48 protein-coding genes (1 of these 48 only partly in view) are annotated in these 57,671 nt (G+C 33.8%); 29 read left to right on the forward strand and 19 right to left on the reverse strand.

The genetic code is table 11. From position 1 onward, the window contains the following. Positions 1–927 carry the 5' portion of a DNA polymerase III subunit delta gene (gene holA / locus LV89_RS09375; RefSeq protein WP_109742630.1) on the reverse strand. 93 nt of this gene lie to the left of the window's left edge, so only the first 927 of its 1,020 coding nucleotides appear in the window; it begins with the start codon at positions 925–927; its stop codon lies off the left edge, out of view. A 42-nt stretch (positions 928–969) separates the two neighbouring features. Beyond that, a complete protein-coding gene (locus tag LV89_RS09380; RefSeq protein WP_109742631.1) occupies positions 970–1,569 on the reverse strand; it encodes an acyl carrier protein phosphodiesterase in 600 nt (199 codons plus the stop codon). Positions 1,570–1,671: 102 nt separating this feature from the next. On the opposite strand from LV89_RS09380, the gene LV89_RS09385 reads away from it, so the two are divergent. Then, complete coding sequence (locus LV89_RS09385) at positions 1,672–2,184, forward strand: FKBP-type peptidyl-prolyl cis-trans isomerase (protein WP_109742632.1); 513 nt, start codon at positions 1,672–1,674, stop codon at positions 2,182–2,184. Between the two features lie 61 nt (positions 2,185–2,245). Next, the gene (locus LV89_RS09390) at positions 2,246–2,713 is read left to right on the forward strand and encodes a deoxycytidylate deaminase (protein WP_109742781.1); all 468 of its coding nucleotides are present in this window, start codon (positions 2,246–2,248) and stop codon (positions 2,711–2,713) included. A 68-nt stretch (positions 2,714–2,781) separates the two neighbouring features. On the opposite strand, the gene folE is transcribed toward LV89_RS09390, so the two are convergent. Then, positions 2,782–3,483, reverse strand: a complete 702-nt coding sequence (gene folE / locus LV89_RS09395; RefSeq protein ID WP_109742633.1) for a GTP cyclohydrolase I FolE — start codon at positions 3,481–3,483, stop codon at positions 2,782–2,784. Next, the gene (locus tag LV89_RS09400; RefSeq protein ID WP_109742634.1) at positions 3,443–3,862 is read right to left on the reverse strand and encodes a 6-pyruvoyl trahydropterin synthase family protein; all 420 of its coding nucleotides are present in this window, start codon (positions 3,860–3,862) and stop codon (positions 3,443–3,445) included. The genes folE and LV89_RS09400 overlap by 41 nt, the downstream gene beginning before the upstream one ends. A gap of 332 nt (positions 3,863–4,194) precedes the next feature. On the opposite strand from LV89_RS09400, the gene LV89_RS09405 reads away from it, so the two are divergent. From LV89_RS09405 to LV89_RS09445, 9 genes are all read left to right on the forward strand, one after another. Beyond that, positions 4,195–5,547, forward strand: coding sequence for a Gfo/Idh/MocA family protein (locus tag LV89_RS09405; protein ID WP_109742635.1), 1,353 nt, complete (start codon positions 4,195–4,197; stop codon positions 5,545–5,547). Between the two features lie 240 nt (positions 5,548–5,787). After that, entirely contained in the window at positions 5,788–6,861 is a 1,074-nt protein-coding gene (locus tag LV89_RS09410) for a mevalonate kinase family protein (protein WP_109742636.1), read from the forward strand. Between the two features lie 27 nt (positions 6,862–6,888). Next, complete coding sequence (locus LV89_RS09415; protein ID WP_109742637.1) at positions 6,889–7,749, forward strand: sugar phosphate nucleotidyltransferase; 861 nt, start codon at positions 6,889–6,891, stop codon at positions 7,747–7,749. A gap of 6 nt (positions 7,750–7,755) precedes the next feature. After that, on the forward strand, positions 7,756–8,256 hold the full coding sequence (locus LV89_RS09420) for a hypothetical protein (protein ID WP_109742638.1): 501 nt from the start codon (positions 7,756–7,758) through the stop codon (positions 8,254–8,256). An 83-nt stretch (positions 8,257–8,339) separates the two neighbouring features. After that, the gene (locus tag LV89_RS09425) at positions 8,340–9,134 is read left to right on the forward strand and encodes a PD-(D/E)XK nuclease family transposase (protein ID WP_109742639.1); all 795 of its coding nucleotides are present in this window, start codon (positions 8,340–8,342) and stop codon (positions 9,132–9,134) included. 46 nt (positions 9,135–9,180) lie between these two features. After that, positions 9,181–11,220: a (E)-4-hydroxy-3-methylbut-2-enyl-diphosphate synthase gene (ispG, locus tag LV89_RS09430; protein WP_109742640.1), complete on the forward strand. Its 2,040-nt coding sequence runs from the start codon at positions 9,181–9,183 to the stop codon at positions 11,218–11,220. A 61-nt stretch (positions 11,221–11,281) separates the two neighbouring features. After that, positions 11,282–11,470, forward strand: a complete 189-nt coding sequence (locus tag LV89_RS09435; protein WP_211321183.1) for a DUF6728 family protein — start codon at positions 11,282–11,284, stop codon at positions 11,468–11,470. A gap of 112 nt (positions 11,471–11,582) precedes the next feature. Beyond that, the gene (locus LV89_RS09440) at positions 11,583–11,933 is read left to right on the forward strand and encodes an MmcQ/YjbR family DNA-binding protein (protein WP_109742642.1); all 351 of its coding nucleotides are present in this window, start codon (positions 11,583–11,585) and stop codon (positions 11,931–11,933) included. Positions 11,934–11,976: 43 nt separating this feature from the next. Then, positions 11,977–12,525 carry a tetratricopeptide repeat protein gene (locus tag LV89_RS09445; RefSeq protein WP_109742643.1) on the forward strand — a complete coding sequence of 183 codons (549 nt, stop codon included), beginning with the start codon at positions 11,977–11,979 and terminating at the stop codon, positions 12,523–12,525. 37 nt (positions 12,526–12,562) lie between these two features. On the opposite strand, the gene LV89_RS09450 is transcribed toward LV89_RS09445, so the two are convergent. Further along, on the reverse strand, positions 12,563–15,418 hold the full coding sequence (locus LV89_RS09450) for a two-component regulator propeller domain-containing protein (RefSeq protein ID WP_109742644.1): 2,856 nt from the start codon (positions 15,416–15,418) through the stop codon (positions 12,563–12,565). 235 nt (positions 15,419–15,653) lie between these two features. On the opposite strand from LV89_RS09450, the gene LV89_RS09455 reads away from it, so the two are divergent. The 5 genes from LV89_RS09455 (at position 15,654) to LV89_RS09475 (ending at position 24,574) form a co-directional block, all read left to right on the forward strand. Next, positions 15,654–17,237 carry a glucoamylase family protein gene (locus LV89_RS09455; RefSeq protein ID WP_109742645.1) on the forward strand — a complete coding sequence of 528 codons (1,584 nt, stop codon included), beginning with the start codon at positions 15,654–15,656 and terminating at the stop codon, positions 17,235–17,237. Between the two features lie 39 nt (positions 17,238–17,276). Further along, positions 17,277–20,336 (forward strand): SusC/RagA family TonB-linked outer membrane protein, encoded by a 3,060-nt coding sequence (locus tag LV89_RS09460; protein WP_109742646.1) that lies wholly within the window; start codon positions 17,277–17,279, stop codon positions 20,334–20,336. A gap of 40 nt (positions 20,337–20,376) precedes the next feature. Then, positions 20,377–21,906: a RagB/SusD family nutrient uptake outer membrane protein gene (locus LV89_RS09465; RefSeq protein WP_109742782.1), complete on the forward strand. Its 1,530-nt coding sequence runs from the start codon at positions 20,377–20,379 to the stop codon at positions 21,904–21,906. Positions 21,907–21,991: 85 nt separating this feature from the next. Further along, complete coding sequence (locus LV89_RS09470; protein ID WP_109742647.1) at positions 21,992–22,852, forward strand: LamG domain-containing protein; 861 nt, start codon at positions 21,992–21,994, stop codon at positions 22,850–22,852. Positions 22,853–22,924: 72 nt separating this feature from the next. Next, the gene (locus LV89_RS09475; protein ID WP_109742648.1) at positions 22,925–24,574 is read left to right on the forward strand and encodes a glucoamylase family protein; all 1,650 of its coding nucleotides are present in this window, start codon (positions 22,925–22,927) and stop codon (positions 24,572–24,574) included. A gap of 35 nt (positions 24,575–24,609) precedes the next feature. Here the strand turns inward: LV89_RS09475 and LV89_RS09480 are convergent, their stop codons facing one another. Further along, entirely contained in the window at positions 24,610–25,638 is a 1,029-nt protein-coding gene (locus LV89_RS09480) for a thioredoxin fold domain-containing protein (protein ID WP_109742649.1), read from the reverse strand. A gap of 76 nt (positions 25,639–25,714) precedes the next feature. Then, positions 25,715–26,062 carry a gliding motility protein GldC gene (gldC, locus tag LV89_RS09485; protein WP_109742650.1) on the reverse strand — a complete coding sequence of 116 codons (348 nt, stop codon included), beginning with the start codon at positions 26,060–26,062 and terminating at the stop codon, positions 25,715–25,717. Positions 26,063–26,231: 169 nt separating this feature from the next. Here gldC and LV89_RS09490 point away from each other — a divergent pair, with 169 nt between their 5' ends. Then, the gene (locus LV89_RS09490; protein WP_109742651.1) at positions 26,232–27,524 is read left to right on the forward strand and encodes a bifunctional folylpolyglutamate synthase/dihydrofolate synthase; all 1,293 of its coding nucleotides are present in this window, start codon (positions 26,232–26,234) and stop codon (positions 27,522–27,524) included. Positions 27,525–27,970: 446 nt separating this feature from the next. Continuing rightward, positions 27,971–28,648, forward strand: a complete 678-nt coding sequence (gene trmB / locus LV89_RS09495; RefSeq protein WP_109742652.1) for a tRNA (guanosine(46)-N7)-methyltransferase TrmB — start codon at positions 27,971–27,973, stop codon at positions 28,646–28,648. A gap of 124 nt (positions 28,649–28,772) precedes the next feature. Here trmB and gap read toward each other — a convergent pair whose 3' ends face one another. After that, positions 28,773–29,786: a type I glyceraldehyde-3-phosphate dehydrogenase gene (gene gap / locus LV89_RS09500; RefSeq protein WP_109742653.1), complete on the reverse strand. Its 1,014-nt coding sequence runs from the start codon at positions 29,784–29,786 to the stop codon at positions 28,773–28,775. Positions 29,787–30,987: 1,201 nt separating this feature from the next. Here gap and LV89_RS09505 point away from each other — a divergent pair. From LV89_RS09505 to LV89_RS09530, 6 genes are all read left to right on the forward strand, one after another. Then, entirely contained in the window at positions 30,988–31,806 is an 819-nt protein-coding gene (locus LV89_RS09505) for a 2,3,4,5-tetrahydropyridine-2,6-dicarboxylate N-succinyltransferase (protein ID WP_109742654.1), read from the forward strand. 790 nt (positions 31,807–32,596) lie between these two features. Further along, positions 32,597–33,448: a CvfB family protein gene (locus tag LV89_RS09510; protein WP_109742655.1), complete on the forward strand. Its 852-nt coding sequence runs from the start codon at positions 32,597–32,599 to the stop codon at positions 33,446–33,448. 174 nt (positions 33,449–33,622) lie between these two features. Continuing rightward, complete coding sequence (locus tag LV89_RS09515; RefSeq protein WP_109742656.1) at positions 33,623–34,096, forward strand: helix-turn-helix domain-containing protein; 474 nt, start codon at positions 33,623–33,625, stop codon at positions 34,094–34,096. A gap of 45 nt (positions 34,097–34,141) precedes the next feature. Next, positions 34,142–34,993 carry a formate dehydrogenase accessory sulfurtransferase FdhD gene (gene fdhD, locus LV89_RS09520; RefSeq protein WP_109742657.1) on the forward strand — a complete coding sequence of 284 codons (852 nt, stop codon included), beginning with the start codon at positions 34,142–34,144 and terminating at the stop codon, positions 34,991–34,993. A gap of 2 nt (positions 34,994–34,995) precedes the next feature. After that, positions 34,996–37,347 (forward strand): FdhF/YdeP family oxidoreductase, encoded by a 2,352-nt coding sequence (locus LV89_RS09525; RefSeq protein ID WP_109742658.1) that lies wholly within the window; start codon positions 34,996–34,998, stop codon positions 37,345–37,347. Positions 37,348–37,930: 583 nt separating this feature from the next. Further along, positions 37,931–38,401 (forward strand): pyrophosphohydrolase domain-containing protein, encoded by a 471-nt coding sequence (locus LV89_RS09530; RefSeq protein ID WP_109742659.1) that lies wholly within the window; start codon positions 37,931–37,933, stop codon positions 38,399–38,401. Positions 38,402–39,080: 679 nt separating this feature from the next. Here LV89_RS09530 and LV89_RS09535 read toward each other — a convergent pair. Together LV89_RS09535 and gyrA are read right to left on the reverse strand one after the other, a co-directional pair. Beyond that, the gene (locus tag LV89_RS09535) at positions 39,081–40,541 is read right to left on the reverse strand and encodes a tetratricopeptide repeat protein (protein ID WP_109742660.1); all 1,461 of its coding nucleotides are present in this window, start codon (positions 40,539–40,541) and stop codon (positions 39,081–39,083) included. A gap of 141 nt (positions 40,542–40,682) precedes the next feature. Continuing rightward, positions 40,683–43,268, reverse strand: coding sequence for a DNA gyrase subunit A (gene gyrA / locus LV89_RS09540; protein ID WP_109742661.1), 2,586 nt, complete (start codon positions 43,266–43,268; stop codon positions 40,683–40,685). Positions 43,269–43,502: 234 nt separating this feature from the next. Here gyrA and LV89_RS09545 point away from each other — a divergent pair, with 234 nt between their 5' ends. From LV89_RS09545 to LV89_RS09565, 5 genes are all read left to right on the forward strand, one after another. Next, on the forward strand, positions 43,503–44,036 hold the full coding sequence (locus tag LV89_RS09545) for a guanyl-specific ribonuclease (RefSeq protein ID WP_109742662.1): 534 nt from the start codon (positions 43,503–43,505) through the stop codon (positions 44,034–44,036). A 62-nt stretch (positions 44,037–44,098) separates the two neighbouring features. Continuing rightward, complete coding sequence (locus LV89_RS09550) at positions 44,099–44,698, forward strand: hypothetical protein (protein WP_109742663.1); 600 nt, start codon at positions 44,099–44,101, stop codon at positions 44,696–44,698. Between the two features lie 175 nt (positions 44,699–44,873). Next, positions 44,874–45,530 (forward strand): M949_RS01915 family surface polysaccharide biosynthesis protein, encoded by a 657-nt coding sequence (locus tag LV89_RS09555; protein ID WP_211321184.1) that lies wholly within the window; start codon positions 44,874–44,876, stop codon positions 45,528–45,530. A 17-nt stretch (positions 45,531–45,547) separates the two neighbouring features. Then, the gene (locus LV89_RS09560) at positions 45,548–45,961 is read left to right on the forward strand and encodes a barstar family protein (protein ID WP_109742664.1); all 414 of its coding nucleotides are present in this window, start codon (positions 45,548–45,550) and stop codon (positions 45,959–45,961) included. A gap of 120 nt (positions 45,962–46,081) precedes the next feature. After that, positions 46,082–47,872, forward strand: coding sequence for a purple acid phosphatase family protein (locus LV89_RS09565; protein ID WP_158279555.1), 1,791 nt, complete (start codon positions 46,082–46,084; stop codon positions 47,870–47,872). A gap of 49 nt (positions 47,873–47,921) precedes the next feature. Here the strand turns inward: LV89_RS09565 and LV89_RS09570 are convergent, their stop codons facing one another. From LV89_RS09570 to folB, 9 genes are all read right to left on the reverse strand, one after another. Continuing rightward, positions 47,922–48,446 (reverse strand): hypothetical protein, encoded by a 525-nt coding sequence (locus LV89_RS09570; RefSeq protein ID WP_109742666.1) that lies wholly within the window; start codon positions 48,444–48,446, stop codon positions 47,922–47,924. Positions 48,447–48,465: 19 nt separating this feature from the next. After that, a complete protein-coding gene (locus LV89_RS09575; protein ID WP_146199120.1) occupies positions 48,466–48,864 on the reverse strand; it encodes a lipocalin family protein in 399 nt (132 codons plus the stop codon). Between the two features lie 75 nt (positions 48,865–48,939). Next, positions 48,940–49,788, reverse strand: coding sequence for a hypothetical protein (locus LV89_RS09580; RefSeq protein ID WP_109742668.1), 849 nt, complete (start codon positions 49,786–49,788; stop codon positions 48,940–48,942). Next, positions 49,775–51,313 carry a tail fiber domain-containing protein gene (locus tag LV89_RS09585; protein WP_109742669.1) on the reverse strand — a complete coding sequence of 513 codons (1,539 nt, stop codon included), beginning with the start codon at positions 51,311–51,313 and terminating at the stop codon, positions 49,775–49,777. Before LV89_RS09585 ends, LV89_RS09580 begins: the two co-directional genes overlap by 14 nt. A gap of 96 nt (positions 51,314–51,409) precedes the next feature. Further along, a complete protein-coding gene (locus LV89_RS09590) occupies positions 51,410–51,949 on the reverse strand; it encodes an SgcJ/EcaC family oxidoreductase (protein WP_109742670.1) in 540 nt (179 codons plus the stop codon). A 73-nt stretch (positions 51,950–52,022) separates the two neighbouring features. Further along, on the reverse strand, positions 52,023–52,850 hold the full coding sequence (locus LV89_RS09595) for a helix-turn-helix domain-containing protein (RefSeq protein WP_229201496.1): 828 nt from the start codon (positions 52,848–52,850) through the stop codon (positions 52,023–52,025). Positions 52,851–53,233: 383 nt separating this feature from the next. Next, positions 53,234–56,083, reverse strand: coding sequence for a S9 family peptidase (locus LV89_RS09600; RefSeq protein WP_109742672.1), 2,850 nt, complete (start codon positions 56,081–56,083; stop codon positions 53,234–53,236). A gap of 103 nt (positions 56,084–56,186) precedes the next feature. Then, positions 56,187–57,209 (reverse strand): LacI family DNA-binding transcriptional regulator, encoded by a 1,023-nt coding sequence (locus LV89_RS09605; protein WP_109742673.1) that lies wholly within the window; start codon positions 57,207–57,209, stop codon positions 56,187–56,189. Between the two features lie 3 nt (positions 57,210–57,212). Beyond that, entirely contained in the window at positions 57,213–57,563 is a 351-nt protein-coding gene (folB, locus tag LV89_RS09610) for a dihydroneopterin aldolase (protein ID WP_109742674.1), read from the reverse strand. Positions 57,564–57,671 lie beyond the last annotated feature (108 nt).

Here is a 57,671-nt window from a genome sequence, read left to right on the forward strand (position 1 = left end):
AATTTCACCAATAATCTGTACAACTTTTGCCAAATTATAATTACGAATGGCAGAAATATAATCTTTAGTAAAAAAAGGATTTACCCCTAAAACCACCGCTAAATTTCTCTCCGATTTATCTTGTGTTGCATGAGTGAGAAGCACTTTTGAAAAGAAATTATAAAGCAATAATACGATTGGGGCAAGCGGATTATCTTTGGGATTGGCAGCAAAGAAATTAACAATTTGATTTGCTCGCAAAACATCTCTGTTTATTAACGCTTTCTGAAATTCAAAATAATTATATTCTTTACTAATACCCACATATTTTTCTACAACTTGAGCGTTGATTTCTTCGTCAATTCGCAAATTGAGCATGATTTTGTCAATTTCTGATGCCAAACGTTTTAAATCATTCCCAACGTTTTCTACCAACATTTCAATGGCTTTTCGACTGATTTTTAAACCATGTTCATGGCAATATTCAAGTATCCAATCCGGGATTTTGTTGTCGTAAAACTTCTTAGAAGTCATTAAAATCCCTGCTTTGTCAAATGTTTTTACCCAAGTTTTTCGTTCATCGGCAGAAGCCTTAAAAACCAAAACTAAAATGGTGGACGATAACGGATTTTTTGCATAATTTTCTAAAGCCACCTGCATTTCTTTCTGCTCAATTCCTTGTAAACCTTGGGCTTCTTTCACCAAAATCAACTGGCGTTCTGCCATCATCGGAAAGCGTTTTGCGTGTGAAATTAAGGCAGGAACAGTTAAATCTTTCCCAAAAAACACAAATTGATTAAAGCTTCTGTCGGAAGGGGAAAGGGCATTTTCTTCAATAAAATCCGACACTTTGTCGATATAATACGGTTCATCACCGTGTAATAAATACAGTGGAGCGTAAACTTTTTTCTTTAAATCTTTTAAAACGTCAGCAGCAGATTTAGGCATTTTTGTAATAGAGATTAGGTTTTGGCTTGTAAAATTAACAATCTAAGCATTAGCATTGATAAACTTTTGGCAATGTTCAATTAACTCAGGGAAAAACTCTTTAAATTCAATTTCATACAGTTCATAATCATTCTTCAAATCCTCAGTGGCATTCTCAATGCCTGATTTAAAGCTCAAACGTTGAGAAATTCCTTTCAAAGACCATTCAATCCCTTCGTAAGTCGCATAACTTGTAAACCAATTTCTTTTAATCATTGAATTTACCATTCTGTCCATTGGTTCTGGAATTTCGTCTTTTCTGAGTATCAATAAATCATAAAATTGTTGGCTAAATTCAGAGAGATTTACTTCCGAATAATCTGTAAAATTTTTAGCAAAAACATTGTCATAAAACATATCAACAACGATTCCCGAAAATTTACGGTATTTGGGTTGTAGGCGGTCTATACTTTGCCTAACAATGGGATGTGAATCTGTAAAAAAGTCAATTTCTCGATGCAGAGCCATTCCCTTAATTATGCCTTGTGAGTACGGTGAGTTGTGTAATTTATTTAAACGACCTTTTACAAAATCGCCTAAAAAATTGCCAATTTTAAGGTCGTCATCGTTCCCAGAGAGATAAGTATGTGCTAAAAAATTCAAATGGATAGTTTTTTTAATTTCTTAATCATAAAGTTAAGCAAAAACTGTTACCTTTTTATGGGATATGATTAACTTCGTGAATCATTTTAAAAACTTAGCATAATGCAAATTACGAATGAAAAAGTTGTTACGTTAATGTATGAATTGACAGTAACCGATGCCGATGGAGAAAAAGAACTAATCGAAACCGTTGAGCAAGAAGACCCTATGGCATTCATTCAGGGAATGAGTGGCTTACCTGAAGCCTTTGAAGAAAATATTGAAGGTCTTTCTGTGGGTGACACCTTTGAATTTTCTATTCCAGCAGAAGATGGATACGGAGAATATGACCCAACTGCGGTTGTTGAATTACCTAAAGATATTTTTAAAGTTGACGGTGAATACGTTGAAGAAATGTTGGAAGTTGGGAACTATTTACCAATGACTGATGATAGAGGTAATCAATTGAACGGTAGAGTTTTAGCCGTAGAAGCTGACTTTGTAAGAATGGATTTTAATCATCCTTTAGCCGACAAAGAAATGTTCTTTAAAGGTACTATTTTAGGTGTTAGAGATGCTACTCAGTCTGAAATTGAACACGGACACGTTCATGGTGAAGGAGGAGTTCATCATTAATATTAGTGAGTTTAAAGTTTATGAAAGTGAACTTTAAACTACTATGCTAAAAACACCAAATATGCAAAAACCAGATTTTGACGATATATTTATGGACTTGGCGATAAATCTTGCCAAACGTTCACATTGTATCAAAGCACAAGTTGGGGCAGTTTTGACTAAAGATACCCGCATTATTTCAATTGGCTATAATGGTCCACCCGCAGGTACACACAATTGCGATATTGAATTTCCAATTGATGGTTGCGAAAGAGACTCAAAAGGAAGTTGCTCTTTGGCACTTCATGCAGAACAAAATGCGATTTTATATGCTGCCAAAAATGGAGCATTCATTGAAGGTTCAACGATTTATGTAACTTTATCGCCTTGTATTGCCTGTGCCAGAATTATTTATAGCATGAAAATTTCTAAGGTAATTTTCCTTAATTCTTATGCAGAATATAAAGGAATTGGTAAAGACGAAGGAGTTGAGTTTTTGAGGAAATTTGGCGTTGAAGTTGTCCGCTATATTCCAAAAGAAGATAATTAAGTTTATCCTGTGGCTGAGAAACTCAGCCACAGGATATTATAAAGAAATATTGTTCAGAAAATTCTGAATTACGAAATATATTTCAAAAACTCCGCCTTAGTTGCATCGTCCTGAAATTTACCGCCATAATAACTTGTAATTGTTGAGGAGGTATCATCTTTCACCCCACGTGAAGCCACACAAAGGTGTTTGGCATCAATCATAATTGCCACGTCCTCTGTACCTAAAATCTTCTGTAATTCTTTGGCAATTTGCATGGTCAAACGTTCTTGTACTTGTGGACGTTTGGCAAAGTGTTGCACAATTCTATTTAATTTAGAAAGTCCGATGACTTGTCCGTTGGCAATATAAGCTACATGAGCCTTTCCAAAAATGGGTACAAAATGATGTTCGCAGTTTGAATAGAAAGAAATATTTTTTTCTACTAACATTTCATTGTACTGATATTTATTGTCAAAAAGTGCTACCGATGGCATATTTTTAGGGTCAAGACCGCTAAAAATCTCTTTTACGTACATTTTAGCCACTCTTTTGGGCGTTCCTTTCAAAGAATCATCCTTCAAGTCTAAGCCTAATGTTTCCATAATTTGACGAAAATGATATTCAATTTGAGCCATTTTTTCTTCATCGCTCATTTCAAAAGCATCGTCACGCATGGGAGTATCCACCGAAGTCATAATATGCTCATCGCCAATTTCTTCGTCAGTAAACATAATTTTTTTGTTGTTATCAACCAATAGGGTATTCAACAAAGTTTCGTTCGGTTTCATACAATCTAATTTTAAGGTCAAAGTTTTTGTTGATTTTGTCTCTAAGTTTATCGTAAATGACGATGGCAATATTTTCAGCGGACGGATTCAAATCTTTAAATTCTTCGGTATCAAGGTTTAGATTTTTATGGTCAAAGTTATCTAAAACTTCACACTTTATCAATTCACTCAAAATTTTCATATCCATTACATACCCTGTTTCTGGGTCTATTTCCCCTGTTACTTGTACTATTAGGTCGTAATTATGCCCATGAAAGTTATAGTTATTACATTTTCCATAGACACGTTCATTTTTCTCATCCGACCAATTCGGATTATTCAGACGGTGAGCGGCATTAAAATGCTCTTTTCTAAACACCGCCACTTTTTTTTGCGTCATGCTTTTTATGTTTTTATGAAATTGGTTATCCTTCAAGGGTCAGCTAATTCATTAAAGGATTGAGACAATTTTCGGGGATTTAGTCTCCAAGTTTAAAAGTCGTCTGAAAGGTTGTCAGCAACACTATTAAACTAAATCTGCGTTTGTTCTTTATTATTACAACTGTATGTTTTCAAAATTGTTTGGTTTTGTTTAATAAGTTTTTAAAATAATTAAACAAAATTCTGAAAAATGAACATACATTGAAAAAACACCTTTGAAACGGGAGTAGTTCAAAAAAGTCTTGTAACTTAACGAAAAAATAAAATAACTTCATTAATATCTCAAAAACTATGAAACGTAGAGCATTTCTGCAACATACTGCTTTGGCGGGTTCTTCCGCAATTGTATTACCCAACGTCATTTTTGGAAAGGAAAAAGAAGAGAAAAAAGTACGACTTGGCTTTATTGGTGTCGGTCTGAGAGGGCGTAACCACGTAGAACAAGCACTTTTTAGACCTGATGTAGAAATTAATGCGATTTGCGACATCAACCAGACTGAAATTGATAAGACTTTAGCCCTCATTAAATCAAAAAATCGGAAAGAGCCTGTTGTTTATAAGAATGGAGAACACGATTTTGAGAATATGGTTAAACGTGATGATTTAGATGGAATCGTCATTGCAACGCCTTGGGAATGGCACGTTCCAATGGCAGTTGTTGCCATGAAAGCAGGGAAATATACCGCAGTGGAGGTTTCGGCAACGGTAACTTTGCAAGAATCTTGGGATTTGGTAAATACTTACGAAAAGACAGGCTCACATTGTATGATTCTCGAAAATGTCTGTTATCGTCGTGATGTAATGGCGGTATTGAATATGGTGCGTCAGAATATGTTTGGAGATTTATTACACACACAATGCGGTTATCAGCATGATTTACGTGAAGTAAAATTTAACGACGGTAAACAATATTATGGCGGAGGTGTAGAATTTGGAGAAAAAGCCATTTCAGAAGCTCGTTGGAGAACTCAACATTCCGTAGATAGAAACGGAGATTTATATCCAACGCATGGTTTAGGCCCAGTAGCAGAAATGTTAAATATAAATCGTGGAAATCAGTTTTTGTATTTGACCTCAATGGCAACTAAATCAATGGGTTTGCATGAATATATTGTAAAAAAAGGAGGAGAGAATCACCCAAATGCCAAAGTGAAGTTTAAGTTAGGAGATATTGTAACAACCAATATAAAATGTGCTAATGGTGAAACCATAACGATTACGCATGATACCAACTTGCCACGTCCATATTCTTTAGGTTTTAGAGTACAAGGAACAAATGGTCTTTGGATGAATGACGGCAATCATATTTACTTGGAAGGAATTAGTAAAAAGCCACACACTTGGGACGATTTTAAAGAATATCAAGAAAAATACGACCATCCACTTTGGAAAACACACGCACAAAGTGCCGAAAATGCGGGTCATGGCGGAATCGACTTTTTTGTGATTAGAGCTTTTATCGAATCTATTAAAAGAAATGTTGCTCCACCAATTGACGTATATGATGCAGCCGCATGGTCGGCGATTAGTCCTCTGTCAGAAGAATCAATTGCGAAAGGTTCAGCACCAATCAAAATTCCAGATTTTACTCGTGGAAAATGGAAAACTAACAAACCCATTTTTGCTTTAAATGATGAGTATTAACGTAACACAGACTTTAGTCTGTAAGTTTTGTAATTTTACATACAGACTAAAGTCTGTGTTACTTTTACTTAATTTTACTCGTGGAAAATGGAAAACTAACAAACCCATTTTTGCTTTGACTGATGAGTATTAGTGTAACACAGACTTTAGTCTGTAAGTTGTTTACAGACTAAAGTCTGTGTTACTTTTACTTATAAATTGTTTTTACTAATTTCACAGTAATTTATTGCCGAAATTTGAATGAAAAATACGATTAGTGTATCAACTCCTGGTAGAATTTGCCTTTTTGGAGAGCATCAAGATTATTTAGGTTTACCTGTTATTGCGGCGGCTATTTCACGAAGAGTTAATATTAAAGGTCATTCTTCCCATGAGTCAAAAGCCATTATTCATTTACCAGATATTAGAAGAAATGTAAGTTTTGATATTTTTCCAGAAATGCCCTATACTTCAAAAAGGGACTATTTTAAATCAGCTTTAAATATCTTGCAAAGAAATGGTTATACCTTTCAGAATGGTGTAGAATGTACTGTTAGAGGAAATATTCCTATCAATTCTGGAACTTCAAGTTCTTCGGCATTATTAGTTAATTGGATTCACTTCTTAACAAAAGTTGCTGATAACCCCAAAGTTCTTTCTGAAGAAAACATTGCTGAAATTGCCTATCAGGCAGAGGTGGCAGAATTTAAAGAAGCAGGTGGGATGATGGACCATTATTCAACTGCGGTTGGAAATGTTATTTATTTAGAATCTACCCCAAAAATTAAGGTAGAGACTTTAAAACCCCAATTAGGTACATTTGTTTTAGGTGATTCGCAAGAACCGAAAGACACCGTTGGCATATTGAAAAGAGTAAAATATGGAGTAATTGAAGCAATTGATAAAATAAAGAAAGTCAATCCAGAATATTCATTATTTACTACAAATCCAGAAGAATTAGCCGATTATGAAAAACTTCTCACCACAGAAGAATTTGCTTTAATTCAGGCAAATATTGCTAATCGTGATATTTTGGTAAAAGCTTTAGATTTATTGAAATCTCCGTCATTTAATGATAAAGATTTAGGTGAATTACTGAATATTCATCAAGATAATTTGAGAGATAAATTGAAAATTTCAACCCCTAAAATTGATAGAATGATTCAAGCGGGTTTAGACGCAGGAGCTTTAGGAGGAAAAATAAATGGTTCTGGCGGAGGTGGTTGTATGTTTGTTTATGCTCCTCAAAATGCTCTTGAAGTAGCGAAAGCCATTGAAAATCAAGGTGGGAGGGCTTACATCATTCGAGTTGATGAAGGAACAAAGGAAGATTAAAAAAGTAAAAAATAGAACGAAAAATAAATGGCAAAATTATTAATCATGGCGGGCGGAATGTCGTCACGAATGAAAAAAGTTGAAGGTTCAGAAGCACTTGATTCAGCTTTGGTACAACAAGCTAATACACTTCCAAAAGGAATGATTGGCGTTGGGAAAGACGGAAGACCTTTTATGGATTACCTTATTTATAATGCTCATTTAGCAGGATACGATGAGGTTTTAATCTTGAAAAATCCGAAAGATACCGTTACAAAGCCTTATTATGATAAATTAGTGGAGGATGGAAAAGCATGGGGAATGAAGTTTAGATATGCTACACAACAAATCGCAGCAGACCGTGAAAAACCCGCAGGAACTGCCGATGCTATTCAACAAGCTTTAGAACAAACGCCTGATTGGAAAGGTGGAAGATTTACTGTTTGTAATTCTGATAATTTGTATTCAGTACAAGTTTTGACACTTTTAAAAGAAAACCCAATTCAAAATGCCGTAGTTTCTTATGAAAGTATTGCGTTGGGTGTTGAACCTGAACGTGTAAAAGCCTTTGCGGTTATTAAAGCCGATGAAGAAGGTTATTTGGTAGAAATTATTGAAAAGCCAAACGACGAACAAATTGATTCTGCCAAAGATGCAAATGGTAAAATTGGTGTAAACATGAATGTATTTCATTTCAATTATGATGACATTTTGGAATATGTAACCAAAGAACCATTTAATCCTGTGCGTAATGAGCGTGAGTTGCCAAGTGCGGTAATGAAAATGGCTCGTGAAAATCAGAAAAAGGTAATTACAGTTTCTGTGGAGGAAAACGTACCAGATTTGACATCTAAAGGAGATATTTCAATTGTTCAAAAATACTTAGTGGATACTTTTGGCGATTTTTAATAAAGCATGAAGAAAATTGTAGTCCTCCTAATAATTTCAATTTATAGTTTGAAATTATATTCACAGAACAATGCTCAGAATCGAGAACCAACCTATTATTTAGATTCGGTTGAATGTGTAGGCATTCCCCAATTTGACCCTTTATTTATTGATAATCTACGAATTGGAAATAAAGCTGGAACAAATGGACAGGTTTTTATTAACACGAAAAAAAGCCATAAGTTTAATTGGATATATTTTAGTACAATTGCTGCAAATTATTCCAAGTACAAAACTGCCTTATTCATGGTCAATAATGAGTTAGTGAAAAACCAAAAATATAATAAAATTGATTCTTCATATATTTTGAAAATTGAACAATTTGATAGCAAAGATTTATTGGTAGTTGGAAAGAAAATAAAAAAAACGGTGATTCTCAATATTATAACTAAAACAAAGGAGAATATTGAAAAATCAAAGATAATTCATATTCGAGGTTCTAATGAACTAACTAAAAATACCAATTAATCATAACTATCATGCCTCGATAAACGTTATAAGTTTGTCGAGGTATTTTTTTACCTTTGTAAAGAAATCAAAATACGATAATCATGCTCGGAAATTTAGATAACGAAGTTATTTTCAAAAAAGCCTTTACTGATAAAATTGTTTTTAAACAGTTTGTTAAAGATATTTTAGAAATTGATGTTGAAATTGATACTATTGAAACTGAAAAAAAGTTTAATCCTAAAATTGGTCATATAGATTTTGAGCTTGATATTTTTGCAGAAACAATTGATAAACGAGTAGTGATTGAAATTCAAAAAGTAGAGTACGACCATAATTTCGATAGATTTTTACATTACTTTTTTATGGTCATTGCCGAACAACAAAGACGTAGTGCAGAATATGGAATTGAACAGATAGTGTATATGATAGTAGTTTTGACTGCACCATATTCAATTAATCAGAAAAACGGCAAACCAGTAAAAGATGAATTTTTAATGGTGAATATCAATCCAAAAACATTTAAGGGAGAGGAAAGAGATATTTATGGTCATCAATTCGTATGTCTAAATCCAAACCATCCTGATAAAGAAACTCCTAAAAGAATTCGAGATTGGTTAGATTTAATTTATCAATCAATTCACAGTCCAGAACGACCGAATGTAAATGAATCAAATGAAGGAATAAAGCGAGTAGTTGACTTAATTAGCTTTGAAGATTTATCGCCTGTAGAATTGGCGGAAGCAAAGAAAAAAGAATCAACGAAGGTAGCATCTTTGAAAATGAAGCGTTCAGTTGCCTTAGAAATTGCTCAGAATTTGAAAAATATTGGAATGTCAGATGATGATATTTTGAAAGTTACAGGTCTAACTGAAATTGAAATCAAATATCTGGAGTAAATAATTATCCCTAAATCATTGAAAATAATCCGATTAAAGCAAAAAAATGTCAAGCAATAACTCACAAGTAGTAAACCTTATTGAAAACGGAAACCGTTATGCCAACTCATTAACGGAGTATTCTCGCCGTAAAACCATTACTGTCAATATTGGCGATGTACCGATGGGTTCAGATTTTCCGATAAGAGTGCAGTCAATGACTACCATTGACACGATGGATACCATTGGGTCGGTAGAACAAACCATTAGAATGGTTGAGTCTGGTTGCGAATATGTACGTATTACTGCACCATCGGTAAAAGAAGCTCAAAATTTAGATAATATTCGTAAAGAGTTAAGAGTAAGAGGATATAACGTTCCATTAGTTGCCGATATTCACTTTACGCCAAATGCAGCAGAATTAGCAGCTCGCTTGGTTGAAAAAGTTAGAATAAACCCCGGTAATTATGCTGACAAAAAGCGTTTTGAAACCATAGATTATACCGAATCTTCGTATCAGGCTGAATTAGATAGAATCAGGGATAAATTTTTGCCTTTAGTAAATATCTGTAAAGAATATGGTACTGCCATGCGTATTGGTACAAATCATGGTTCGTTAAGTGATAGAATTTTAAGTCGGTACGGAGATACGCCACTCGGAATGGTTGAATCTGCTTTGGAGTTTTTGAGAATTTGCGAAGACGAAAATTATGATAATATCGTTCTTTCAATGAAGGCTTCTAACACACAAGTGATGGTGGAGGCGTATCGTTTATTATGCAAAAAACTGAACGAAGAAGGTTTAAAACCTTATCCCTTGCATTTAGGTGTTACAGAAGCTGGAGAAGGCGAAGATGGAAGAATTAAATCTGCCGTTGGAATTGGTACATTATTGGAAGACGGTTTAGGAGATACTGTAAGAGTTAGCTTAACAGAAGACCCAGAACTGGAAGCTCCTGTGGCAAAAGCTTTAATTGATAGATATTCAAATAGAAAAGAAAATTCAAAATTGATTGCGAATTTTAACTCACAACTCACAACTATCAATTCACAACTGAAATTCGATTCACCAATAAATCCCTTTCAATATCACAGAAGAACAACGCATGAAGTAGCAAACTTTGGTGGTCATAATGTACCAAGGGTTATTGCTGATTATTCGCAAATTGAAGTTTCGGAACATGATGATTTAAAAACGATTGGACATTTTTATTTGCCTTTGCCTGATAAATGGACAATGAATGATTTAGGAGCTGACTACATTTACACCGCTCAAAATCCTGCGAAATTCATGTTGCCAATGGGATTAAAAGAAATTTTGGATTATAGTATTTGGAAAGAACAAGCCGATAAAATCAACAAAATTCCATTATTTTCTTTAAATGAATTTGTAGAATCGACGGCTCTGAAACATGAAAGTCTTAATTTTTTAAAGCTTTCTCTTGCTGAATTAGATGAGAAAACAATTTCATTATTAAAAGTTGAAACTAAAACGGTTTTGTGTGTACAAACAGATAATGCACACGCAATGCCAGAATTGAGGAGATTTTTCTTTGAATTGATTGAAAATAAGATTACGCTTCCTGTTGTAATTTTAAGAGAATATGAAAATTTACCAGAAAGTGATTTTCAGTTATTTTCTGCCACCGATTGCGGAGGTTTGTTAATTGATGGTTTGGGTGACGGTATTTTATTGAAAATGCCAGAATTATCTTCAAAATCAGAACTTTTAGCCTTGTCAAAAAGTTACAATTCAACAGCTTTTGGTATTTTGCAAGCTGCTCGTACCCGTATGAGCAAGACAGAATATATTTCGTGTCCATCTTGTGGTAGAACGTTATTTGACTTGCAGGAAACCACTGCTATGATTCGTAAAAGAACGGAACATTTGAAAGGCGTAAAAATTGGTATTATGGGTTGTATCGTGAATGGTCCGGGTGAAATGGCTGATGCCGATTATGGTTATGTGGGTGTTGGAAAGGACAAGATTTCATTGTATCGAGGTCAAGAAGTAGTGAAAAAATCAGTTCATTCTGATAATGCAGTTAATGAATTGATTGAAATTATGAAAGAAGATGGTATTTGGTTTGAACCAAATAATGTATAACGATTCTCCAGAATCGTAAAAACGTAAAACACTCGAATCTGGAGTTTCGAGTTCCATATATATGTCTAAATTAAAAGAACAATTCAAATTAGGAGAAGCTTTTAGCTATTTCTTTAGAATTTTTGGGAAACAAGACCCATCAAAGCCAACAAATTTTAACATCAAAACTATGCACACCATTAATAAAATATCAATTTTGATGTTTTTAATGTGTTTGTGCGTCATGATTTATAGAGCAATTTTTAGATAATACATGTAGTTCGGACAGCCTTGTCCGTATTTTAAAAAATTAACTTCGGACAAGGCTGTCCGTATTTTTAAAATTTAACTTCGGAACTTCGGACAAGGCTGTCCGTTTTACAGTGAATATAGAAGAATTCAGAGAGTTTTGTTTAGCTAAAAAAGGAGTTACTGAAGAACTACCTTTTGGTCCAGATACTTTAGTTTATAAAGTGGCTGGGAAAATATTTGCCTTAACCAGCCTCGATACTGAAGTTTTTAGCGTTAGTTTAAAATGTGAACCCAATTTTGCTCTTGAACTCAGAGAAAAGTTTGATTATATTGGTGGAGGTTATCATTTGAATAAAAAACATTGGAATACTGTTAATGGAGACATTGCACCAACCAAACAATTGAGCGAACTAACAAATCATTCATACCAAATTGTTGTGGAGGGTTTAACGAAAAAAGTTAAAGCCGAATTTGGTTTTTAATTTCCAGAGTTTCTTGATTTCTTAATCTATAATTTTTAAAATCATGGAATGGTTACTGTTACTTTTTTTCATGCCTTTTGTGCTAACCATGATGTTTTTTAATTGGTTAGAGAAAAAGTTTTTTTCTTTTCGTGACCGTGAAAAATTGGGAGAAGGGGAAATTTTATTAGAAGGAAAGAAATATTTTGAAGCTCAATTATTCTTTTCCGAGAAATTGAAATATTTTCCTAAATCTTCAAAAGCGTATTTTTTAAGAGGCAAATGTCAATTTCATCTTGAAAATTATTACTCTGCCTTGTTTGATTTTGAACAGTCAATTTCTTTCGATAATACGATTGGAGAGTTGTACGTCTGGAAGGGAAAAACTTTATATAAATTAGAAGAGTTTGATAAGGCATTTTTAGAATTTGATAAAGCTGATTGGTATTATCGTTCCGAAAATGCAGTTGCTTTACGTTGGCGGGGAATGGCTCGATATTGTGTAGGACAAGTTGAAAATGCCATTTATGATTTTACAAGAGCCGTAGAATTGGGAGATGAAGATGCCGCCCATATTTTGAGAACAAAATTTGAATATATCAAAAAGAAATAAAAGCCTATCAGATTTGACAGGCTTTTATTTTGAAGTTCTAAGTCATAATTCTAAATTTCATCATAAATTCTCCGAGGTTTACTTCTGTATCTAAATTTAATTTTTTCCGTAAACGATACCTTTTCAATTCAACACTTCGATTGGTGATGTTGAAAAGTTGAGCAATTTCTTTAGTTGACAAATTCATGCGTAAATAAGCAGCTAATTTTAAATCACTTGGCGTTAAGTTTGGAAATTTTTCCAATAATTTTTCTAAAAATTCTTGATGAACTTCGTTGAAATTTGCCTCAAAAATTTGCCAATCTTGTTCTGTGGAAATATTACTTTCTACCAAATGTAGAATTTTCTTGTAGATACGATGTTCCCGTAAAGAACGATTCCCAATTTCGTGGGGTAAACTATCGGTTTCCTTCTTTATTTCGACTAAAAGTTCATTTTTCTTAATTAATGACATAGTTGAATTGGCTAATTCTTCCGATTTTCTAATAATATCTTTTTCAAGTTGCTCATTTCTTATTTGAATAATCGTTTTTTCGCTTTGTTCAATTTGTCGCTTCAATTTCTTTTCGTGTCTTCTTTTTAGGTTTTCTTGCTCTATAAGTATTTTACGATTGTGCATCCATAAAGAAAAACTTGCGATACCAACTAACAGAAAAAAGTAGAACAATTTACTCCACCAATTCCAATACCATGGTTGTTTGATTTCAAATGAAAAGGTAGTTTCAGAATCATTCAGAGATGATTTTAAATGAAATATATATTTGCCAGCAGATAAATTATTGAACTCCTTTTGAGAAATATTTTGCCAAGGCGACCAACCCTTTGTTGAGTTTTCTAACCAATAACTATATTGAATTTGCCGAGAATATTGAGGTGTAGCGAAACTCAAGATTATACTATTTTGATAAGATTCAAGTTTAAAATCTTCCTTAAACTCGTTGGTATTAATAATTTTACTTTTTTCGGGGTAATCTAATACTGAAATACCCCGAATAATCGTCTTTATAGGAATTTGTTTTCCAAGTATTGAATGATGATTTTGTGGCAATATAGCGAATCCATTTTCGGTACAGAGCAAAATATTTTGTGGGTCAATCGCTCTCATGTTTTCATAATCATCTACCCATAAATCTCGCTTAAATGAAATATTATTCACCTCATTTTTTTCATTGATGAAATGCAATGTTCCATTTTTTTCTATTGAAAATATAAGATTCTGGTTAATTGGAAATATTTTATTAATATTTTGATTTTGAATAGCTTGTAAAATATTAGAGGTTTTAAATTGTCCGCTTTTTGAATCATATTCTAATAAATTAGTTTCGCCTGTCAAGATGATTTTATCCTTAATTTTGATGAGGTTTTTATAATTCTCTATGATTGAAGTTTGATTAAATTCCACAAGTTTACTGACACGTTTGGAATCAGGTGATAGCGTCAATTTTGATACAGAATTTGACGTTTTATTTACCCAAATATTACCTTCTGAATCTTCTTCTAACTGCCTAATTGGGGCTGAGAAACCATTTACAATATGGTCAAATTGCCATTTACCGAGTTTGTTCTTTTTATAAATACACAAATGCGTATATGTTCCTTCAATCAATAAATCAGGGTGTTTTATTAGTTTTTTTATAACCCAGCCGCCTGTAACTGTTGAAATTAAGGTGGCTGAATGATTTTCTATGCTAAAAGTTCCGCTATTATGCCCGCATAAAAGTTGATTATCAATCACTTCTAAAGTCCAGACCTGCCCTTGCGTTTTTGGAATAATTTGAAATTTTGAATTCGGTTTTAAATCATTCACAAATACCCCATGATTTGTACCGACGTACAATCGTTTCTGAAAAAGAGCAATGTCATAAACCGTTCCTAATTTGCCATCGTAATCGGTGAAGTACTTTAAATTTGAGTTTAGTAGAATCAAGTCAATCCCTTTGTCCATCCCTACCCAAAGATTCCCTTCCACATCTTTCGCTAATGATAAAACCGTATTGTTTTGCAGTCCGTTTTTTTGATTAAAATGTTGTAAAATTTCCCCTTCTGCATTTGTGATAATGATGCCATTTAATATTGTTCCAAACACATAGGTATCTTCTGTGAGTTGTAATCCATTATTAAGTTGTTCTTGCAAGAATATTTGGTTTGTCGTTCTATTAAATTCCTTAAATTGATTGTTTTCAAAAATAAATAATCCCTTACTCGTGCCAATTAAAAGTCCATTTTGATGAATTGGCAGTATAGTATGTATAGACTCTTTTCCTAAAAAATCACTTCCTTCAATTTTTTCAAAATTTTCTCCTTTTATCTCATAAAGCCCTTTTTCTAATACTTCAATAAATAGCCGATTTCTTACTTCATAAACAAATAAGATATTTCCGGGGGCTTTCAGTTTTTTGATTTTGTCATTTTGATAAAGAAAAATATAAGCAAAAGATTGAAATATGATTCCCTTCGAGGTTGGTACAATATTCCATATTTCTTCATTCACAAAATAAGGGTCATTAATTTTTTGCTTTAAAGATTGATAAGTAAGTTCTCCTAAATGATTCTTTTTCCAAACGCCAAACTCTCCCAACGAGCCTGTATAAATATCTCCAGATTTATCAACCGCCACAGAACGTATTTTTTGATTTTGAGCATACTGATACAGTTTCCAAGAGCTACCATCATATTCTAATAGTCCTTTTGAATTTGCGGCATATATAAATTTTGAAGATGGACTTTGTACCAAATCCCAATTTTGATAATAACCATTATAATCTTGTTTGGTATAATGGACAATATCAGAATTACACAAATCTTGAATGTTTTGCCCAAATGATTTGACATAAATTATAGCGTATATATTACACAAAAGTATTGTTAAGGAGATTCGTACTTTTCTTTTCATAAAAAACCATTTTTTATTAAAAATTATGGGTGACGTAGGTAAAATCTTTGATTTTAGCGTAAAAACGTAGGTTTGATGTAGTATTGATGTAGTCAAAAATTAGGATTGCCTTTTCAAATTACGCTAAATTTGTCCTATAAATTGTAATTTTTAATTAAAAAATATAATTCATAACTGAAGATGAATTTGTTTTTTGATTCATTTCAATACTAATCTGTTTATCCATAAACTTATCATGAAAAAAATAATTGCATCAATGATGCTATGTGTAGTAAGTTCTTCAACCAGAATTCAAGCACAAAATGAACGCCAAGTCCAGACGACTAACGAACCGAGAGAATATATTGAGACTGTGCAAAAAGCAACTTTTGGTTATTTCTGGGATTTTGCCCATCCAATTTCAGGAATGGCGGCTGAAAGAACTGCCACGCCAAATATTGTTACTACGGGCGGAACAGGCTTTGGCGTAATGAGTATTGTGGTGGCATCAAATAGACAATGGATTAAAAGAGAAGAAGCTGTAAATCATTTAATTAAAATTGCTTCTTTTTTAAAAAAAGCAGACCGTTTTCATGGAGCTTGGTCGCATTGGTTAGATGGTAGAACAGGAAAAGTAGTTCCTTTTGGTATGTATGATAACGGTGGTGATTTAGTAGAAACCGCTTATTTAATGAATGGCTTGTTGGTTGCCAGAAAATATTTTGATAAAGAAAATCAGCAAGAGAAATTACTAAGAAAGCAAATAACCGAATTGTGGGAAACCGTTGAGTGGGATTGGTATGCTTCTCGTGGGGATAATTATTTGTATTGGCATTGGTCGCCCAATTATGATTGGAAAATGAATATGCCAATTAGAGGTTATAATGAATGTTTGATAACCTATGTTTTAGCATTGTCGTCTCCAACGCATTCAATAAAACCAAATGTGTATCAAAACACTTGGAAGAAAAGTGATTTTTATAAAAATGGCAACGACTATCTCGGCTATAACCTTCCATTAGGATTTGCTAAAGGAGGTCCTCTGTTTTTTGCCCATTATTCATATTTGAGTCTTGACTCACGATTAATGGAAGATGAAGATGCTAATTATTGGAAACAGAATTTGGCTCATACTTTAATTAACTATGAACATTGCGTAAAGGACGGTAAAAAGGAGTTTGATTATTCTGCGGAAAACTGGGGACTTACCGCAAGTGACGATTATAACTTTTACGATGCCCATTCGCCAACGAATGATAATGGGACAATAAGCCCGACGGCAGCATTATCGTCATTTCCATACACACCTTTTGCAGCCTTTCAAGCAATGCGATATTTATATCTAAAGAAAGGTAATCAATTATTTAATAAATATGGGTTTTATGATGCTTACAATAATCAGAAGAATTGGTATTCAAATCAATATTTAGCCATTGACCAAGGACCTATTGTAGTGATGATGGAAAATTATCGTTCTGGCTTACTTTGGAAATTGGGTGAGTCAATGGAAGAATTACAGAAAGGACTTTCATTAATGGGCATCAAAAAACCGAATTACCCAACAGGTTTTTATATGTATTTACCCAAGCAAATTTATCAAGGAGTAGAATTAATGGTGCATCCAGATAAATCAACTTATATTCTTGACTTTGCAGTAAAGGGAAATGAACCTATTGAAATTTCAATTTTAAATGAATTATCAGAAAAAAATATAATTGTCGCTTCAAAATCCTTTTCAAACGGAATTCACCAAGTTGGATTTAAGGCAAAAAACGGTATTTATAAAGCTCTCATTAAACAAGGAAACTCCACTGTGGAGGCTAAACTGATTCTAAAATAATTGCCTTTTGCTATTTTTTAAACAAAAACTAAATTGAATATGAAAAAACATTATAAATACCATTTACGACATCAAACCTCTAAACCTTTCCTAATTACCTCTTTTCTTATTTTATTTTCGATGCCATTTTCTGAGATTATGGCATCGAAAAACTATTTCACTTTTCAGCAAAAGCAAGCTGAGGTTTCGGGTGTAGTAACAAATCTTAAAGGTGAACCACTTCCAAGTGTTTCTGTTCGGATAAAAGGGTCGTCTTCTGGAATTGCTACTGATGCGAATGGAAAATTCTCAATACACGCTTCGCAAAACGCTACTTTGATATTTTCATTTATAGGATACGAAAATACCGAAATTGTACTCAATGGAAGAAGTAATATTAATGTTACGCTCATTGAGAAAATCCAAGAGCTTGACCAAGTAGTGGTTGTGGGTTATGGAACACAGCGTAAGGTTGATGTAACAGGAGCAACGGCAAGTGTTAAAGGAGAAGAACTAACTAAACAATCAGTATTAACTGCTACTCAGGCAATTCAAGGAAAAGTGGCGGGTGTTCAAATCATTAGTAGTGGAAAACCGGGTTCATCACCTGTGGTAAAAATTAGGGGAACTGGTACTGCCTTAGCGGGAACATCAGCATTATTTGTGGTTGATGGAGTTTTGACGGATGATATTTCAAATATTAATACTGCCGATATTGTAAGTATGGATATTTTGAAAGATGCTTCAGCTACGGCTATTTATGGGGCAAGAGGAGCAAATGGCGTTATTATCCTAACGACCAAACGTGGAGAAAATGGGAAAATGAAAATTTCTTATAATGCCAATGTGGGTTTTAGAGAAGCGTCTAATTTAGTTAAAATGGCAAATGCCGCTGAATATGCCAACTATGCAAGTACAGCAAGTGGAGGTAGTATTCCTGCGGGGGCGGTTTCTACTGATTGGTACGGACAAATATTGAGAACGGCTTGGATGCAAAACCATAATTTATCCTTATCGGGCGGAACTGATAAGTCTATTTATTTTTTAAGTGTTGGTTATTTAACCGATGAAGGAATTGTCATTAATAGTAAATATGACCGTATTACGGTAAGGTCAAATAATGAATTTAATCTTTCAGAAAAATTTAAAGTTGGCACCAATGTTTCGTTTTCTAACGGTTATAATCAAGATGTAAATTTGGGTACTGCTTATAATAATGCTTATCGGGCTGCTCCAATTATACCTTCTAAAATTGACGGTAAATATGGAAATACTTCCGTTTATCAAAATGTTGGAAACCCTGTTTTAGATATTGAAAATAATGATAATCTATTGAAAGATAATCGCTTACAAGGAAATTTTTATGCTGAATATCAGCCGATTAAGTCCTTGAAGTTTCGTTCGAGTTTAGGCGGTGATTGGCTGAATGCTAATAACAGAGTTTATAATCAGCAATTCAATAATGATTTAACAACTTTTATTACTTCAGGAGGAAATCAACGTAATCCGAATAGTAATCTAACGATGAGAAATACAGAAACTTTTCGTTGGGTTTGGGATAATACCATTACGTTTAATCACCAAATTGATAAGCATACTTTTACGGCTTTAATTGGTACAACGGCAGAAAAATATAGCCAAACTTGGTTTTCAGCTTTCAGAAAAGATGTTCCTGCCAATCAAGATTTATGGTATATAAGTACAGGTAATGCCAATACCTCTACCAATGATGGAAGTGGAGATAAATGGACTCGTAATTCTTATATCGGAAGAGTGAATTATAATTATGACGATAAGTATTTATTCACTGCAACGGTAAGAAGAGATGGTAGTTCAAGATTTCCAATTCAAAATCGTTGGGGATATTTCCCTTCACTCGGAGCAGGTTGGGTAGTGAGTAATGAGAACTTTATGCAAGAACAAAGTGTCTTCAAAAATTTGAAATTGCGTGCCAGTTGGGGAATTGTTGGAAATGATAGAATTCCTTCTGATGCTTTTACGGTGACTATTACTCCAAACTTAGCATACCCGTATGGCGGAGGTATTGCTACGCCTGGTAGTGCTATTACTCAGATAAAAGACCCGAATCTAAAATGGGAAACTACTTCTGAGTTAGATTTTGGTTTAGAATTTGGTATGGTAGGCGGTCGTTTGCAAGGAGAAATTAATTATTATAATAAGAAAGCAAATGATTTACTCATTAATGTAAAAGTTCCTTCTGTGGCAGGTGATGCCGACGGTGTGGTCTTAACCAATGCAGCATCAATCAGTAATATTGGTTGGGAGTTTAGTCTGAATTGGAGAGGCAACATTACATCTGACCTTACGTATAAAGTAGGAGGTAACGTAACTTTTAATAAAAATTCAGTGATTGGTTTAAATGGCGGTCAACCAATTTTAGATGGTGGAATTGGTGCAAATCAGACTTACACAACAAAAACGGATAACGGTCAGCCAGTCGGTAGTTTTTATGTTTTGAAAGTTTTAGGGGTTTTCCAAAATGATTCTGAAGTAGAAAATTATAAAAATACTCAAGGCTCAACCATTCAACCTAATGCTGCCCCGGGAGATTTTAAATATCAAGACACCAATAATGATGGCAAAATTGATGACCAAGACCGTGTTTTTGCAGGTTCATATCAGCCTGTTGCCTATTTTGGTCTAAATGCTTCTCTGTCATTTAAGGGTTTCGACTTAAATCTCGATGCTTTCGGAAATGCGGGTAACCAAGTTTATAATGGTAAAAAGGCTTTTCGTCAGGGAGTTTTAGATAATGTTGAATCTCAAATGGCTTATACTCGCTGGACATCGGCAAATAAATCTCAAACTGAGCCAGCCGCTAATGGAGGAAACTTACCTGCTTCTACTTACTTTATTGAGTCGGGGAATTTCATCCGACTCAATAATGTGACTTTAGGTTACAATTTGCCATCAAGTTTGGTTAAAAAAGCCAAGTTGAGCAATGTTAGAGTTTTTGTAACGGCTCAAAATATTTTTACCTATAAAGATTTTAGCGGATTTACACCTGAATTAGCGGGCGACCCAACTAAATCAGGGATAGAATTAAATGCGTATCCAACTAATAAAACAATTGCTGCTGGTCTGAGTGTTGGTTTTTAATTTGTCAGAAATGTCAAATTCAGTTTTAAATTTTCGAACAATGAATAGAAAAATATTAATTATAGGTTTTTCGGTACTCACTTTTTTAGGAAATATTTCTTGTAAAGAGAGTTTTCTTGATGTACCCGTACAAGGTCAAGGTACTACGGCTACCGACCCCAATGTTTCGCAAAACTTGGTGAATGGAGTTTACAATAGTCTTTTGGCAGGAGAAGCTTTTGGCAGTGAAGGAGATATTCACGGAATAAGTTTTATTTCAGCTACCAACATTATTTCAGATGATGCCGAAAAAGGTAGCACCGCAAGCGACCAACCTGGAATTGGAGATATTGATAATTTTAACGTAACTCCAACAAACGGTTTTGTCGCTGCACTTTGGAATGGATATTATAATGGAATCTCACGTTCAAATCAAGCCATTGCCGCTCTTGAATCTGCATCAATTACGCAAGACGTGAAAAAGCAATTAATCGGAGAAGTTAAATTTATCAGAGGATATTACTATTTCAATTTGGTAAGAATCTTTGGGAAAGTACCAAAAGTATTGCGTGTGCCAAAAGATTCAAAAGATGCCAATACCGACCCTGCTTTTCAAACACGTGCTTCTGTTGATACTATCTACAAAGTAATTACTGACGATTTGCAATATGCGGTTGACAATTTACCGATTCGCACAAAATCACTTGTCGGACACGTTTCAAAAGGTTCTGCTCAAACCTTATTGGCTAAGGTTTATTTATATCAAAAAAACTGGCAGAAAGTTTTGAGTTTGACTCAAGAGGTTATCAATTCTGGGCAATACAATTTAGCCACAGATTATACAACACTTTGGCGACAAGTTGGCGATAATAATATCGAATCAATTTTTGAAGTACAAACTGGTCAATTCAATAATTCAGATTTGGGCATTCAAAACTATTGTACATGGCAAGGACCACGAGTAGGAGGGAAAGGTGGATGGACAGACTTAGGATTTGGTTTTTGTACGCCTACCCAAAATTTGGTTGATGCTTATGAGAAAGGAGATATTAGAAAATCTTCAACAATTATCTCAATCGACAATAGTGGAAAATATCGTGGCACAACCCTTTTTGATGGTTTCAGAATTCCAAGTTCAGATTCTGTACAAAATTTATATTACAACTATAAAGCCTACCATAGTGAAAACAAAACGATTGAAACTTTTTTGGGCAACCGTGACCAAAAACAGAAAAACCTTCATTTGTTAAGATATGCGGAGGTGTTACTCATGAATGCAGAAGCCGCCAATGAACTCGGACAAACGGGCGTTGCTCAAACTCAATTAAATAAAATTCGTACTCGGGCAGGACTAACCAATACAACCGCAAGTTCCATGACTGATTTAAGAAATGCTATCTGGAAAGAAAGAAGAGTTGAGTTAGCATTGGAACATGACCGTTTTTGGGATTTAGTTCGTACAGGTAGAGCTGCCCAAGTTTTACAAGCAACAGGGAAAAAGTTCATCGCTGGCAAACACGAATTACTTCCTGTACCAAGTTTACAAATTGCATTAAGTGGCGGTTCGCTCGACCAAAACTCTGGTTATTAATTATCTTTTTTGAATTCATTTTTCAACAAATTAAACTATCCAAATTTTTATTAAAACATTTTAAACTATTAAAAATTACTAAAACATGAAAATCCAAAAAATTAAAATCTATTTTGTTGCAACAGTTTTATTAGGTGCTACCGTGTTCACTTCTTGTAAAAAAGATGAAGTAGTTTCTCTTCCTCCAATTGGAGGTTATAATAGTGCTGAGGAAGTTGGAGCGTCTAACTTATTAGCTCACTGGGGTTTTGAAGGAACTGATAAGGAAACTAAAACAGGAGCAGCGGCTGCAACTTCGAAAAATGCAACTTTCACTTCTGGTAAAAAAGGTCAAGCTGTGAGTTTCGCTGCTGGTTTTTTACAGTATAATGAAATTGCTGCATTGAATACTTTAAAGAGCTTTACGGTGTCTGCTTGGGTGAATGTAAAAAATAATGGCTCTAATCCATCTTCATTTTTTACCTTAACAAGACCTAATGAATGGGCGGGGAGTATTAACTTAATGGCAGAGACTGGTTGGTTCAAAGCTGATAAAGATACCATGTTGGTAAAAGGACTTTTTGTTTCTAAATTACCAACTGGTGACTCTTGGCAAGATTCTCGTAACGAACCATCGAAAGGTGGCGACTTAGCATTTAAAGGTGCAGGCAAATGGTCGCACGTTGTAATTACTTATGATGGAGCAAGTTCAATTTTTCAAGTTTATGCTAATGGAAAGAAAATCAGTAATCCAGAATGGGAACAACGTGGAACAACTGGAAACTTAATTGCAGCTACTCCTTCTAAAGTTGTACTTGGAGCATGGGGAACAAATTTACCAGGTGCAACTGCTGATTCATGGCAAGTTCCAATGACTGGTTTGATGGATGAAGTACGTGTTTATAGCAAGGCTCTCTCTGCGGGAGATATAAATTCATTGTATCAGCTTGAAGATGCTGGTAGATAGATTTGTTTTTTAATATTTTTAAGCTAAAAGGTTGTTAATTTTGATTGACAACCTTTTTTAATTGTTTTTAATATGAAATTTTTCAAATATTTTGCTTTCTGTTTTATCGTAATGTCTTGCAAATCAGGAGATAATAAGCAGGTTGTTCCGCCAAGTTTAGAGTTGATAAATAGTGCTGTGGATAACCATTCTTTGCAGCCATTTTATGAAATTAATTATCGACCGAATATTCAATTAATATTTAATAGCAAATTAAATAGAGATTTTGTACCTAAAAATATCATTTTAGCCGATAGTCAAACCTCTGATATTATTTCTGTTGATGTTGAATATGCTCAGAATGATAGTGCCGTAATTCTCAAACCTAAAACACCACTTAAAAGTCTTTCAAAATATACAGTTGAAATTTATAAGGAATTGAAATCTCAAAATGGTAGTTTTTTGAGTAAAGATGAACGAGTAACTTTTATTACAGCGATGGATTCAACTGATAAATTTGTAAAGATTTCAGATGAGCAATTATTAGATTTAGTGCAGAAACAGACCTTTAAATATTTTTGGGATTTTGGGCATCCTGTTTCTGGATTGTCAAGAGAAAGGAATTCTTCGGGAGAAACAGTCACTTCTGGGGGTAGTGGTTTTGGCGTTATGGCAATATTGGTAGGGATAGAAAGAAAATTTATTTCGAGAGAAGAAGGGCTTGCACGAATTGATAAAATAGTAGATTTTCTAAAAGATAAAACGCAAAAATATCATGGTGCTTTTCCACATTGGTTGAATGGAAGTACAGGAGCCACCATTGCATTTAGTCAAAAAGATAATGGTGCAGACCTTGTTGAAACGTCTTATTTATTGCAAGGATTACTGACCGCAAGACAATATTTTTCAAATAATACTCCAAAAGAGTTAGAACTGAAATCTAAGATAAATACAATTTGGAATAATGTAGAATGGTCGTGGTTTAGAAAAAATAATGAGAAAACTTTGTATTGGCATTGGTCTCCTAATTTTAATTGGGATATGAATATGCCAATTTCTGGGTACAATGAAGCACTAATTACTTACATTTTAGCGGCATCTTCACCCACTTTCGCAATCCCAAAAGAGGTGTACGAAAATGGTTGGGCAAAGAATGGAGCGATTAAAAATGGAAATACTTATTTTGGTGTAAAGTTGCCTGTTGGATTTGCTTATGGAGGACCTCTATTTTTTGCTCATTATTCTTTCTTGGGTTTAGACCCCAATGGACTTCAAGATAGTTACGCCAATTATCTTGAACAAAATATTGCACATAGTAAAATCAATTTTCTTTATTGTAAAAATAATTCCAAAAGGCATAATGGATATTCTGAAAATTGTTGGGGTTTAACCGCCAGCGACGAATACAATGGTTATTCGGCTCATGAACCAAATAACGATAATGGGACAATCTCTCCAACTGCTGCACTTTCATCTTTGCCTTTTACACCCATTGAATCTATGCAAGCATTAAGGTTTTTCTATTTTAAACTCGGAGATAAACTTTGGAAAAATTATGGTTTTGTAGATGCGTTTAATTTGAATCGTCCTTGGTTTGCGGATTCATTTTTAGCAATTGACCAAGGGCCTGAAATAATTATGATTGAAAATTATCGCTCTCAAATGTTATGGAAATTATTTATGAGTTGTCCAGAAGTAAAAAATGGTTTAAAACAATTAGAATTTTCAAGTCCATATTTATAAAAAAATGCTCAATGAAAATTCATTGAGCATTTTTTTTATTTGCTTTTAGCTAACCATAAATTCGCTTTTGCTATGGCTGCTTTATCTGAAGTTCTCGTTCTGACCCAATCGCTCAAAAACTTATAAGAAGCTTTTTCTGTTTTTGCATCTATTAAAGTACTTAAAATAGCGATTGCTTTTTCTGGTTTATTTTCTCTGAAATAAGCAGATGATTCTTCTCTCCAAACTCTGCCATCAATAGATTTAGTATTAACTCCAAGTTTGGCTAAATTTTCTCTAACTTTAAGAACTTTATTACTCGAATATTTCATACCTCTTGCACTGTACAACGAGTACATAATAATATTTTCTGCGGTCTGCTTAACCAATGTCTTATCATACTTACTATTAAACTCCTTTAAATTTGCCATCATGTTTTTGAAAATGTCATTTTCATCATCCATAATAATTTTTTGAAGAACTAAAAAACTGGTATTATTTGTATATTGGCTTTTCGGAATTTTCTTTGCATAAGCATTCATTGCCGCAATATTATTAACCGTGTCTTTCAACAATCTCGATATCATGGCAAAATCAATTAGAAAATTATTTTCTCTATTACCTGCTAAAAAACTTGCTTTGTAGGCACTTGTTCTCTGTTTTGGATTTAGTGCTTTTGTCCCTGCATCAATTAATGCTTGTGGAGTGTTATTATTCTCACCAAGTATTGAAATGTGCATCAACTTAACATCCTTGTCAAAAAAAAGCAAAGTTGGAGTTGATTGTATCCAAATACCTTGTTTATTCAAAAATGCCTGACCTTCTGGTGTCATAATATCTAATTTGTAGGAGATAAAATTTTGGTTATAAAAATTTCCTACCTGTGGTAAATCAAAAGTCGGTTTAAAAGCATTACAAACATGGCATGTCTGAGCATAAACTTCTAAAAAGACTGGCTTGTTTTGGACTTTCGCAACATCAAAAACAGTTCTAAGATTACCTCCCTGTAAAAAAGAAGTTCCTTTTTGTGCAAAGCTTGTGATGAATGTAAGAAAGAGTAGTGGCGTTAATATGATTTTTTTCATGAGTTTTCTTTAATTAAAGACCAAAAATATGCCAATTCCTTGATAAGAAATTGGCATTAACAATCATTAACACAAATTACTGCTTTTCAGCAGCTTTCATTTCATCTTGTAAATCTTTTGTCAAGACACGGCAAAGTCCTTCAATATTCTTGGCCATTTTTTCATCTCCCGTAGCTTCGATTAAAGTATTGCCAACACTACCAATAATTTCAATATAAAATCGTTTCATTTCAAAAACATCCATATCTTTTGTCCAAAGTGGTAATGCTAAAAGTCCTTTGTGGTAATGGTCCCAAACGCCGATGAATATCGACTTCGTTTCTTCTATACCTTCATTTGGGTTTTCGGTAGCAGACCAAGAAATTTGTTCTGGAATACTTTGGTCATCTAATTGAATTCTAAAATTGATTTCTGATTCTTTCATTTTATGCTTTTATCTCAAAGATTATTTCTTTGAAAAATCGTGATTTAATTTGTTTTTCAAATACAAAATTAAAGGATTATTTTTCAAAAGACGGCTATCCATTAATAAAAGATAAGCACTATCTTTGCACCCCGATTTATTACGAGTATTTAAGGAATAAATTTAAAACATGACTTATCCAGAGACTATTGATTATTTATATCAATTATTACCCGTATTTCATAGAATCGGGAAAAAGGCTTTCAAAGCTAATTTAGACAATACCCATGCACTTTGTGAACATCTTGACAATCCACAAAAAAAGTTCAAGTCGATTCATATCGCAGGAACGAATGGGAAGGGGAGTTCATCACATTTTCTTGCTTCTATTTTACAATCAGCAGGTTATAAAACAGGTTTGTACACCTCTCCACACCTAAAATCTTTTACAGAACGTATCAGAATTAATGGAGAACCTATTGCAGAAGAATCTGTAATTCAATTTGTTAAAGATAATAAATCTTTTATTGAAGAAGTTAAACCTTCTTTTTTTGAATTAACCGTTGGAATGGCATTTGAATATTTTGCGGCGGAACAAGTTGATATTGCAATTATTGAGGTTGGGTTAGGAGGTAGGCTCGATTCGACAAATGTCATTACTCCCGAATTATCGCTTATTACAAATATAAGTTTTGACCATACAGATATTTTAGGAGATGCTTTATCTAAAATAGCTGCCGAAAAAGCAGGAATAATTAAGCCAAATATTCCTGTGGTTATCAGCGAAAAACATACTGAAACAGAATTAGTTTTTAGAAATAAGGCTTTAGAGGTTAATTCACCTATTTTTTTTGCAGAAGATTACTTCATGGTCAACGAAAGCAAAATCATAAAGGGGCTTTTAGAATTGAATATTCTTAATAAGGCATCTAACACCAATGATATACTTCAATCTCAACTCATTGGAAATTATCAACGAAAAAATATTTTGGGTGTGCTATCTGCTGTTCAGATTCTTAATAAGAATGGATATAATATTTCAGATGAAGATATTAAGAACGGAATTTCTAAAGTTATCATCCAAACAGGATTGAAGGGCAGATGGCAACAATTGTCTAATCAGCCAACAGTTATTTGTGATACTGCACACAATGTTAGCGGGATTACTGAGGTTTTGGAAAACATAGCAACTATTAGTTTCGGAACGTTATGGTTTGTATTAGGATTTGTTTCAGATAAAGACATTGACGGCATTCTAAAACTGTTTCCTAAAAATGCCAATTATATTTTTTGCCAATCCAATACCCCACGTGCATTAGATGCAGAGGTCTTGAAAATGAGAGCTAATAATTTTTCATTATTAGGTACTGTTATCAAAGATGTAAATGAGGCGATAAATTTTGTTAAGCAAAATGCAAAAATAAATGATTTTGTGTATGTTGGAGGAAGCACTTTTGTAGTGGCTGAAATAAAAAATCTTTAACTTTGAGACTCAGCTTTTTAAAGTAAATTATCCTTTGTTAATTCTGAATATGCAGGACAACATTTTATAGTTATAACTACCAAATTTTATATTGTCGTTATCGTATGATAATTTTCATTAAAATTGTACAATTATGAAAGGGCTGAGAATTGAGTATTTGAATTTTAATTGAATCATTGTCTTGTTTGTTCGATTCTCATAGAATGTAATTCGCTTTATAACTTGCTGTAAATCAGATAGTTATGGTTTTTTGTGTAAGGATGTTGAATGTAGTTTTACTCGGGGTAAGCTATGTTTTTGTAAGTGCCTGATTTTCAGCTAATTACAAGTTGTACTAATGAAGACTAAAATAATTAAGAAATTTAAGAAAAGACTTTAGTGAAAGTATAATTCATTATAGGAAAAGTAATGGCTAAAATAATTAGTATAAATATAATCTAAGATATATGAGTCGTAAAAAGGAAATAAGATTTAAACAAATACAAGATAACGATAATGTTCTTCAAGAAGGAAAACCTTTATTTAGTTCCATAAAAGGAAATTGGAATGAACATTTTTTCAAAAACTCAAATCCTATTGTTTTAGAGTTAGGTTGTGGAAAAGGAGAATATACTGTAGGCTTAGCAAGGCTTTTTCCTGAGAAAAACTTTATTGGTATTGATATCAAAGGAGATAGAATAGCTGTGGGTAGTAATAAAGCACTTCAGGAAGGTTTGAGTAATGTGGGCTTTTTACGTGCAAAAGCTCATGATTTAGAAATTTTTTTTTTGGAGAATGAAGTCTCCGAAATATGGATAACCTTTCCTGACCCTCATCATTTGCAAAGTGGAGTTAAGCGTAGAATGACGAATGAACGTTTTTTAGAAATCTATAATAAGATTATAAAAGAAGAGGGGACTTTACATTTAAAAACTGATAATAGACCATTTTTTGATTATTCTCTGGATACTTTGACTGATTTTGGTGTTAAACACCTTACTCATACTTTTGATTTGTATCAGTCAGATTTAAACGTAAGGCATTACGGCATCAAAACAAGATTTGAAGAGATATTTACAGACAAAGGATTTTCGATAAATTATTTATCTTGTATTTTCAACAATAAAAAAGGGATTTCAAATTAATGGAATCCCTTTTTTATTGTTGAAGCTGTTTAAACTTTCGGTATCTTTTTAAAAAGACATCTTTAAATAATATACAATTTACATTGGTAGCGAAAGTGAAAACAACTTCAATATTCCTTATTAACTATTTGTTAATCAATTGAGCGAAATAGTTAACAGTACGTACTAATTGAGAAACGTAAGACATTTCATTGTCATACCAAGCCACAGTACGAACCAATTGTGTATCACCTACATTTTGTACTTTAGTTTGAGTTGCATCAAACAATGAACCAAATGAAGTTCCGATAATATCACTACTTACGATTTCATCTTCAGTGTAACCAAAGCTTTCGTTAGAAGCAGCTTTCATTGCTGTATTGATTTCTTCTGCTGTTACTTTTTTACCTAAGATTACAGTAAGTTCAGTTAATGAACCTGTAATTGTTGGAACTCTCTGTGCTGACCCGTCCAATTTACCTTTCAATGATGGTAATACTAAGCCAATAGCTTTTGCAGCACCAGTTGAGTTTGGAACAATGTTTTCAGCAGCAGCTCTTGCTCTACGTAAATCTCCTTTAGCGTGTGGAGCATCTAACGTATTTTGGTCATTTGTATAGGCGTGAACAGTTGTCATTAAACCATTAACGATTCCGAATTGTTCTTCTAAAACCTTAGCCATTGGAGCCAAACAGTTAGTTGTACAAGAAGCACCACTAATTACTGTTTCACTACCATCTAAAATATTATGGTTAACATTAAATACAACTGTTTTTGCATCACCAGTAGCAGGAGCAGAGATAACAACTTTTTTCGCCCCAGCAGTAATGTGAGCAGAAGCTTTGTCTTTATCAGCAAAGAATCCTGTACATTCTAATACTACATCTACGTCATGATTTCCCCAAGGAATTAATGCTGGGTCTCTTTGAGCATAAATTGTAACTTCTTCTCCATTTACAGAGATTGTACTATCAGTTGAGCTTACTTCAGCATTGAAACGTCCTTGTGCTGAATCGTATTTCAACAAATGTGCTAACACTTTTGGACTTGTTAAATCATTGATTGCTACAACATCAATGCCTTCCATGTTATAGATTTGGCGATAGACTAAACGTCCTATTCTTCCAAAACCATTAATTGCAACTTTTACCTTTGCCATCTTCTAAATAATATGAAAAATAAAAATACTTGATTTAATTACTTTACAAAAGTAGGAGATTTTACGCTATTATACAAACATGAATAATAAGAAACAGATAATTATGAGTACATAGATTGACTATAATTAGTAGCATTATTAACCAATTAAATTAGTATTATACCAATTTAATAGCGAAAATTACTAAAAATAATAGTATTCTGGCGTCTGTTAAATTTACCCTATACTCTAAATTAGTGTATAGGTTCATATACAAAATGTTTCAAGCAAATAGTTTTTACCTTCCTTAATGAAAGAGTGGGGCAAATGAAAGAAAAAGCAAGTGAGAAGACTTTGAATTTGCTTCTGCGTCAGTATAGGAGAGGAGCTTTCTTTTGATTTCATAAAAAAGTGTTTGCAGAATTCATGAGAATGGAATAAAGCATAACAAAAAATAACTGTTCTCTTAAACCCCATTCTAAAGAACTAAACTTATAAACTTAGTTCCACCGTCTTCACTCTGTAAATATTTAATCACGTTAGTCTTTAATCATTCATATTAAATTTAAGGGGTAAAACTTTAAGGATGATACTATTATATTTTTCATTACAGAAAACTTGATTGATTTAGGTCATAAATCAATTATTATTCAATATCTTTAAAAAATACTGGCATAGTTTTAGTATCTCCAAATAAAGAGTTTAATGATTAAACTGATGAAGATTAAAAGTAAAATCAGCATAAAGAACTTATCATCAACAAAGGGAGAGTCTCCTTTGTTAAAGGAATGGATAACAGTGTTAGTTCTGAAATCTATTTTCAATGTTTATTATTAAAATAGCTTAAAAGCATATATGACATTCTGTCATGCAAACATTGATAACATCTAAAAAAATAGTTAAAATTAGACACCAAATTTTCTTTGGCAATGAGCATATTAAGACAAAACAAATAATATAAATCACTGAAAATCAACAGTTTAATATATTTAAAGTAAAGTATAGGTATATCATCATTGTAAATAGTTATATTTAATCTTCTTAATTTCCTCCTCCACGTTAATATTATTTTTGCTCTTATAATCTGTATAGATAGTATAGATTAAAACACTTTGCACCTCCTCTTTGTTGGTTGTCTTATTCATTAAAAAATATAAAAGTCTCACGTAAATGGTTTTACTTTGTAACTCAATTTATAATGAACAAATAGATAAATATTTTAATGGAGCAATTAAAAGCAATTATTGAACAAGCGTGGGAAGACACAAGCCTCCGCTCGAAACCCGAAACAATCACTGCAATAGAAACAATTGTAGAAAAAGTAGATAAAGGTGAACTTCGTACTGCCCAACCAAATGAAGACGGAACTTGGACTGTAAACGACTGGGTGAAGAAGGCAATTGTCATGTATTTCCCTATTCGTCAAATGCAAGTACAAGAAGTAGGTATTTTTGAGTATCATGATAAAATGAAACTTAAAACCAATTATGCTTCTTTGGGAGTTCGAGTAGTTCCACCAGCTGTTGCTCGTTATGGTGCGTTTTTAGCGAAAGGAGTAATCATGATGCCCTCTTATGTAAATATTGGTGCTTATGTTGATTCTGGAACAATGGTTGACACTTGGGCAACAGTTGGAAGTTGTGCTCAAATCGGAAAAGATGTACACTTGAGTGGTGGTGTTGGTATTGGTGGAGTTCTTGAGCCACCACAGGCTGCTCCAGTAATCATTGAAGATGGTGCTTTCATTGGTTCTCGTTGTATCGTGGTAGAGGGAGCAAGAATTGGTAAACGTGCTGTATTAGGTGCAGGCGTAACAATTACTGGTAGTTCTAAGATTATTGATGTTACTGGTGAAACTCCAGTCGAATACATTGGTTTTGTTCCTGAGAATAGCGTTGTTATTCCTGGTAGCTTAACGAAAAAGTTTCCTGCGGGAGAATATAATGTACCTTGTGCATTAATCATCGGAAAACGCAAAGAAAGCACTGATTTAAAGACGTCTTTAAATGCAGCACTAAGAGAAAATAATGTAGTAGTTTAAAACTATTTTCTTAGTTATATCTAAACAAAAAAACCGTCGTGAAAGGAGATGCTCCACGACGGTTTTTTTGTTTGCCAGATTATGTAACAAAGAGAATCAAAACAAATAACAAATTGTGCATTAAATAATACCTAAGCATTCTTTAAACCCTCACACACGTATTACATTATTATCAGCTTCATTAATGAATAACATTTATTAAGCCCTAAGCTATAATTAAGAAGTGTTCATCAATCTATTTAGAAGTTCTTATCCCTTATAGTCGCTTTTACAATTGTTATATTCCACCTTTCACTTATTATTGACAAGATGTTTGACATAAAACTTATCTATGGCTTCAGAGCATAAGAGTTCATTAAATAGATATTCTGAAATATGAGGCTTCAGGGCATAAGAGTTCATATAAGTAGATATGCTGAAATAGGCATAAGAGTTCATAGTAAGTAGATATGCTGAAATATGTGGCTTCAGGGCATAAGAGTTCATAGTAAGTAGATATGCTGAAATATGTGGCTTCAGGGCATAAGAGTTCATAGTAAGTAGATATGCTGAAATATGTGGCTTCAGGGCATTGTAATTCATATAGCTTTCTGTCAAGACGACCTAAAACACTTTCACAAGAAGTCTAATAACAAAAGTGGCGTTAGTGCGTCTTTCTATATGGGTATGAAAGACTTTGATTTCAGATAAATGATAAAAATAAGTGTAATTTATTCCACCTCTACAACTCAAAGACTTAACAAGTCATTATTTTTATTGCAATTTTACATAAAATTAAAATCTTACAAATATGGTATATGATGATGCTCCTTTACGATTGGGGCAATTTAACAAACTTGAAGTAATTAAAGAATTAGATTTTGGACTTTACTTAGATGGCTACGATGGAGAAGAAATCCTTATTCCGAGAGTATATGTTCCAGAAGGTACACAGATTGGGCAATTTTTAGACGTATTCGTTTACAGGGATTCTGAAGACCGTCTTATTGCGACTACCCTTAAACCTTATGCAGTTGTTGGAGAGTTTGCTTATCTAAAAGTAAAAGACGTCAGCAAATTAGGCGTATTCCTCGACTGGGGCTTAATGAAAGACTTATTTGTTCCTTTTGGAGAACAACATTCTAAAATGGCTTCAGGGCGTTCATACTTAGTTTACATTTATATTGATGAACAAACTGAACGAATAGTTGCTTCAGCCAAGTTAGATAAATTCTTAGAAACTGATGTTACAAACTTAAACGAAGGACAAGAAGTAGATTTACTTCCTTATGAATATACCGATTTAGGTATCAAAGCATTAATTGACAAACGTTACATGGGCATTATTTACAAAAGTGAAGTATTTAAAAGCGTCCCATTAGGTGAATTTACAAAAGGATTTATTAAGAAAATCCGAACAGATGGTAAAATAGATTTAAGTGTTGTTAAGCAGGGTTTTGATAGAATTGACAATCTTAAATCTCAGATTTATTCACTCCTAATTGCCTCAAATGGCTTTTTGCCATACACTGACAAGACGGATGCTGAAGTAATTTACAAAGATTTACAAATGTCAAAAAAGGATTTCAAAAAAGCAATTGGTGGATTATATCGAGATGGGAAGGTTAATTTACAAATGGATGGAATTTACAAATCTAAATAATCGCATACGCTTATACTTACTACACATTTGTAAATAACCACCTATTTTACAAAAGTAAATCATCCTTGTTCAATAAAATACATTTGTACATAAACTCTGCTATTGTTTTTTGTAAATTAATATCCTATATTCGCAATTGTAATCAACGTACACTTTACAATAAACAATTGTAACATGGATTTAAATAAGAAAATAGAGCAAATCATAATTGACAAAGGTATATCGCCAAGTTATTTTGCAGACACTGTCGGAATACAAAGAAGTAGCATTTCTCATATACTTTCGGGTAGAAATAAGCCCAGTTTGGACATTATTCAACGAATTTTAAAAGTTTTCCCTGATATTGACCGAGATTGGCTACTTTTTGATTCTGATGTGCCACAACAAAATGCACCACAAATCAACAGGCAAAACACTGCAAATCAACGAGTTATTAGTCAAAATTCTTTTGAGCAAACGTCACGAGAATCGAACAGAAATTATCAGCCTGAGCCAAATGTTGTACAAACGCCTGTTAATGTTACCCCAAGACGTAAAATTGAGCGTCCTGTTGTACCAACTCAGCAACCATTGCCATCGGGAAAACAAATAGAACGTATTGTAATTTTTTATACCGATGGCACATTCATGGAGAGTAAGCCCAATTAAGTTTTAGGATTTTTCTAATATTACTCAATCATCTAAGTTTAGATTTTGTTTAGCATTTTCCCCATACAAATTCATCAAGTTTCTGGAAATACCGTTTCCAGAAAAGATGATTTATTGGCAGTTGAAGCTCCTTTAGAAATTAGATTGGGCTTCGGAAAAATTACAAATCGACAACAAAAAAGTATTGCCGTTACTATGCGAACACCTGGACATGATTTTGAATTAGCTCTGGGTTTTCTTTATTCGGAAGGTATTATTCAAGAAGCATCTCAGGTTCATTCTATTAAATATTGTACGGATTTAGGGCGACAAGAATCAAGCGAAAACATTGTTCGAGTTGAATTAAAATCTGAAATTGAGGTCAATCTTTCAGGACTGGAACGAAATTTTTATGCTACATCAAGTTGTGGAATTTGTGGAAAAGCCTCTATTGAATCCATTGAAAAATTAGGTTGCCCGAATATTCCTATTCAAAATAACCTGATAAATCATGCAGTTATTTTTAGATTATCGAAGGTTTTACAAGAACAACAACGAGTTTTTCAATACACAGGCGGACTTCATGCAGCAGGATTATTCGATAAAAATGGAGATATTTTATTGCTTCGTGAAGATGTTGGCAGACATAATGCCTTAGATAAATTGATTGGTGCATCTCGAAATTCTCATAATTTAGCCTTATCTGATAAAATTATTTTAGTCAGTGGTCGGCTAAGTTTTGAGTTAGTCCAAAAGACAATTATGGCAGGCGTTCCTGTATTAGTTGCTATTGGAGCTCCTTCAAGTTTAGCAGTAGAATTGGCTCAACAATTTGGATTAACACTCATTGGTTTTCTCAAAAATGAGTATTTTAATGTATATAGTGGTATAGAAAGAATACAAGTTTCACCCCTTTAACGATGAAAAAGCAAGAAGTAATTAACGCACAAACACCCATTGATTTCACTGGAATGACTATTGCTACTCCCGCCAAAACTGCGGCAGGAGTAAAAGCCGTTACCAATTCTTTCAAACACGTGTTTGGAGCAATGAATGTGTTTAGAGGAGTGAAAACTCTCTTAGCTTTGAACCAAAAAGGTGGGATTGATTGTCCTTCTTGTGCATGGCCAGACCCTGATGGAGAACGTTCTTCCATCGCAGAATACTGTGAAAACGGAGCAAAATCTATCGCCGAAGAAGCTACAACATTAAAATTAGGTCCTGTTTTTTTTCAGCGATATTCTGTTGCAGAATTGTCTCAAAAGTCTGATTATTGGCTCGGTCAGCAAGGAAGATTAACGCATCCAATGGTGATAAAAGAAGGTAAAACGCACTATGAGAAAATCAGTTGGGAAGAAGCAACCACACTAATTGCAGACGAATTGAATGCTTTACCATCGCCAAATGATGGTATTTTCTATACTTCTGGACGAGCTTCAAACGAAGCAGCTTTCTTATATCAGTTATTTGTACGTCAGTTTGGTACTAATAATTTACCCGATTGTTCCAATATGTGCCACGAATCAAGCGGGTCAGCATTGAGTCAAACGTTGGGGTTAGGCAAAGGTTCTGTAACGCTTGATGACTTTAATAAAGCAGAAGTTATCATGATTTTAGGGCAAAATCCCGGAACAAATCATCCACGAATGTTAACTGCTTTAGAAGAAGCAAAGAAAGCTGGAGCAAAAATAATCTCTGTAAATCCATTGATTGAAACGGGGTTATTGGCATTTCAGCATCCCCAAAATGTATCAGATATGATTTCTGGGGGGACTTCTTTAACGGATATTTACCTCCAAATTAAGATAAATTCGGACCTTGCTTTACTAAAAGCGATGGCAATTTTACTGTATGAGGCTGAAAAAAACAATCCTAATACGGTTTTCGACCACCAATTTATTCAAGAAAATACTGCCAATTACGAGCTTTTTATCGGCGATTTAAAGAATTATCAACTTGATGATTTAGTGGCAGAATGTGGCATTTCTTTAACACAAATTAAGGAGGCGACCAATTTATTAATCCAACATAATCGAATTATTGTTTGTTGGGCAATGGGGCTAACGCAGCACAAAAACTCAGTTATTACCATTCAAGAAGTAGTAAATATTCTCCTTTTGAAAGGAAGTATCGGAAAAGAAGGAGCAGGCACTTGTCCTGTGAGAGGTCATTCAAACGTTCAAGGCGACCGTACAATGGGTATTTTTGAAAGACCAAACGACGCATTTTTGGATAAATTAGATGAAAATTTTGATTTCAAGTCGCCAAGAGAACATGGTTTTGATGTAGTGAATGCCATCAAAGCCATGCACAATGATTCTGGAAAAGTATTCGTTGCATTAGGTGGCAATTTCCTATCGGCTACTCCAGATACAGAATTTACGGCAAAGGCTCTTCAAAATTGTCAATTAACGGTTCATATTTCTACAAAATTAAATCGTAGCCATCTTATTCATGGCAAAAAGGCTATTATTTTACCATGTTTGGGAAGAACTGACGAAGATATTCAAGCGTCTGGAAAACAGTTTGTTAGTACCGAAAATTCCATGGGAGTTGTCCAACAATCCAAAGGGATATTAACACCACCTGCTGATACTGTATGGAGTGAGCCAGCCATCGTAGCAAAAATTGCAAAAGCTACCCTACAAGATAAAAGTAAGGTTGATTGGGAAAAACTTATTAGTAACTATGATTTTATTCGTGAACTGATTGAAAAGACAATTGATGGTTTCGACGATTATAATGCTCTTGTGCGTCAGGAAGGCGGTTTTTATCTACCAAATGCCCCAAGAAATGGTAAGTTCACCACTAAAAATCAAAAAGCTAATTTTACGGTATGTCCTTTCATTCCTTTGAAAATGAAAAAAGATGAATTCTTGATGATGACGATTCGTACTCATGACCAATTCAATACCACAATTTATGGTTTAAATGACCGCTACCGAGGCATTTTTAACGAGAGAAGGGTTATTCTCATGAACGAAAAAGACATTGAATCTGAAGGCTTTAAACCCTATCAAATTGTTGATTTGCACAATACTTTTGGAGGAATTCATCGTAAAGCTGAGCATTTTATCATAGTACCTTATAATATTCCTTCAAAAAATGTGGCTACTTACTTCCCAGAAGCCAACGTTTTAGTACCCATTGATAGCGTTGCAGACGTAAGTAATACGCCAACCTCAAAATCTGTTGTGATAAAAATCACTGCAATGTTATCAGCAGGAGATAAACAGCCAATTTATGCACAAATAAACGAAAATAGGCGATAGAGTAGGATAGAAGCCCTTTTTACAAATAAAACTGAACATTCATTCTATATAATTAACTATTTATTTAGCTCCTAATCAACAATCGGGACGTCTTTCCTATTAAGCATTCATCCTATTAAGGGTCGTGGTTTTTACCCTATTCAAATGCAAAATTCAATATTCGTCTCTGTACACCCTTATACTTATCAACATTATCATCTATATATTTACTGATACGTCCTACCTAAAAGTCTAAATGTATGATGTTTTCCACTCTCCTTTAGATTCGCTAAACTACTATGGTATTATTACTACTGATTATCAGCACTTTATCGATAAATGATTTTACCCAAGCAATCTGTTTAAGTAGAAAAATATGTATGTCTTCAACTTTTTCTCTTCTACTTGTGAAACACGTAATCAACTCAAAATCAACAAGTTAACAACAAGTGTTCCACGTGAATATTATAACACGCTGAAAAATAGCCACTTACATAGTTATCCACAAAAAGTGTTGAAAGACTCCTTATACTATTCTACATTATGTGTAAATTTGAGTTCAATTATCCACAAGTAAAGAATATTCTCTCAAAATAATCAAATCATGCAAAAAATAGATTCTCTTAATCAAGTAGCTGAATTTCATCATACTTTCAAAGCACCCGTTTTAGATACCCCACAAATTCCATCGCCAGAGCGTTGCAAACTACGTGTCAGCTTGATTGCAGAAGAGCTAAAAGAGCTTCAAGAGGCCATTGAAAATAACGACCTTATAGAAGTTGCTGATGCTCTTTGCGATATTCAATATGTACTTTCTGGAGCAGTTTTAGAATTTGGCTTAGGGGAGAAATTTGTTGACTTATTCAATGAAGTACAACGCTCAAATATGTCAAAGGCGTGTAGCACTTATGAAGAAGCAGAAGCTACCGTAAAATTTTATGCTGACAAAGATGGTACAGAAGCTGAAATTGTAGCAGATGGCGACAAGTTTTTAGTATATAGAATTGCTGACAATAAAGTATTAAAATCTGTAAAATATTCACCTGCTGATTTGAAAGGGATTTTGGAAGTATAAGTCATGAACTAAGATTCGTTTTGATTTAGTGATTATAGGAACTGAATTGGTTAGTTCAATTGAGAGAACTACAAAGAATTCTTAAAATTATTTAATCTAACGAATCTTAATTTTAAATTATAAAACATCATAGTTCAACCTAATTTTATAGTTAAAGAAGTATGTAGAATTCAGGGAGAGGAGATACTATAAATTTTATAATGAACAAGACAGTCAAATTTTCAATTATTTTTACAATCTTAATTGTTTTGAGAAATATCAAAAAAAAGTCAGAAGAAATACTGTAATATCATTCGTCAGAACAAACCATATCTATATATAACGCTAAAATTTCCATTTCTGAGAATTAAATAACCCGAACAAGATTACGTTTCATAAAATATAAACGATTCTCAGGCGGTTCATTTTATGGCTATTTCAGTAACATAAAAGCCTTTAGAATGACATCTCATCATCTTTTATCTCCAAGTGTCCACTTCTCATATAATTCATTCGTAACAAGACAATTCTTATACAACTTTTAAAATTTTTAAAAGTTGTATAATTTATATTATGTTAAATAAAACATTCTGAAATAAATTAACGCTCCTATAAAACGATTATTTCCAAAACTTTACAAAATAAAAAGGCGTTGAACAATTTTGTTCAACGCCTTTTACAATCAATACTTTTTGGAATATTATTCTCCTAAAGCTTTCAATTTTTCTTCCATCTTTAAGATTTGGTATAAGCTTCTCAAACTTGACTTTAAATCGTCTTCTTGTTTGATTGAATAAGCTTTCTCAAAAAATGGTAATGCTTGTTTGAATTTCTCTGTTGCTAAGTCTTCTACTGCTTTACCTTTCGCTTTATAAGTATTCATATCCATCGAATCAACTTCTTTCTTAATTACTACGGCTTCGTTGAAGTTCATAACACCTAAGTTAAAATTGATGTCGTAATTATTAGGATCTAATTCTAAAGCTTGCTTATAATATTTAGAAGCCTGAGCTTTTGCTGCATCTTGTTTAGCTTTCGCTGCATCATATTTTTTAGTAACCTCTGCTAAATTTACAGCACTTGCTGCTTGTTGAGCCGCTTCAGCATTCAATTCATTTAAAGCTGTTGTTGCCTCAGCTTTCATTTGAGTAACCTCTCCTATTTGTTTTTTAGAAGCTGCTGCTATTTTAGGGTCTTTTTTAACTTTGTCTGACAAACGTTTAATTTCTTCGTCAAAAGCGGAGATTTTATCTTTTTGTGTTTGGATTTTTTTATTCAATCCATCTACATTTCCTTTTGATAATTGCTCTCTGTAACCACGTAATTCACTCTCTAATTCATTCGCTTTGTTTTCATACAAGATACCTAAGTTCAATATTTCTTGTGAAACTTTAGAACCACCTGCCACAGAAGCCTCTAATTCTTGGATAGCTGCATCAATTTTCTTGAAACCTAATAACATATTAATTTTCTCAGCTTTCAAGTCTTTATTAGCAGGATTCAAAGCAATACCTTTGTTGATTGTGGCCATTGCTTTTTCTTCATTGTTTTCTACTTTATAAATTTGAGCTAAAGCATAAACCATTCCTGCATCCTTCCCTCCTAACTCCATGAATTTTTCGTAACCAACTTTTGCTGCTGCGTCATTTTTTGCTAATTGACCAATTACACCTGTGTACATGGCAGCAGTTGTATCTTTGGGTGCTACTTCCATACCCATTTGTAGGTCTTTCAATGCTCCTGTAAAATCTTTAGCTTGGTATTTTGTAATACCTGCATCCATAAATGCAGCATACATCTTCTGTCCTTCTACTTCTGGCTTACCTTCTTTGTCCATCACCATTGTCAAATATTTTTTTGCAGGCGATGCTGGGTCAATAGCAAGTGCTTTTTTGAAAGAGGCTAATGCTTTATAAGCTGCTGTTGGTTCTTCTGTTGTTAAGACTGCATCTCTTGAATTTGCAATATCTAAATATGCTTCCCCACGTGTAAGCCATGTTTTTGCTTTCAATGAATCTTTTTTCATGATTGATTCATCTGCTTTTTTCTTAGCGTCAGCGTATGCTTTGCGATTTGCTTCAAGCATCAATTTGTCCACTTGAGCGAAGGTTGCTCCTGCTGTCATCAAAATAGCAAAAAGAGCAAGGGTTAATTTTCTCATTGTTGGTTGGAATGGTTTGTTTATTATTGTTCTATTTAGATATGGGATAATTTGCTGTTTTAACGAACTTATGTTTCAGAAGTTACATTCTTAACAAAAGTTTAACAAATTGTCTGGATTTTCATCCAGACAATTTTAATTTTATTCTTCTCCACTTTCATCAGCTAAAGGAACACTTCCCTCCTCTTCCACTGACGATTGTATATCAGAACTGACTTCGGCAGTTGCTTCAACAACTACTGCATCTGCGTCAACTACAACTTCTTCTTCAGGGTCTTTTACGATTTTGGTTACTGAAGAAATCTCGTCAGATTCATTTTTCAAACGAATTAGCTTCACTCCTTGCGTATTACGTCCCATTACACGAAGGTCTGCTACGGCGATACGAATTAAAATACCTGATTTTGTAATAATCATCAAGTCATTATTATCAGTTACTTCCTTGATTGCGACCAAGTTACCCGTTTTCTCTGTAATGTTAAGAGCTTTAACGCCTTTACCACCACGGTTTGTCAAGCGATAATCTTCTACATCTGAACGTTTACCGAAGCCTTTTTCTGAAACTACTAATAATTGTTGAGTTTCTGGGTCTTCAATACAAACCATTCCGATTGCTTTTTCGGTCAAATTATCTTCATCAATCCAGATACCTTTTACACCCGCTGCTGAACGACCCATTGGACGAACTCTTGATTCTTCAAAACGTACTGAACGACCAGTATTCGTAGCAATGATGATGTGATTATTTCCGTTTGTTAAAGAAACATCTAATAAACGGTCATTTTCACGAATCGTGATGGCAATGATACCATTTTGACGTGGACGTGAATATGCTTCTAAAGTTGTTTTCTTTATTGTTCCGTCTTCTGTACACATCACAATAAAGTTATTATTGATATAGTCAGGGTCGGTTAATGATTTCACATTGATAACCGCACGGATAGAATCGCCACTTTCAATGTTCATTAAGTTTTGAACAGGACGTCCTTTGGCAGTTTTTGAACCTTCAGGCACTGCATAAACTCTTAACCAGAAACATTTTCCACTTTCAGTAAAGAATAGCAACCAGTTGTGCATAGTTGCCGTGAAAAGGTGTTCAGTATAATCGCTATCTTTTGTAGCAACGGCTCTTGAACCTACGCCACCTCTACCTTGTGCTTTATATTCACCAATTGGAGTACGTTTGATATAACCTTGATTAGAAACAGTAATTAACATTTCTTCATCGGCAATCATATCTTCTACCGAGAATTCATCGTCCGTCATGTTGATTTGGGTACGACGAGCATCTCCGTAACGTTCTCTGATTTCAATCAATTCTGTTTTGATGATTTCTAATTGACGTTCTGGTTTTGCCAAAATATCTTCTAAATCATCAATTAAGCGTTTGATTTCTGCATATTCAGCCATGATTTTATCACGTTCCATACCTGTCAAACGCTGTAAACGCATTTCAAGAATAGCTTTAGACTGAATTTCAGAAAGTCCAAAATTAGACATCAATCCTGCTTGAGCAGTATTTGGGTCTTTTGATTCACGAATAAGTTTAATTACTGCATCAAGATTATCAAGTGCAATAATGAAACCTTCTAAGATATGAATTCTTTTTTGAGCTTCACGCAAATCGAAATTTGTACGTCTTACGATTACTTCGTTACGGTGTTCTACGAAATAATGAATCAATTCTTTTAAGTTCAAGGTATAAGGACGACCTTTTACAAGGCATACGTTATTTACCGAGAATGAATTTTGAAGAGCTGATTGTTTGTAAAGGTTATTCAAAACGACATTTGGAACGGCATCACGTTTCAAATCAAACACGATACGCATACCTTGACGGTCTGACTCATCACGAATTTCTGAGATTCCTTCAATTTTCTTATCGTTCACCAAATCAGCACATTGTTTAATCAATGATGCTTTATTGACCATGTATGGAATTTCCGAAACGATAATTTGGTCTTTACCTGTTTTTGAAGTTTCAAATGTTGCATTTCCACGAACAACAATACGTCCACGACCTGTTTCAAAGGCATTTTTGATACCTGAAACTCCGTAGATTGTACCACCCGTTGGAAAATCTGGAGCTTTGATATATTGCATTAAACCTTCAATCGTAATATCACGGTCTTCGATATAAGCAATAATACCACTCACAACTTCCGTTAAATTGTGCGGAGCCATGTTGGTTGCCATACCTACGGCAATACCTGATGTTCCGTTTAATAGAAGATTGGGGATTTTTGATGGAAGAACTGTTGGCTCCATCAAAGAATCATCAAAGTTTGGTTGAAAATCAACCGTTTCTTTATTCAAATCTCCTAATAATTCCTCTGCAATACGCTTTAAACGTGCTTCGGTATAACGCATAGCCGCTGGAGAGTCTCCATCGACAGAACCAAAGTTTCCTTGACCATCTACTAATGGATAACGTAATGACCATTCTTGAGCCATACGAACCATTGTATCATAAACTGAGGTGTCTCCGTGTGGGTGGAATTTACCAAGAACTTCCCCTACGATACGGGCTGATTTTTTGTAGGACTTATTATAATTTACCCCCAATTCGTCCATCCCAAAAAGGACACGACGGTGAACAGGCTTGAGTCCGTCACGGACATCGGGTAAAGCACGGGAAACAATAACGGACATTGAATAGTCAATGTACGCTCCCCTCATTTCGTCTTCAATGTTAATGGGGATAATGTTACTGGTTTGTTCTGACATAGTTTTTTTGAATGGATTGGATTAGCAAACTCAGCGAAAGGTTAGGAAATTCTCGCAATGCTATCCTTTTGAATTCAAGTAAAGATTTTTGACATCAATTAATAACAAAACATTACAGATTAATGTACTTATTATACAAATTTCGTGAAATTTGGGGTGTTTTGCAAATATTGACCATAATAGATGCAAAGCACAATGAGTTTTCGGTAAATTTGTTAAAAAACAGATATTATAATGAAATTATTCTCGAAATTAAATCTCCTTTTTTGTTTCTTTTTTCTACTTATTGGCACATTAGCGAGCTGTCAACCTACTGACAAAACGAATGTCAATCAAGAAAACAATCATTCTGAATATGAAAGTGATAGTAATTATTCACGAAAACATAAGAAGAAACACAAAAAACGTAATCGTAGAGAGAACTCCGACAATGAGAACTCAAAATATAGCTCTGAGAATCGCTCAAATGATAGGCAGTCAGACATTAGAACAGGCAACGCTCCTGAGAAAGCCTTAAAAGTTTTGAAATATGTCCGTGAGAATGGCGTAGCGATAGATGGATATGTAGGTGGACGCAAATTCGGGAATTATGAAGGCTTACTTCCCAAAAATGATGCGTCGGGCAAGCGAATTAACTACCAAGAATGGGACGTAAACCCAAAAGTAAACGGCAAAAACCGAGGAACAGAACGATTAATTACGGGTTCAGACGGAAAGTCATATTACACTAATGACCATTATCGGAGTTTTGTTGAGGTTAGGGAGTAAAATGTTGTCGAGGAAAAAGGACGAAATGAAGTAATATGCAAAACATCTAAAAAATAACTTTTATGGCAGATGAAAATTCAACAAAACCTTATGTGTTTATTATTGAAAGTTTAGAATTTAAAGATGAAGAAAAAGGATATTTTGAAGGAGAAGTCATTTCAAAAATTTTAAATTTTTCAAACATTGAACATAAGTATTACTATATCAGAACTAAAAAAGAATTAGAACATTTACTTGGCGAATTTGTAAGGCTAAATTACCGTTATTTACACATTTCCTGCCACGGAAATAGTAAATTAATATCAACAACATTAGACAGAATAACATTTAAAGAACTTTCATCTATAATTGCTGACAAGCTATGTAAAAAACGTCTTTTCCTGTCTTCATGTCTTTCAACTAATGATAATCTTGCAAAAAGCATATTTTCAGAATCTAAATGCCTATCAATTATTGGACCTGATGAAGAAATTAATATGGATGACTCTGCGATATTTTGGGCTTCATTTTATCAAATAATGTTTAAAGATAACTCAACAGGAATGAAAGCAGAAGAATTAAAAACGACAATTATTAAACTAAAAAAGCTATACGGAGTACCTTTAAAATACTACAAAAAAAACTCACAATCTAAAATAGGTTGGGAAGAAGTAGATATATAAATCCTTCCCGTTTTTTCCGCCATTGTTGGTGTTCTTTTCACCATTGTTGGTGTTCTTTTTCACCAACAACTCGTGCGTAAGCAACCTTATAACTAACTATAACAGAAAACACTAATTGGATAAAACCTTCCCGAAAGTTTTGAACTTTCGGGAAGGGAAAACAAAACACATCACAATGAAACAAAACAACAAGCCTTACTTTAAACTTTTTTTCGCAATAACAGTCTTATTTTCAACAAATTTATTAGGACAAACGCCCATAAAATCTACTAAATTGGATGTTAATAAATTGCCTTACTTTATTAAAGTTGATGGTAAAGCCCAAAATGCGGTTCGGTGGACGGATAATTTGGGAGATAATATCGTAGTCACTTCCGAAACAGGTAGATATACACCCAAAAAAGCAAAGGAGAACGAAATAGAAGAAGCAAACGCTGACCTGTTTGCTTATCATTATATTATTACTAATAACCAAGCTCAACAAACATGGAAAGTTTATGATTTTATCAAGGATTGCCCTTTAGACATAGAAGCTAACTATGTAAAAAATACTTTTCAAGTAACAGACCTCGATAAAAACGGTGTTGCAGAAGTTTGGCTTATGTACAGAACCGTTTGTCATGGTGATGTGAGTCCTTCCGACATGAAAATTATCATGTATCAAGGTCAGCAAAAATATGCTATGCGAGGTAGAGCTAAAATTAAATATGGCGAAAAAGAATTTGAAGGCGGAGAGTATAAACTTGACCCAGCCTTCAATAAAGCTCCAAAAGTAATTATTGATTTTGCTAAAAAACTATGGAATAAAAATATATTACAAACATTTGAATAATTAAAACCTTATCAAACATGGCAAATTATACCATTTTACAATCGTTATCCGACAGACATTCTACCGAAAAAACGTTGGTAGCCAATATAGACGGCGAGCAAGTTGATACGCTTGATAAATTTTATGAAGAGTTAATCGCTCAATTGAAGTTTCCTGACAATTTTGGACGTAATTTTGATGCTTTCGACGAAATGATTAATGATTTGGATTGGTTAGATGAAACCACTATCAAAATCGTTTTCAAAAATTATGATGAATTTCTTTCGGAAGAAAATGATGAAAGTCGTGAGATTTTACTAACTATCCTCGACGATGCCGCTGCCGAATGGAAACGCAATGACGATACAAAAAAGCTAAAAATGTATATTGAACCTTCTGAATTAGCAGAAGATGATTTGGAAACTTTGGGTATTGAATATAAACAGGATTAAGCGTTAGGTAATTGATGCCCGACCAATCCATTTTAGATTTGAAAATAAATGATGAAGTATAAATTCCTAAGTATTAAATATTTAATCGTGTTGTTGCTATTGTTGAGTTTAACAAAGGTAATGTCACAGAAAATTGTACGTGGACCTTATCTCCAAATGGCAAGCCCTACGAGTATGACTATTCGTTGGAGAACAGATATGCCAACTACTTCAAAAATAATCTATGGCATAACAAAAAATAATTTAAACCAGTCAAAATCAGACGATTCTCCCAAAAAAGAACATATTATAACCATTGATAATTTAATTCCTAATACAAAATATTTATATATAGTTGAAACGGGAAATACAATTTTATCAAGTGCTGATATTTTTTTTATAACTCCACCACTCATTGGCACAGAACAAACCGTAAGAATTTGGGCATTAGGTGATATGGGTATGGGAACAGATGTTCAGTCGAAAGTTTATCAACAATATTTAAAATTTGTAGGAAATAATTACACTAATCTTTGGCTACTCTTGGGTGATAATGCCTACGCACAAGGCTATGATTGGGAGTATCAACAACGTTTTTTTGAGTATTATCAAACAGACCGTTTGATGATGCAAACTGCTATTTTCCCTTCTCCCGGTAATCACGATTATACCCCAACCACCAATCGTGTAATTGAAGACCCTATTTTGGACTATTTCAAAATCTTTTCGATGCCCACTAATGGCGAAATTGGCGGAGTGCCTTCTAAATCAAAAGCTTACTACTCTTATAATTATGCCAATATTCATTTTGTCAGTTTAGATTCTTACGGAATTGAGGCGTTAGACAAATATCTTTATTCGCCCGATAGTAAGCAGATGAAATGGTTGGAAGAAGACTTGAAAGCCAATAAACAAAAATGGACGATTGTCTATTGGCATCATCCACCCTATACAATGGGTTCACATAATTCAGATACAGAAATTGACTTAAAAACTATCCGAGAAAATGTAGTTCCAATTTTAGAAAGATACAAAGTTGATTTGGTTCTCAATGGACATAGCCACAATTATGAAAGGTCTCAAAAAATAAAGGGACATTATGGCTTAGAGGCTACTTATAATCCCAAAGTTCATACATTTGGTTCGTCTAATGGGCGTTATGATAATTCGCCAAATTCTTGTCCTTATGTTACAGATAGCAAATCTCCTGAAAGTCAAGGCATTGTATATGTGGTAAACGGTTGTGGAGCTGCCAATGGCGGTGGACAAGTAACTTATCCTCACGATGCGATGGTATATTCTAATAATAAAGATGGAGGTTCTTTATTTATAGAAGTTTCGGGCAATCGTTTGGAAGCTAAATTCATAACCGAAGATGGTAGTATAAAAGACCAATTTTCTATTTTTAAGGATGTCAACAAAAAAACTGAATTGAAATTAGAAGCCAATCAAAAATCACTTCTTTTAAACGCATCATGGGCTGGTACTTACAATTGGCTACATGATAATTCAAAAATTGAAGCTGTTTCAGTCTCTCCGAATGTTACCACAAAATATATCGTTCAAGATAACCAAAAGTGTTTGCAAGATGAATTTACCGTAAAAGTTGCCACTACTTATACGCTAAAAGACTTTAACTTGACAGTTACCAAAAGTGGCATGGCAATAGACTGGCTTACTACTCAAGAAAGAGGAATTGTTCAATTTACAATAGAACGACAATCGCAAAATGGAGAATTTAAGCCCATAGCAGTCATACCAACAAAAACAAAAAATCAATTTTCAGATAAAAATCTCTTTTATAGATATTTAGATTACGTAAAATCAGAAGAACAAACGGTTAATTACAGAATAAAAACTACTGATAATGAAGGCGTTAGTTATTATTCCAATATAAAATCAGTAAATACTGTTTTGAATATCACAGATTAGCAAAAACATTAACTCCTGACAACTTCACAATCGTTGTCAGGAGTTTTTTTTATTTTTTCATTAATTCTAAAGAGGTAAAAACTTCGTCACCATCACTATTGAGCTGACGGGCTTCTTCCAACAATAAGGTTTTGTCAGTTTGTTCCAAAAATTGATAAATGAGTTTTACATTATCTGGAGCGTCCATAACAATAAAACTTCCTGTTGTAAGAAAATTGCCATTTTTTCCTCCTACTTCAATTTTCCATTTACCAGCTTTATTGGTACTACAATTCCACTGACCCAAAGTACCTGTTTGTCCAGCATTATCCCAGTCTGACCCCGCTTGAATACAACCATCATAAGTACCATTACTATAAAATATATACGCTAAACCTTCTCTGAATCGTCCGAGAGGAATTACGCCTCCTACTTTTCGGTTTTTCCAAACAGTGGCAGATTTCACTTCCCATCTTCCTAACAAAGCTGTTATATAAATTGGCTGAGAGGATGATGGCGTTGGGTCATCAATTTTAGTTGAACACGCTAATGAAGTAATAAAAATAAATACAATAATAAGGTTTGATAGTTTCATAGTTTTTCATATTTGAGAATTATTCTTTTCGTTTTAGAAGGCTTTGCTGCTTCGGTATAATTGGCGTCATGGTCATAGTATTACCCGAAAAATCCAAGTCATAATTTATATTTAGGATTTCCTTTCCTGATTTCTGATTCATAATCAACTGATTCCCAAGAACTTTCCAATTAGCTTCCGTATTTGGAATACTTTTACAGTCTTTTGGAATAACCATAAAGTGTTTTCCTGATTGTTCAAAAACATATTTAATTTCTGTAATACACGGAAATGTACTTTCCATCAGTTTTTGTAGGTCATCGGTTTTGCCATTTGTGTATTCTAATACAGACGAAACCCTTTTCCAAGTACCTACAATATTTTGAGAATATGTATTAGCACATACACATAACAAACTGATTATCAATATCTTTTTCATTATTTTATGGAAGTATATACTTAATGTCGCACGGGTGAGGTTTTGCGACATTAAGTACATACTTCCGTTATTTTATTATTTTCCAGATTGATAAATACTATATAAAAAGGCTTTGCTAATACGAGTGGCGGCACTTTCACAAAGATGTCCTTGTCCTTCGGGAGCATCAACGCCTTGACTTTTACTTGGACAAGTTGATGTTGAACGATATTTATTACAAATTGTCCAAACACCATTGAGATTACAACTGCCATTATCAGATTCTATTTCTTGTAAATCACAAATATTGTCTTTATCCTTAAACGTATCTTTCATCCATTGAGCCATTTTCATTTTGGCGGCATTTCCATCGTCTTTACTCACAATATAAATCAATGGTGGTGTAACATGGACAAAACGTAAATCAGGAATTTGACTTCGTAAATCATCTATCAGTGTTTTGTAAGCCGTTTTAACCTGTTCGAGATTAGCGTCGGTAATATCTGCGTAACCAAACTTAAAAATGGCAATTTTAATAATACTTTTATGGGCTAAAGCATTGTTTTTAAACTCAGTCATTTTCCCGATTGGATTACCATTTGACACACTAAACACATTGCCACTCAATCCTTTAGGTTTTTCATTTAGGTCAAAATATTCAAATTTAAAACCGTTATTATTGGCACCATCTTCCAAATCTCCACCGACAGATTGGTGCATAAAAATGGTATTCCAATCTTTAATTCTATTTTTTTCGTTAGTGGCTAATTTATCCCAAGCGTCAATACTCAGAATACCATTTACCCCTGCTTGCCCCTTTCCTATTCCTGTGGGCGTGGTTGGATTTGTAGTAGTTCCTGTATTGGGGTCAACCTCCGTATTTTTATTACAAAAAGTAAAAGTTAGTGCTACAAATAGTAGCAGAATTAATTTATTTGTTTTCATTGTTTAGAGTTTTTTCAATTATAGCTTCAAATTTATTATCCGAAATATTCAATAATTCTTCGATTTTCAACAACCGTTTTTGGAGTATTTCATTTTCATTTTTTAAAGATTTTACACTTTCTACCAAATGAGGAATCAAACCCGTATAATCAACTGATAAATAGCCATCTGACCCTATATTGACCAATTCTGGAAATATTTTCTGAATCTCTTGGGCTATAAATCCCGTTTGAAGATTTAGATTTTTCTCATTTCGGAGATAGTAGTTATAGCCCTGTAAACTCACTACTGATTGAAGAGAATTAGATAGAGCTTTGAAATCTTTTTTCAAACGAATATCAGAACAAATAGTTGGGGCAGTAGCATGGCAAATTTGCCCCGTTGCAACATTCCAACGCTGTACCCAGTTATTATAGCCGTAACCCCAAAGTCCCATTTCATTACCCAACCCCATTCCAATAAAACCTTCTCGGGGCGTATTTCCATTGGTAAACTCTATACCTGCCGTACCATTCCCTCCTTCATAAATTCTAAGTCTCCCAAAGAATTCACCACCGTAAGATGAGGCAGATGTACCTTTGATTCCTATTCCACTTGTTGAAGAACCATAAATTCCGTAGCTACTTTGACTACTGGCATAAATTGACATACTTGTATTGGTAGATGACCAAACGCCCAAGCCATTATTGATGGATTTAGCATAAATGGCAGTCCCAGAGTTAGCTTCTGCCGATATTGCATAGCCAGAATCTGCAAATGATTTAATAGCAATGCCATTACTGCAAGTTGCCGATAGTCCTACGCCATTAGTCGTTCCTGCAATTACACCCGTACCAGACGCAGAAAAACCTTGTACACCCGAATACCCACCATCTGCAACCAAACCTGTATTTTGTGACGTAGCATAAATGGCTGGATAAGTCACTCCTGTGGCATAAATTGCTTGTTTTGTGGCAGAATAAGCTGAAATTCCAACTCCATTTGTTGATGATGCTGATATGCCTGTACCATTCGTGGAAACTCCTGACAATCCAGTTCCAGATGTTGATTGTCCATAGATAGCATTTCCAGAAGTAGAAAATCCAGAAACAGCCGACGACGTATTAGATTGAGCGTAAACTGCTGGATTATCAGTCGATGATACAAAAATACCTGTACTTCCATCACCTACGTTTACTCTTAACAGTCCGTCATAATCATTATTATTAAGTCCAATCAAAATTCTATTTCCATCATTTTGCATCAATCCATCTGATACCCAGCTACTTCCATTATTTCTGAGTGTTTGATTTAATAATCCACTTGGTAAGCCAAAACTCAACCAACTGCTCCCTTGACTATACTGCAAAACATTATCCGTTGAGTTGTACAGTACCGTACCTGCACCCAAACTATTTGGAGCGGGACGAGTGGCAGTTGTATAATTGGGAAATCTGATTCCCAGAGGACTCAAAACGTAATTCTGAGAGTGTAATCCATTAATAAACAACACATTACAGAACAATACCAGAAATATCTTTTTCATCTGATTATAAATTTTAGTTATTTTCAATGGTATCAGATGGAACGCTTAATCATTACTTTGGGTGTCAAAATTTTGAGGTGGGCGTTTCATAAAAACTTACTGTTTTTTAGCAGGATTCACCCGTTGGGCATATTCATCGACAACCGTATTTTGTCCTGCGGTTAATAACCATTTATTATTTTTCTTCACAAAAACCATCGTCAATAAATCATCCGTTTCTGGTCTTTTGTTATTTCCTCTATCTACACCATCAGGAGGAAAAAAAGCACCAACATGACATAAAAGCGTCGTCACAGCGACATCAGGCGTAATAAACCTTACCGAAACTTCTTTTTTTGTAAAAGGTACATTTTTAAAAATGGCATCAAAAATTGCCTGATGCGACATTTTTACTTGTGGTAAACCACGCCAATACATTCCTACAATATTTATCCATTCTACATCTGAAGTTGTATAACTTTCCATATTTTTAAAATCGTGGGTGTTCCAATCTGCCACCATCAAATCAATTCTGCTTTTTATATCTTGCTCATCCTGATATGTTTGGGCATAAGTAGTCACTGCACCTAAGAGCGTTATGATAGTAAAAACAATAAAAAAATACGTGTTTTTAAGTTTTGAAATAAAGTTTTTCATTTGTCCCGAGTGTTAAAGTCAAGACAAAATTAGTGGGCGTTGGAAACGTTTTTAATGTAAAAAAACGACATTATTAAATGTAAATAGCTCTTTTACCGTCTGGAGATGAAAGTTCTTGAGCAACTAACATCGAAGGTGTTACTTCGGCAAATGCTTTAAAATCACGCATTAAATGAGCAAAATCGTAATAATCACAAGTATATGCAATAGCGAGCCAATCTAAATTTGGTTGCTTCATTTTCATCTGATAAGCTCGATTAAACCGAACAATTCGACTGTAATATTTGGGATTCATTCCTAATCTATCACGAAATTTACGTTCAAATTGTCTTGGACTTAAACAGGCTTGGTCTGCCAACCAATCTAATGAAAATGATTTATCGCCATCTTTCATAAAAGCTATCGCACGGTCAATTGGCTGATTATCAATCGTTAAGCGATTCACTTTTTTCAATAAATAATTATCAATCAAAGAAATCATTACTTGATAATTATTAGTTTCTCGCAGTTCTTCATTCAAAAATTTCATTTCATTGTCAGAGAAGTCTTCTGCGTCAACTTCTTTTTCCTGAAATTCCGTAATCGGAATTTTTCCTAATAATTGGTGCATCATTCCTGCTCTAAAACAAACCTGAATCACCAAATGGTCTTCACCAAACTGCAAATTTATCCTTGAAGTTTGCTGACCTACATAAATACTTGATGCGGAATCTCTTATTTCAGACGAACTATGTACAATATTTTTAACAACGTCTCTCGGATAAAAATACAGCGATTGTTCAGCATCAGGCGGAAATGGTTTTATTCTTTGCTCGGCAGAAACACCCTTCACTTGTACGTGCAATAACATATAATGACTTACGAAATTTCGTAAGACTTTGGTAGGCAATATGTTAGGCATGAAAATCATAAAATGAAAACAATTTTATTAAAAAGTAAAAATAACTTTAATCTGCATACGTCAAGTGTAAAAAAACGACATTTAAACTTCTATACCCCAAAAGTTTGCTCTGGAGCTTTTAGTTATTTATCATAAAACTGTAATAAATGAATTAGTCCTTTTTTATTTTGCTTACCCCTCTGGTACAGTTTTCATTGCTAAGGCTAATGATGAAACTGCCAAAAAATTTCTTCGTTGCATAAAAGTAGTTATTAATTTCATACACAAAGTTGTTAATTCTTGATATTTAGTTAGTGGTAAAAATCGGGCATATTTTCAGAAATACAAAAAGGGTCGTCATCCTTTTAAAGGACAACGACCCTATAATTACCAATTTTATTTTTTTATTTTCCAACCTCCAACTTTTGATTAATTCCCTTTTCTAAAAGTGGTAAACCCTCCGTCATCCATGCAGGTGCAGGAGCATCTTTTAAATAATGGTCAAAATATTGATAAAGCCTTTTGGCAAAATCCTTTCTGTTTTTTCTTAAAGTCAAACCATGTTTTTCTCCATTATAATTCAAAAGCCAAACGGGTTTATTCAAACGTTTGAGTGCCATATAAAATTCAATTCCTTGATACCAAGGTACAGCACCATCGTCATCATTGTGCATCATCAAAAGTGGTGTTTGTACTTTTGGCGTTTGAAAAAGCGGCGAGTTATCTATGTATTTATCAAACTTATCCCAAAGTGTTCCCCCAATTCTGGTTTGTGATTTTTCATATTGAGCCTGACGAGAAAGTCCTGATTCCCAACGGATTCCACCATAAGCAGATGTCATATTAGAAACTGGAGCTCCCGCTTCAGCAGCTCTAAACATATTAGTCTGTGTAACTAAATAAGCAGTTTGATAACCACCCCAACTATGTCCTGAAATTCCGATTCGGTCTTTATTAACAAAACCTTTTGCAATTATACTCTCCGTTCCAGAAATAATACAGTTGTATGCACTTTTTCCTGGGTCACCAGCTTTGTAAACAATATCAGGTACAAAAATCACATATCCATTTGATGTGAAATATGGGTAATTGATATACGAACGAATTGGCGATGGACTAAAATGTGTATGCAGATTATCCGTATTCTTTTCGTAGAAATAAACCATCATTGGATATTTCTTGGTTGAGTCAAAATTTTCTGGTTTATACAAAAGTCCTTGCAATGGCGTACCATCATAAGCTTTCCAATCAACGATTTCAACTTTTCCCCACAAATATTCTTTTTGCTGAGGATTTGCATCAGAAATTTTCTTCACATTTTGAAAGCTCAAATCCGACGAATACAAATCTGGGAAATTTTGAAAGTTTTGTTTCGTAAATATCAGATAATCAGCACTTTTAGCTTTAATTGGGTTTGATAAACTGAATGATTCTTTGTAAATATCTTTTGGTTTTGTCAACGGACTGGTCGGAATTGCGAATCCTTCGCTCTTATCTTTCTCATAAAACAGTTTCCAGAGAGCATTTTTACCCAATATAAATCGCTCATCCGCATCTAAATTCACGTAGCGATATTTTACACGATTCTCACGCCCTCCAGTTATAAGCATTGGCGTGTTATTTTTCAAGTCAATCGCCCAAGCATCATAATTATCATAAACTACAAACATTGGGTCTTTCAAATCATCGACCCAACCAGCAGCACCATAAGCGGGTGGAAAATCAGGATGGTCGTCATCTTCTTCATAAAACTTAACTTTCTTATTATCAGTTAGTTTTAGCGTTTTTTCATCTTTGATAGAGTAAGCAAACCAAGCAGTATCAGACAATGACCACCAAGTTACATATTGAGCATTTGGCGATAAAGTCGGATTCCCTTGTAAAGCCATCGCAATTTGTTTACGAGAGCCATCTTGAAGATTAACTAAATACACATCCTTTTTGTTGCTCCAATCCCAATGTTGATTTGAATACGGAATATCAGAAATAGCTAAAACTAAGTTATGATTGGCATCTTTATCTAAATTAACAGTCGGAATCTCTAAAAAACCTAATTGTACTATTTTAAGATTATTCAAATTTAAAACTGCTAAATATGAGCGTTTTTTATCTTCTTCTAAACTTACCTTTTGCTGAGTTTGCAGTTTTTTATCCTGCCAATGCCAAACTTCTACGTTTACAATTTCTTCGGGTAAAAGGGTCGTATCTGCAACTATTGGCTTAGGATTGGTTCCGAAAAATAACTTGGTGCCATCTTTAGAAAAACGTGGTTGATAATGTTCGCTAACTAACCAATTTTGCGGAGCAAAAGTCTGATTTTCATCTGCTACCACTTTAGCTTGTTCATCGCCAACTTTCCAGATGTATAGTTTTGGCAAACGAATTTGTGTTTTAGTATTAGTATCTAAATCAGCGATAAAAGCAATTTGTTGACCATCTTCCGACTGTGTAATTTTCTTGAATTTACCTTTTGCTTTTAGGATATTTGTTAAATTACCTGATTGTAGATTATAGGCATAAACGCCCGATAAAAAAGTAGAATCATTCCCTGTTGTACTAAAAACCAACTTTTTAGCTGTTTTAGTAAAGTCATAATCTATTACATAACTAAATACTTGATTCTCATTAGTTTTTAAATTCTTCAATACTAAACGATACCCGTTTTCCTCAGACTCTTTTTTAGATACTTTCTTTTTAGTTTCGCTTTTTACTAAAGTATCTTTCTTTTTGCTAATGTCAATTTTCTTAGCATCCTCTATTTGGTATGCAAGCCACCCTCCTATTTTCTCAGGAATTTTATAGTTCAAAACATGAGGAATTTTTGTTACGCTGTATGTTTTAAGGTTATAAATACCTAAAGAATCTTTGGGCATTTCATCTTTTTTCTTCTTCAAACGTTTTAAAGATTTAACCAAATTCATTTGTGGTTTTATCTTAAAAATGGCATATTCAGAATCATCAGTTAAACGAATATCAGCCGCTCTTTGAACAGAATCTATTTTTGCACTTTTTAAAGAATGAACCACAACACGCCCATCTCCTTCTTGTGGATTAAGTGTATAAATAACATTCGTCCCATCATTGCTAATCATTCGGTCTGGAATTTCTTTCCACGAATCATAGACATCATGAGTCAATACCTTTTTAGGAATTTGTAGAGGAGTTTCAAAATTCTTTTTTGATTTTTTCTTTGTCTGTGCTGATATTGATAAGGATGTTATCAAGCACAAGATTAGTAGTATGTTTTTTTGCATAATATATGTGGATGAAGCTATTGGACGAAAATAAACCTATAAGTTAATCTATTAAAATTAGACAAAACTTATAGGCTCACGAATATTGGTATTAAATAAAATTTTATTTAATCTTCATAGAAGACTCTCTAACTTTTAGTTCTGTTTTTAAAATAATAACTTCTGGATTGTATTGAATTGTTGAATTTTCAATCTGACTAATTAATAAGGAGGTCGCCATTTTTCCAATTTCTGTTGTAGGTTGAGCAACGCTTGTCAATGAAGGCGAAACAATGGTACAAACAGGTTCATCATTAAAACTTACAATAGCAACATCTTCTGGAATTCTGATATTTTTAGCTTTTAATGCTTTAATTGCACCAACTGCTAAACGGTCACTTACAACGACTAATCCATCAGGAGGATTTTGCAATTCAAAAAGATAATTTGTTAACTCAATGATTTTCTGCAAGTTATAGTTTCCATGAACGATTAAACTTTTATCAACTTCTAACCCAGCATGATTGAGAGCTTGCAAATATCCTGTTTGTCGTTGGTTACTCACTGTTACACTTGCAGGGCCAGCTAAAAAAGCTATTCTTTTACAACCGTTATCAATTAAGTGGTTCGTAGCTTCAAAAGCAGCATTTACATTATCAACCATTACTTTGGTAACATCAATTTCACCTGCATCACGGTCAAAAAACACAACAGGAATCCCTTTTCGTTGAAGTCGTTTAAGATGCTCAAAATCGGTTGTTTCCTGCGAAAGTGAAATGATAAACCCTTCTACCTGCCCTCTCGAAAGATTTTGAACATTTGTCAATTCTCGTTCATAAAGTTCACGGGTCTGTGTTAAAAGTAAACTGTATCCTCTTGCAATTGCCTCTTCTTCAATACCTTTGATGACAGATGCAAAAAAATGATATGCCAAATCTGGCACAATTACACCAATAGTTTTTGTACGGCTTTTTACTAAACTTGTTGCTAAAATATTGGGCTGATAGTCCCATTCTTTTGCTAATTTTAGTACCGCTTCACGTGTCTCAGGTTTAATTTCTGGCATATCTCGCATAGCACGAGAAACCGTTGCCACTGAAATATTCAGATGCCGAGCAATATCTTTTATAGTTACTTGATGACCCATAAATTATCCTACTAAGGTTATTTTAGCTCGTGAACATACTCCTCCAATTGGAGGATTAAACTTAGAAACTGCCACTTCAACTTTATCAATTTTAGGGTATCGCTCTCTAACGCTTGAAATAATCAATTGAGCAATATGCTCTAATAATTTAGCTTTAATTTGCATTACACCCGAAATTATTTCATATAAATCTCCATAATTAACGGTATCCTTAAGATTATCAGTATCTGCTGCTTCTGAAAAATCAGTAGTTATCTGAATATCAATCTGATAGCGATTACCTATTTTTTGCTCTTCAGCATAAACACCGTGATATGCAAAAAACTCTAAGCCTTCTAAGGCAATTGTTCCCATATTTTTGAACGAAGCACAATTATTCTTCGATTAATTATCACTACAAACGAAGTTATTTGTAGTACATTTAAACAAAAAATTTCAAGCTGGTTTTTCAACTTGAAATTT

Origin of the sequence: Arcicella aurantiaca (assembly GCF_003148625.1) — a bacterium.
Taxonomy (GTDB): domain Bacteria; phylum Bacteroidota; class Bacteroidia; order Cytophagales; family Spirosomataceae; genus Arcicella; species Arcicella aurantiaca.

What these genes read in the sequence shown, in the direction of transcription:
- LV89_RS09385 (WP_109742632.1), top strand. Translation starts at nt 1,672, where the DNA reads ATGCAAATTACGAATGAAAAAGTTGTTACGTTAATGTATGAATTGACA.
- LV89_RS09390 (WP_109742781.1), top strand. Translation starts at nt 2,246, where the DNA reads ATGCAAAAACCAGATTTTGACGATATATTTATGGACTTGGCGATAAAT.
- folE (WP_109742633.1), bottom strand. Translation starts at nt 3,483, where the DNA reads ATGAAACCGAACGAAACTTTGTTGAATACCCTATTGGTTGATAACAAC.
- LV89_RS09400 (WP_109742634.1), bottom strand. Translation starts at nt 3,862, where the DNA reads ATGACGCAAAAAAAAGTGGCGGTGTTTAGAAAAGAGCATTTTAATGCC.
- LV89_RS09405 (WP_109742635.1), top strand. Translation starts at nt 4,195, where the DNA reads ATGAAACGTAGAGCATTTCTGCAACATACTGCTTTGGCGGGTTCTTCC.
- LV89_RS09410 (WP_109742636.1), top strand. Translation starts at nt 5,788, where the DNA reads ATGAAAAATACGATTAGTGTATCAACTCCTGGTAGAATTTGCCTTTTT.
- LV89_RS09415 (WP_109742637.1), top strand. Translation starts at nt 6,889, where the DNA reads ATGGCAAAATTATTAATCATGGCGGGCGGAATGTCGTCACGAATGAAA.
- LV89_RS09420 (WP_109742638.1), top strand. Translation starts at nt 7,756, where the DNA reads ATGAAGAAAATTGTAGTCCTCCTAATAATTTCAATTTATAGTTTGAAA.
- LV89_RS09425 (WP_109742639.1), top strand. Translation starts at nt 8,340, where the DNA reads ATGCTCGGAAATTTAGATAACGAAGTTATTTTCAAAAAAGCCTTTACT.
- ispG (WP_109742640.1), top strand. Translation starts at nt 9,181, where the DNA reads ATGTCAAGCAATAACTCACAAGTAGTAAACCTTATTGAAAACGGAAAC.
- LV89_RS09435 (WP_211321183.1), top strand. Translation starts at nt 11,282, where the DNA reads ATGTCTAAATTAAAAGAACAATTCAAATTAGGAGAAGCTTTTAGCTAT.
- LV89_RS09445 (WP_109742643.1), top strand. Translation starts at nt 11,977, where the DNA reads ATGGAATGGTTACTGTTACTTTTTTTCATGCCTTTTGTGCTAACCATG.
- LV89_RS09450 (WP_109742644.1), bottom strand. Translation starts at nt 15,418, where the DNA reads ATGAAAAGAAAAGTACGAATCTCCTTAACAATACTTTTGTGTAATATA.
- LV89_RS09455 (WP_109742645.1), top strand. Translation starts at nt 15,654, where the DNA reads ATGAAAAAAATAATTGCATCAATGATGCTATGTGTAGTAAGTTCTTCA.
- LV89_RS09460 (WP_109742646.1), top strand. Translation starts at nt 17,277, where the DNA reads ATGAAAAAACATTATAAATACCATTTACGACATCAAACCTCTAAACCT.
- LV89_RS09465 (WP_109742782.1), top strand. Translation starts at nt 20,377, where the DNA reads ATGAATAGAAAAATATTAATTATAGGTTTTTCGGTACTCACTTTTTTA.
- LV89_RS09470 (WP_109742647.1), top strand. Translation starts at nt 21,992, where the DNA reads ATGAAAATCCAAAAAATTAAAATCTATTTTGTTGCAACAGTTTTATTA.
- LV89_RS09475 (WP_109742648.1), top strand. Translation starts at nt 22,925, where the DNA reads ATGAAATTTTTCAAATATTTTGCTTTCTGTTTTATCGTAATGTCTTGC.
- LV89_RS09480 (WP_109742649.1), bottom strand. Translation starts at nt 25,638, where the DNA reads ATGAAAAAAATCATATTAACGCCACTACTCTTTCTTACATTCATCACA.
- gldC (WP_109742650.1), bottom strand. Translation starts at nt 26,062, where the DNA reads ATGAAAGAATCAGAAATCAATTTTAGAATTCAATTAGATGACCAAAGT.
- LV89_RS09490 (WP_109742651.1), top strand. Translation starts at nt 26,232, where the DNA reads ATGACTTATCCAGAGACTATTGATTATTTATATCAATTATTACCCGTA.
- trmB (WP_109742652.1), top strand. Translation starts at nt 27,971, where the DNA reads ATGAGTCGTAAAAAGGAAATAAGATTTAAACAAATACAAGATAACGAT.
- gap (WP_109742653.1), bottom strand. Translation starts at nt 29,786, where the DNA reads ATGGCAAAGGTAAAAGTTGCAATTAATGGTTTTGGAAGAATAGGACGT.
- LV89_RS09505 (WP_109742654.1), top strand. Translation starts at nt 30,988, where the DNA reads ATGGAGCAATTAAAAGCAATTATTGAACAAGCGTGGGAAGACACAAGC.
- LV89_RS09510 (WP_109742655.1), top strand. Translation starts at nt 32,597, where the DNA reads ATGGTATATGATGATGCTCCTTTACGATTGGGGCAATTTAACAAACTT.
- LV89_RS09515 (WP_109742656.1), top strand. Translation starts at nt 33,623, where the DNA reads ATGGATTTAAATAAGAAAATAGAGCAAATCATAATTGACAAAGGTATA.
- LV89_RS09525 (WP_109742658.1), top strand. Translation starts at nt 34,996, where the DNA reads ATGAAAAAGCAAGAAGTAATTAACGCACAAACACCCATTGATTTCACT.
- LV89_RS09530 (WP_109742659.1), top strand. Translation starts at nt 37,931, where the DNA reads ATGCAAAAAATAGATTCTCTTAATCAAGTAGCTGAATTTCATCATACT.
- LV89_RS09535 (WP_109742660.1), bottom strand. Translation starts at nt 40,541, where the DNA reads ATGAGAAAATTAACCCTTGCTCTTTTTGCTATTTTGATGACAGCAGGA.
- gyrA (WP_109742661.1), bottom strand. Translation starts at nt 43,268, where the DNA reads ATGTCAGAACAAACCAGTAACATTATCCCCATTAACATTGAAGACGAA.
- LV89_RS09545 (WP_109742662.1), top strand. Translation starts at nt 43,503, where the DNA reads ATGAAATTATTCTCGAAATTAAATCTCCTTTTTTGTTTCTTTTTTCTA.
- LV89_RS09550 (WP_109742663.1), top strand. Translation starts at nt 44,099, where the DNA reads ATGGCAGATGAAAATTCAACAAAACCTTATGTGTTTATTATTGAAAGT.
- LV89_RS09555 (WP_211321184.1), top strand. Translation starts at nt 44,874, where the DNA reads ATGAAACAAAACAACAAGCCTTACTTTAAACTTTTTTTCGCAATAACA.
- LV89_RS09560 (WP_109742664.1), top strand. Translation starts at nt 45,548, where the DNA reads ATGGCAAATTATACCATTTTACAATCGTTATCCGACAGACATTCTACC.
- LV89_RS09565 (WP_158279555.1), top strand. Translation starts at nt 46,082, where the DNA reads ATGTCACAGAAAATTGTACGTGGACCTTATCTCCAAATGGCAAGCCCT.
- LV89_RS09570 (WP_109742666.1), bottom strand. Translation starts at nt 48,446, where the DNA reads ATGAAACTATCAAACCTTATTATTGTATTTATTTTTATTACTTCATTA.
- LV89_RS09575 (WP_146199120.1), bottom strand. Translation starts at nt 48,864, where the DNA reads ATGAAAAAGATATTGATAATCAGTTTGTTATGTGTATGTGCTAATACA.
- LV89_RS09580 (WP_109742668.1), bottom strand. Translation starts at nt 49,788, where the DNA reads ATGAAAACAAATAAATTAATTCTGCTACTATTTGTAGCACTAACTTTT.
- LV89_RS09585 (WP_109742669.1), bottom strand. Translation starts at nt 51,313, where the DNA reads ATGAAAAAGATATTTCTGGTATTGTTCTGTAATGTGTTGTTTATTAAT.
- LV89_RS09590 (WP_109742670.1), bottom strand. Translation starts at nt 51,949, where the DNA reads ATGAAAAACTTTATTTCAAAACTTAAAAACACGTATTTTTTTATTGTT.
- LV89_RS09595 (WP_229201496.1), bottom strand. Translation starts at nt 52,850, where the DNA reads ATGCCTAACATATTGCCTACCAAAGTCTTACGAAATTTCGTAAGTCAT.
- LV89_RS09600 (WP_109742672.1), bottom strand. Translation starts at nt 56,083, where the DNA reads ATGCAAAAAAACATACTACTAATCTTGTGCTTGATAACATCCTTATCA.
- LV89_RS09605 (WP_109742673.1), bottom strand. Translation starts at nt 57,209, where the DNA reads ATGGGTCATCAAGTAACTATAAAAGATATTGCTCGGCATCTGAATATT.
- folB (WP_109742674.1), bottom strand. Translation starts at nt 57,563, where the DNA reads ATGGGAACAATTGCCTTAGAAGGCTTAGAGTTTTTTGCATATCACGGT.